This window comes from Pseudomonas fluorescens, assembly GCF_900636825.1.
GTDB classification, from domain to species: Bacteria; Pseudomonadota; Gammaproteobacteria; order Pseudomonadales; family Pseudomonadaceae; genus Aquipseudomonas; species Aquipseudomonas fluorescens_BG.
Window position 1 is genome coordinate 777,501 of sequence record NZ_LR134318.1, and the last position, 57,671, is coordinate 835,171.

36 protein-coding genes, 2 rRNA genes and 2 pseudogenes (2 of these 40 cut by a window edge) are annotated in these 57,671 nt (G+C 58.0%); 27 read left to right on the plus strand and 13 right to left on the minus strand.

All coding sequences use genetic code 11. The features are described from left to right. From EL257_RS03440 to EL257_RS03475, 8 genes are all read left to right on the plus strand, one after another. Nucleotides 1-2,085, plus strand: a 23S ribosomal RNA gene (locus EL257_RS03440) (it extends 809 nt beyond the left edge of the window). Between the two features lie 162 nt (nucleotides 2,086-2,247). Further along, nucleotides 2,248-2,363: ribosomal RNA gene (gene rrf, locus EL257_RS03445) — 5S ribosomal RNA — on the plus strand. 153 nt (nucleotides 2,364-2,516) lie between these two features. After that, complete coding sequence (gene recC, locus EL257_RS03450) at nucleotides 2,517-5,969, plus strand: exodeoxyribonuclease V subunit gamma (protein WP_126359845.1); 3,453 nt, start codon at nucleotides 2,517-2,519, stop codon at nucleotides 5,967-5,969. Next, complete coding sequence (recB, locus tag EL257_RS03455; RefSeq protein WP_126359847.1) at nucleotides 5,966-9,655, plus strand: exodeoxyribonuclease V subunit beta; 3,690 nt, start codon at nucleotides 5,966-5,968, stop codon at nucleotides 9,653-9,655. The genes recC and recB overlap by 4 nt, the downstream gene beginning before the upstream one ends. Beyond that, a complete protein-coding gene (recD, locus tag EL257_RS03460; RefSeq protein ID WP_126359849.1) occupies nucleotides 9,652-11,760 on the plus strand; it encodes an exodeoxyribonuclease V subunit alpha in 2,109 nt (702 codons plus the stop codon). Before recB ends, recD begins: the two co-directional genes overlap by 4 nt. Nucleotides 11,761-11,875: 115 nt before the next feature. Further along, nucleotides 11,876-12,451, plus strand: a complete 576-nt coding sequence (locus EL257_RS03465; protein ID WP_126359850.1) for a YfiR family protein — start codon at nucleotides 11,876-11,878, stop codon at nucleotides 12,449-12,451. After that, on the plus strand, nucleotides 12,448-13,704 hold the full coding sequence (locus EL257_RS03470) for a diguanylate cyclase domain-containing protein (protein ID WP_126359852.1): 1,257 nt from the start codon (nucleotides 12,448-12,450) through the stop codon (nucleotides 13,702-13,704). The genes EL257_RS03465 and EL257_RS03470 overlap by 4 nt, the downstream gene beginning before the upstream one ends. A gap of 64 nt (nucleotides 13,705-13,768) precedes the next feature. Further along, nucleotides 13,769-14,215, plus strand: a complete 447-nt coding sequence (locus EL257_RS03475) for an OmpA family protein (RefSeq protein ID WP_172604533.1) — start codon at nucleotides 13,769-13,771, stop codon at nucleotides 14,213-14,215. On the opposite strand, the pseudogene EL257_RS28325 reads toward EL257_RS03475, so the two are convergent. Then, a pseudogene (locus EL257_RS28325) lies at nucleotides 14,212-14,346 on the minus strand (LysR family transcriptional regulator); the annotation flags it as partial. The gene EL257_RS03475 and the pseudogene EL257_RS28325 overlap by 4 nt on opposite strands. Nucleotides 14,347-14,393: 47 nt before the next feature. Here EL257_RS28325 and EL257_RS03480 point away from each other — a divergent pair. From EL257_RS03480 to EL257_RS03510, 6 genes are all read left to right on the plus strand, one after another. After that, a complete protein-coding gene (locus tag EL257_RS03480) occupies nucleotides 14,394-15,893 on the plus strand; it encodes a tyrosine-type recombinase/integrase (protein WP_232013061.1) in 1,500 nt (499 codons plus the stop codon). Nucleotides 15,894-16,373: 480 nt separating this feature from the next. After that, nucleotides 16,374-16,904 carry a hypothetical protein gene (locus EL257_RS03490; protein WP_126359858.1) on the plus strand — a complete coding sequence of 177 codons (531 nt, stop codon included), beginning with the start codon at nucleotides 16,374-16,376 and terminating at the stop codon, nucleotides 16,902-16,904. Nucleotides 16,905-17,574: 670 nt separating this feature from the next. Further along, nucleotides 17,575-18,096: a KilA-N domain-containing protein gene (locus tag EL257_RS03495; protein ID WP_232013062.1), complete on the plus strand. Its 522-nt coding sequence runs from the start codon at nucleotides 17,575-17,577 to the stop codon at nucleotides 18,094-18,096. A 1-nt stretch (nucleotide 18,097) separates the two neighbouring features. After that, on the plus strand, nucleotides 18,098-18,421 hold the full coding sequence (locus EL257_RS03500; protein ID WP_126359863.1) for a hypothetical protein: 324 nt from the start codon (nucleotides 18,098-18,100) through the stop codon (nucleotides 18,419-18,421). A 264-nt stretch (nucleotides 18,422-18,685) separates the two neighbouring features. After that, on the plus strand, nucleotides 18,686-19,108 hold the full coding sequence (locus EL257_RS03505; protein ID WP_126359865.1) for a hypothetical protein: 423 nt from the start codon (nucleotides 18,686-18,688) through the stop codon (nucleotides 19,106-19,108). A gap of 46 nt (nucleotides 19,109-19,154) precedes the next feature. Further along, nucleotides 19,155-20,180 carry a hypothetical protein gene (locus tag EL257_RS03510; RefSeq protein WP_225931003.1) on the plus strand — a complete coding sequence of 342 codons (1,026 nt, stop codon included), beginning with the start codon at nucleotides 19,155-19,157 and terminating at the stop codon, nucleotides 20,178-20,180. A gap of 550 nt (nucleotides 20,181-20,730) precedes the next feature. Here the strand turns inward: EL257_RS03510 and EL257_RS03515 are convergent. Continuing rightward, nucleotides 20,731-21,711: a LysR family transcriptional regulator gene (locus EL257_RS03515; protein ID WP_126367977.1), complete on the minus strand. Its 981-nt coding sequence runs from the start codon at nucleotides 21,709-21,711 to the stop codon at nucleotides 20,731-20,733. Between the two features lie 149 nt (nucleotides 21,712-21,860). Here EL257_RS03515 and EL257_RS03520 point away from each other — a divergent pair, with 149 nt between their 5' ends. Both EL257_RS03520 and mmsB read left to right on the plus strand, forming a co-directional pair. After that, nucleotides 21,861-23,387 carry a CoA-acylating methylmalonate-semialdehyde dehydrogenase gene (locus EL257_RS03520; RefSeq protein WP_126359867.1) on the plus strand — a complete coding sequence of 509 codons (1,527 nt, stop codon included), beginning with the start codon at nucleotides 21,861-21,863 and terminating at the stop codon, nucleotides 23,385-23,387. A gap of 10 nt (nucleotides 23,388-23,397) precedes the next feature. Next, entirely contained in the window at nucleotides 23,398-24,285 is an 888-nt protein-coding gene (gene mmsB / locus EL257_RS03525) for a 3-hydroxyisobutyrate dehydrogenase (protein ID WP_126359869.1), read from the plus strand. Nucleotides 24,286-24,396: 111 nt separating this feature from the next. Here the strand turns inward: mmsB and EL257_RS03530 are convergent, their stop codons facing one another. Both EL257_RS03530 and EL257_RS03535 read right to left on the minus strand, forming a co-directional pair. Next, nucleotides 24,397-24,747, minus strand: coding sequence for a cupin domain-containing protein (locus tag EL257_RS03530; RefSeq protein ID WP_122589396.1), 351 nt, complete (start codon nucleotides 24,745-24,747; stop codon nucleotides 24,397-24,399). A 42-nt stretch (nucleotides 24,748-24,789) separates the two neighbouring features. Beyond that, nucleotides 24,790-25,728 carry a LysR substrate-binding domain-containing protein gene (locus EL257_RS03535; protein WP_126359871.1) on the minus strand — a complete coding sequence of 313 codons (939 nt, stop codon included), beginning with the start codon at nucleotides 25,726-25,728 and terminating at the stop codon, nucleotides 24,790-24,792. A 232-nt stretch (nucleotides 25,729-25,960) separates the two neighbouring features. On the opposite strand from EL257_RS03535, the gene EL257_RS03540 reads away from it, so the two are divergent. Then, the gene (locus EL257_RS03540; RefSeq protein WP_126359873.1) at nucleotides 25,961-26,725 is read left to right on the plus strand and encodes a sulfite exporter TauE/SafE family protein; all 765 of its coding nucleotides are present in this window, start codon (nucleotides 25,961-25,963) and stop codon (nucleotides 26,723-26,725) included. Here the strand turns inward: EL257_RS03540 and EL257_RS03545 are convergent. Next, nucleotides 26,715-27,029, minus strand: coding sequence for a putative quinol monooxygenase (locus tag EL257_RS03545; protein ID WP_126359875.1), 315 nt, complete (start codon nucleotides 27,027-27,029; stop codon nucleotides 26,715-26,717). The genes EL257_RS03540 and EL257_RS03545 overlap by 11 nt on opposite strands. Before the next feature lie 185 nt (nucleotides 27,030-27,214). Between EL257_RS03545 and EL257_RS03550 the strand changes: the two genes are divergently transcribed. The 7 genes from EL257_RS03550 (at nucleotide 27,215) to EL257_RS03580 (ending at nucleotide 34,623) form a co-directional block, all read left to right on the plus strand. Then, nucleotides 27,215-27,805 carry an NAD(P)H-dependent oxidoreductase gene (locus tag EL257_RS03550; protein WP_126359877.1) on the plus strand — a complete coding sequence of 197 codons (591 nt, stop codon included), beginning with the start codon at nucleotides 27,215-27,217 and terminating at the stop codon, nucleotides 27,803-27,805. A gap of 168 nt (nucleotides 27,806-27,973) precedes the next feature. Next, nucleotides 27,974-28,885: a LysR family transcriptional regulator gene (locus EL257_RS03555; RefSeq protein ID WP_126359879.1), complete on the plus strand. Its 912-nt coding sequence runs from the start codon at nucleotides 27,974-27,976 to the stop codon at nucleotides 28,883-28,885. Nucleotides 28,886-28,988: 103 nt separating this feature from the next. Further along, nucleotides 28,989-29,882 (plus strand): NAD-dependent epimerase/dehydratase family protein, encoded by an 894-nt coding sequence (locus tag EL257_RS03560; RefSeq protein ID WP_126359881.1) that lies wholly within the window; start codon nucleotides 28,989-28,991, stop codon nucleotides 29,880-29,882. Nucleotides 29,883-30,372: 490 nt separating this feature from the next. After that, nucleotides 30,373-31,722: a GntP family permease gene (locus tag EL257_RS03565; protein ID WP_126359883.1), complete on the plus strand. Its 1,350-nt coding sequence runs from the start codon at nucleotides 30,373-30,375 to the stop codon at nucleotides 31,720-31,722. A gap of 15 nt (nucleotides 31,723-31,737) precedes the next feature. Beyond that, nucleotides 31,738-32,598 (plus strand): MurR/RpiR family transcriptional regulator, encoded by an 861-nt coding sequence (locus EL257_RS03570; protein ID WP_126359885.1) that lies wholly within the window; start codon nucleotides 31,738-31,740, stop codon nucleotides 32,596-32,598. 1 nt (nucleotide 32,599) lies between these two features. Then, nucleotides 32,600-34,057, plus strand: coding sequence for a D-aminoacylase (locus tag EL257_RS03575; RefSeq protein WP_126359887.1), 1,458 nt, complete (start codon nucleotides 32,600-32,602; stop codon nucleotides 34,055-34,057). A 197-nt stretch (nucleotides 34,058-34,254) separates the two neighbouring features. Then, the gene (locus EL257_RS03580; RefSeq protein ID WP_126359889.1) at nucleotides 34,255-34,623 is read left to right on the plus strand and encodes a glyoxalase superfamily protein; all 369 of its coding nucleotides are present in this window, start codon (nucleotides 34,255-34,257) and stop codon (nucleotides 34,621-34,623) included. A 173-nt stretch (nucleotides 34,624-34,796) separates the two neighbouring features. Here EL257_RS03580 and EL257_RS03585 read toward each other — a convergent pair whose 3' ends face one another. Next, nucleotides 34,797-35,813 (minus strand): AraC family transcriptional regulator, encoded by a 1,017-nt coding sequence (locus tag EL257_RS03585; RefSeq protein ID WP_126359891.1) that lies wholly within the window; start codon nucleotides 35,811-35,813, stop codon nucleotides 34,797-34,799. Nucleotides 35,814-36,000: 187 nt separating this feature from the next. Here EL257_RS03585 and EL257_RS03590 point away from each other — a divergent pair, with 187 nt between their 5' ends. From EL257_RS03590 to EL257_RS03600, 3 genes are read left to right on the plus strand one after another with little or no spacing between them, the layout of a single operon-like run. Beyond that, the gene (locus EL257_RS03590) at nucleotides 36,001-37,605 is read left to right on the plus strand and encodes an FAD-binding oxidoreductase (RefSeq protein WP_126359893.1); all 1,605 of its coding nucleotides are present in this window, start codon (nucleotides 36,001-36,003) and stop codon (nucleotides 37,603-37,605) included. Then, nucleotides 37,602-39,197: a glycerol-3-phosphate dehydrogenase/oxidase gene (locus EL257_RS03595; protein WP_126359895.1), complete on the plus strand. Its 1,596-nt coding sequence runs from the start codon at nucleotides 37,602-37,604 to the stop codon at nucleotides 39,195-39,197. Before EL257_RS03590 ends, EL257_RS03595 begins: the two co-directional genes overlap by 4 nt. Then, nucleotides 39,194-40,753, plus strand: a complete 1,560-nt coding sequence (locus tag EL257_RS03600; protein WP_126359897.1) for an FGGY-family carbohydrate kinase — start codon at nucleotides 39,194-39,196, stop codon at nucleotides 40,751-40,753. Before EL257_RS03595 ends, EL257_RS03600 begins: the two co-directional genes overlap by 4 nt. A 110-nt stretch (nucleotides 40,754-40,863) precedes the next feature. On the opposite strand, the gene EL257_RS03605 is transcribed toward EL257_RS03600, so the two are convergent. The 7 genes and pseudogenes from EL257_RS03605 to rimJ form a co-directional block, all read right to left on the minus strand. After that, the gene (locus tag EL257_RS03605) at nucleotides 40,864-43,698 is read right to left on the minus strand and encodes an RHS repeat domain-containing protein (RefSeq protein WP_126359899.1); all 2,835 of its coding nucleotides are present in this window, start codon (nucleotides 43,696-43,698) and stop codon (nucleotides 40,864-40,866) included. Continuing rightward, on the minus strand, nucleotides 43,695-48,173 hold the full coding sequence (locus tag EL257_RS03610) for a SpvB/TcaC N-terminal domain-containing protein (RefSeq protein WP_126359901.1): 4,479 nt from the start codon (nucleotides 48,171-48,173) through the stop codon (nucleotides 43,695-43,697). Before EL257_RS03610 ends, EL257_RS03605 begins: the two co-directional genes overlap by 4 nt. Then, on the minus strand, nucleotides 48,170-52,720 hold the full coding sequence (locus EL257_RS03615; RefSeq protein WP_126359903.1) for a neuraminidase-like domain-containing protein: 4,551 nt from the start codon (nucleotides 52,718-52,720) through the stop codon (nucleotides 48,170-48,172). Before EL257_RS03615 ends, EL257_RS03610 begins: the two co-directional genes overlap by 4 nt. A gap of 28 nt (nucleotides 52,721-52,748) precedes the next feature. Continuing rightward, nucleotides 52,749-55,301, minus strand: a complete 2,553-nt coding sequence (locus tag EL257_RS03620; protein ID WP_172604447.1) for a Tc toxin subunit A — start codon at nucleotides 55,299-55,301, stop codon at nucleotides 52,749-52,751. A gap of 168 nt (nucleotides 55,302-55,469) precedes the next feature. After that, nucleotides 55,470-56,333 carry a methyl-accepting chemotaxis protein gene (locus tag EL257_RS28330; RefSeq protein ID WP_370593494.1) on the minus strand — a complete coding sequence of 288 codons (864 nt, stop codon included), beginning with the start codon at nucleotides 56,331-56,333 and terminating at the stop codon, nucleotides 55,470-55,472. 42 nt (nucleotides 56,334-56,375) lie between these two features. Beyond that, a pseudogene (locus EL257_RS28335) lies at nucleotides 56,376-57,389 on the minus strand (methyl-accepting chemotaxis protein); the annotation flags it as partial. 147 nt (nucleotides 57,390-57,536) lie between these two features. Then, nucleotides 57,537-57,671, minus strand: partial view of a ribosomal protein S5-alanine N-acetyltransferase gene (gene rimJ, locus EL257_RS03630; RefSeq protein WP_126359909.1) — the 3' portion only. It continues 453 nt past the right edge of the window; only the last 135 of its 588 coding nucleotides appear in the window; its start codon lies beyond the right edge, outside the window; it ends in the stop codon at nucleotides 57,537-57,539.

Here is a 57,671-nt window from a genome sequence, read left to right on the forward strand (position 1 = left end):
AAAGCTATTTAGGTAGCGCCTCATGTATCACTGTAGGGGGTAGAGCACTGTTTCGGCTAGGGGGTCATCCCGACTTACCAAACCGATGCAAACTCCGAATACCTACAAGTGCCGAGCATGGGAGACACACGGCGGGTGCTAACGTCCGTCGTGAAAAGGGAAACAACCCAGACCGTCAGCTAAGGTCCCAAAGTTATGGTTAAGTGGGAAACGATGTGGGAAGGCTTAGACAGCTAGGAGGTTGGCTTAGAAGCAGCCACCCTTTAAAGAAAGCGTAATAGCTCACTAGTCGAGTCGGCCTGCGCGGAAGATGTAACGGGGCTCAAACCATACACCGAAGCTACGGGTATCACCTTCGGGTGATGCGGTAGAGGAGCGTTCTGTAAGCCTGTGAAGGTGAGTTGAGAAGCTTGCTGGAGGTATCAGAAGTGCGAATGCTGACATGAGTAACGACAATGGGTGTGAAAAACACCCACGCCGAAAGACCAAGGTTTCCTGCGCAACGTTAATCGACGCAGGGTTAGTCGGTCCCTAAGGCGAGGCTGAAAAGCGTAGTCGATGGAAAACAGGTTAATATTCCTGTACTTCTGGTTATTGCGATGGAGGGACGGAGAAGGCTAGGCCAGCTTGGCGTTGGTTGTCCAAGTTTAAGGTGGTAGGCTGAGATCTTAGGTAAATCCGGGATCTTAAGGCCGAGAGCTGATGACGAGTTACCCTTTGGGTGACGAAGTGGTTGATGCCATGCTTCCAAGAAAAGCTTCTAAGCTTCAGGTAACCAGGAACCGTACCCCAAACCGACACAGGTGGTTGGGTAGAGAATACCAAGGCGCTTGAGAGAACTCGGGTGAAGGAACTAGGCAAAATGGCACCGTAACTTCGGGAGAAGGTGCGCCGGTGAGGGTGAAGGACTTGCTCCGTAAGCTCATGCCGGTCGAAGATACCAGGCCGCTGCGACTGTTTATTAAAAACACAGCACTCTGCAAACACGAAAGTGGACGTATAGGGTGTGACGCCTGCCCGGTGCCGGAAGGTTAATTGATGGGGTTAGCTAACGCGAAGCTCTTGATCGAAGCCCCGGTAAACGGCGGCCGTAACTATAACGGTCCTAAGGTAGCGAAATTCCTTGTCGGGTAAGTTCCGACCTGCACGAATGGCGTAACGATGGCGGCGCTGTCTCCACCCGAGACTCAGTGAAATTGAAATCGCTGTGAAGATGCAGTGTATCCGCGGCTAGACGGAAAGACCCCGTGAACCTTTACTATAGCTTTGCACTGGACTTTGAATTTGCTTGTGTAGGATAGGTGGGAGGCTTTGAAGCGTGGACGCCAGTTCGCGTGGAGCCATCCTTGAAATACCACCCTGGCAACTTTGAGGTTCTAACTCAGGTCCGTTATCCGGATCGAGGACAGTGTATGGTGGGTAGTTTGACTGGGGCGGTCTCCTCCTAAAGAGTAACGGAGGAGTACGAAGGTGCGCTCAGACCGGTCGGAAATCGGTCGTAGAGTATAAAGGCAAAAGCGCGCTTGACTGCGAGACAGACACGTCGAGCAGGTACGAAAGTAGGTCTTAGTGATCCGGTGGTTCTGTATGGAAGGGCCATCGCTCAACGGATAAAAGGTACTCCGGGGATAACAGGCTGATACCGCCCAAGAGTTCATATCGACGGCGGTGTTTGGCACCTCGATGTCGGCTCATCACATCCTGGGGCTGAAGCCGGTCCCAAGGGTATGGCTGTTCGCCATTTAAAGTGGTACGCGAGCTGGGTTTAGAACGTCGTGAGACAGTTCGGTCCCTATCTGCCGTGGACGTTTGAGATTTGAGAGGGGCTGCTCCTAGTACGAGAGGACCGGAGTGGACGAACCTCTGGTGTTCCGGTTGTCACGCCAGTGGCATTGCCGGGTAGCTATGTTCGGGAAAGATAACCGCTGAAAGCATCTAAGCGGGAAACTTGCCTCAAGATGAGATCTCACTGGAACCTTGAGTTCCCTGAAGGGCCGTCGAAGACTACGACGTTGATAGGTTGGGTGTGTAAGCGCTGTGAGGCGTTGAGCTAACCAATACTAATTGCCCGTGAGGCTTGACCATATAACACCCAAGCAATTTGCGTCGGCTCTGTAAACCAGAGCAACCAGATTGCGGTGTGTGAAGACGAAACGAACCGAAAGTTCGAAACGCACAAACACCTAGCTGTCACATACCCAATTTGCTGAAGCGAGGCCACTTGGCCACGGTTCGGTACCCGAATTTCTTGACGACCATAGAGCGTTGGAACCACCTGATCCCATCCCGAACTCAGCAGTGAAACGATGCATCGCCGATGGTAGTGTGGGGTTTCCCCATGTGAGAGTAGGTCATCGTCAAGATTAAATTCCGAAACCCCAATTGCGAAAGCAGTTGGGGTTTTGTTTTGCCCGCGAGAAAGTTCTTACAACATTCACCGACTTCGTCCGGCTGTCACATCCAGCCGACAATGCTAAGGTTCTGCCCTAGCTTTTGTACTTTCCAAGGAAGCCCTTATGCCGGACGCCCAGTCCCTCAACGCTGCATTCATGGTGGTTCAGAGCAACAGCCTGGACGAGCTGCGCAGCCTTGTGATCAGCATCATGCGGCGCTATCCGCTTGCTCCCCTGGAAAACGAAATTGCGTTGGTGCAGAGCAATGGGATCGCTCAATGGCTCAAGTTGGCCTTGGCGGAAGACCCCGAGGATGACGACCTCGGAGGATGCGGCATCGCTGCGGCGATTGATGTGCAATTACCTGGCAGCTTCATGTGGCAGCTTTACCGAATGGTTTTGGGGCGAGACCAGATCCCGGCCAAATCCTTGCTTGATAAAGCCCCCCTGACATGGCGCCTCATGCGTTTGTTACCTCAGGTGATCGACCGCGCGCATTTCGAGCCGCTGCTACGCTTCCTGACCCACGACACCGACTTGCGCAAACGCTACCAACTGTCCGAGCGCCTTGCCGATCTGTTTGACCAATATCAGGTATATCGGGCGGATTGGCTTGAGGACTGGGCTGAAGGGCACCACCAGATCCGAAACGTCAGAGGCGAAGTCAAAGCACTCCCCGTCACCAGTTCCTGGCAAGCGGAGCTCTGGCGTGCGCTGCTGGATGATGTCGGCGAGGAAGGCATGGCGCAGAGCCGCGCCGGGGTGCATCAACGATTCATCGAGCGTATCAATACCCTCACAGAAGCGCCTGCGGGGCTACCCTCGCGAGTGATCGTTTTTGGAATTTCCTCGCTTCCCGCCCAGGTTCTTGAAGCCCTCGCCGGGCTCGCACGTTTCAGTCAGGTTCTGCTCTGCGTGCACAACCCTTGCCGCCACCACTGGGCCGATATCGTTGCCGACAAGGACTTGCTACGTCACCAATACAAGCGTCAATCGCGCAAGAGCGGCATGCCTGTTGTCATGGATCCCGAAACGCTGCACCAACACGCTCACCCATTACTCGCTGCATGGGGTAAGCAAGGTCGCGACTACATCAACCTGCTCGACAGCTATGACGATCCCAACAGCTACCGCGCAGCCTTTCGCGATGGCCGTATCGATCTATTCAGCGAAACTCAACCGCACACTCTGCTCAATCAACTTCAGGACGATATCCTGGAGCTGCGCCCGCTCAGCGAGACCCGACAATTCTGGCCTCCGGTTGATCTGGCGAACGACAACTCGATTCGTTTTCACATTGCCCATAGTGCTCAGCGCGAAGTTGAAATCCTTCACGACCAGCTCTTGGCCCGCTTCAGTGCCAACCCCGATTTGCGGCCTCGCGATGTGATCGTGATGGTGCCGGACATCGACAGTTATGCACCGCATATCCGCGCCGTATTTGGCCAACTCGATCGTCATGATTCACGCTTCATTCCCTTTACGTTGGCGGACCAAGGTCAGCGAGGCCGGGATCCGCTGCTGATCGCCGTCGAACATTTGCTCAAGCTGCCGGACAGCCGTTTCCCGGTCAGCGAAATCCTCGACCTGCTCGACGTTCCCGCACTGCGTGCCCGTTTCGGCGTAGAAGAGCGCGATCTGCCGACGCTGCATCGCTGGATCGAGGGTGCAGGCATCCGCTGGGGCATGAATGCGGAGCAACGGGCCGGGCTTGGCTTGCCGGGCGAACTTGAGCAGAACAGTTGGCATTTTGGATTGCGCCGGATGCTGCTCGGTTATGCCGTTGGCAGTGCAAGCGCCTGCGCGGGGATCGAGCCCTATGACGAGATCGGTGGCCTGGACGCAGCACTGATCGGGCCGTTGGTTGCCTTGCTCGACGCGCTGGAACTCGCCCACCGGGAGCTCATGCAACCGGCCCAACCTCAGGAATGGGGGCGACGACTGCACGCGCTCATGCAAGTGTTCTTCAAGGCCAGCAATGAACACGACGATTATTTGCTGACTCAACTCGAAGAGCTTCGCGAAGCCTGGGTGGAAACCAGTGAAGCGGTAAAGCTCGTCGATGAGCTGCCGTTGACTGTGGTTCGCGAGGCCTGGCTCGCCGGTCTCGATCAGGGCCGATTGTCTCAACGTTTCCTGGCCGGGGCGGTGAATTTCTGTACGTTGATGCCGATGCGTGCGATCCCTTTCAAACTGGTGTGTTTGTTGGGCATGAACGACGGCGATTACCCTCGTGCGCAACCTCCGCTGGACTTCGATCTGATGGGCAGCGACTACCGTCCGGGTGATCGCTCCCGCCGAGAAGATGATCGCTATCTGTTGCTAGAGGCACTGCTGTCTGCGCGCAATCAGCTCTATATCAGTTGGGTCGGGCGCAGCATTCGCGACAACAGCGAACGACCGGCCTCGGTGCTGATCGGCCAGTTACGCGATCACATTGCCAGTGGGTGGCGGCTGCGCGACGAAGGCCAGGATTTGTTGAGCGCCATGACCGAGGAACATCCCCTGCAACCGTTCAGTGCGCGCTATTTCCACGAAGGCGATCAGTTGTTCAGCTACGCCAGTGAATGGCAGGTCTTGCATGAGCAGTATCTGCCCCCAAAAAGTGCTGAGTTGCTCGCGCCTTTTGTTCCGGAAGAGCCGCTCAGTCTTGCTCTTTTGCAGGATTTCTTGCGCAACCCAGTAAGACATTTTTTTACTCAACGACTCAAGGTGTATTTCGAAGCCGCCGAAGCTCCGTTGGCCGATGAAGAGCCCTTCGTGCTTGATGCGTTGCAGCGTTATACCCTCAGCGACAGCTTGCTCGAGGCTGCGCTCAGGCAGCCAAACGACGTCGTAGAGGCGCTCGACCTTCAGGCCCGACGTTTGCAAAATAGCGGGCTGCTGCCAATGGCCGGTTTTGGCGAATGTCTGCAGCGAGAACTCATCGAACCACTTCCGGACCTGCTGCAGCGTTATCAGCAACTACTGACGTTGTGGCCCACGCCATTGGCCAGCGCGGTCCCGATCAGCCTCGATTCGCAGGGGCTGCGTCTTGAAGGATGGCTCTCCGGCCTGCATCAGCGCATCGATGGTGGTGTGCTGTCAGTCACGACCATTCCCAACAGCATCGGCTCGATCAAAAGTCGCAAGTGGCATCGGCTGATCAAATCGTGGGTTAATCATCTTGTCGCCTGCGCCAGTGGACTGTCGCTGACCACAGCATTAGTGGCCAGTGACGACACCTTGTTGCTCGAGCCAATGGAGCGAGACCGAGCGCTGCGTTTGCTCGACGATCTGCTGCTCGCCTGGCAGGCCGGCATGCGTCAGCCCTTGCCGATCGCCGTCAAAACCGCGTTCGCCTGGCTGGCTCAGACTGATCCGCTCAAAGCGGAAGCGGCTGCGCGCAAAGCTTACGAAGGTGACGGGCAGACCAGCGATGGCGAGCGCCGCGAGAGCCCGGCGCTGTCGCGGCAATTCGCCGATTTCAATGCACTGCTCGCGGATGAAACCTTTTCCGGATGGTGCGACGCCTTATATCGCCCGTTGTTCGAAGCTCCATGGCGTTCACTGTCCAGCGAAGGGGCTCGTGCATGAGTACCAAAACACCCTTGGCTCTGGCATTCCCCCTCCGCGGCAGTCAGTTGATCGAAGCCAGTGCCGGTACCGGCAAGACGTTCACCATTTCCGCGCTATATCTGCGTCTGATCCTCGGTCACGGCGGCGAGGCCACCAGTTTTGGTCGTGAGCTTTTGCCGCCGCAAATTCTCGTTGTGACGTTTACCGATGCGGCCACCAAAGAGCTGCGTGAGCGGATTCGCACGCGATTGGCCGAAGCCGCACGATTCTTCCGTGACGAGACCCCGGCACCGGACGGATTGATCGCCGAACTGCGCGAGCAATTCGCGCCTGAGCAATGGCCCGGTTGCGCCAATCGCCTCGATATTGCTGCGCAGTGGATGGATGAAGCGGCTGTTTCCACCATCCATAGTTGGTGCCAGCGCATGCTGCGCGAGCACGCGTTCGACAGCGGAAGTTTGTTCACTCAATCGCTGGAAACCGATCACAGCGATCTGCTTGGTGAGGTGCTGCGCGATTACTGGCGATTGTTCTGCTACCCGATGCAGGACGACGCGCTGAGTTGGGTTCGCAGCAACTGGGGCGGCCCTGCTGCCTTGTTAGCGCGTGTCCGCGGTCTGTTCGCCAGTGAGCGCGATAGCGCTGAAAGCAGCGCACCCGCTGAACTTATCGAAGCGTGTCTTAAAGAGCGCCGTTCGGCGTTGATCGAACTGAAAATGCCGTGGCGCCAGTGGGCGGACGAGTTGCTTGCCATCTGTCATCAAGGTGTAGCGAGCAAGACTGTCGATGGTCGCAAAATGCAGGCGCGTTACTTCGAACCGTGGTTCGAGAAGCTCAAGGCGTGGGCCGAAGATGAGTCGCTCGAGCAACTGGACATTGGCAGCGGTTTTAGCCGATTGACCCCCGACGGCATGGCTGAAGCCTGGAAAGGTCAAGCCCCGAGTCATCCAGGGCTGGATGCCATGCCTGGGCTCAAATCGACGCTCGATGCATTGCCGACTCCCGACGCCGCTGTCCTGCAACACGCCGCCAAATGGGTCGGTGCGCGCTTCGAAGAGGAAAAACGTCGTCGCGCCGAAATGGGTTTCGACGACATGCTGTTGCGCCTGGACGCCGCGCTGCAATCGGAGGGCGGCGAACGACTTGCGACGTTGATACGCGAGCAATTTCCGGTCGCGCTGATCGATGAATTCCAGGACACCGACCCGGTGCAGTATCGGATTTTCGAAAGCATCTATCGCATCGAAGAGAACAGTCCGGACACCGGGCTGTTTCTGATTGGCGATCCCAAGCAAGCGATCTACGCATTTCGTGGCGCAGATATTTATACATACCTGCGGGCGCGACAGGCCACCACCGGCCGGCTGCATACGCTTGGCACCAACTTCCGCTCAAGCCATGGCATGGTCAACGCGGTCAATCATGTATTCGAGCGTGCCGAGTTACGCGAGCAGGGGCGCGGCGCGTTTCTGTTCCGGGAGAAAAATGGCGATAACCCGGTGCCGTTCCAATCCGTAGAGTCTCAGGGTCGCAAGGAGCAGTTGAAGGTTGCCGGGCAGGACGTCCCGGCACTGAATGTCTGGCTGCTGCCCAGCGACCAGCCCGTGTCAGGCGCAGTTTATCGGCAGCAGCTGGCGGCGGCCTGCGCCAGCGAAATTACCGCGCTGCTCAATGCCGGGCAAAGCGGAACTGCGGGGTTCGCTCAGGAGGGTAGAGGGTTCCGAGGTCTGCAACCTTCGGATATCGCCATCCTCGTGCGCGACGGTAAAGAGGCTCAAGCCGTCCGCAGTGAACTCGCCGCTCGCGGTGTGCGAAGCGTCTACCTGTCCGATAAGGATTCGGTATTCGCCGCACAGGAAGCCCATGACCTGCTTTCCTGGCTCAAGGCCTGCGCCGAACCGGACGTTGAGCGCTCGCTGAAAGCCGCGCTCGCCTGTGTCACTCTGAACCTGCCGCTGATTGAACTGGAGCGTCTGAATAAGGATGAGTTGGCGTGGGAAAGCCGCGTCATGCAGTTTCGAGGTTATCGCGAGCTCTGGCGCAAGCAGGGCGTGCTGCCAATGTTGCGACGTCTGCTGCATGACTTCCATTTACCGCAAACCCTGATCGCGCGCAGCGATGGCGAGCGGGTCCTGACTAACCTTCTTCATCTGTCGGAACTGATGCAGCAGGCAGCCGCTGAACTCGATGGTGAGCAAGCGCTGATCCGTCATTTGGCGGAGCTTTTGGCGTTGTCGGGTCAGGCGGGGGAAGAACAGATCCTGCGCCTTGAAAGCGATGAGCAACTGGTCAAGGTTGTCACCATTCACAAATCGAAAGGCCTGGAGTATCCATTGGTGTTCCTGCCGTTCATCTGCTCGGCGAAACCGGTGGACGGCAGCCGATTGCCACTGCATTACCACGATGCTGCAGGCAGGGCTCAAGTGAGTCTCAAGCCCACCCCCGAGCTTATTGTGCAAGCCGACGACGAGCGTCTCGCCGAAGATCTGCGTTTGCTCTACGTGGCCTTGACCCGCGCCCAGCACGCCTGCTGGTTGGGCGTGACGGATCTCAAACGCGGCAATAACAACAGCTCGGTGCTGCACCTTTGCGCATTGGGTTACCTGCTTGGCGGTGGCGCGCCTTTGGCCGAATCGAGCGGGCTCAACCGTTGGCTGCAAGACCTGCAACAGGATTGCCCGGCGATCAGCATCGGCGATATGCCTCTGCCCACTGCAGAGCAATATCAGCCGCCGCGCAATGACGCGATTCTCAGCGCCACGCTGCTGCCCAACCGCAAGGCCAGTGAAAATTGGTGGATCGCGTCCTACAGCGCGTTGCGCATCAGCGACGTGCTGAGCGTCGGCAGCGATGAAGCGCCGGACAGTCCGCAAGCGCAGAAACTGTTCGATGACGAGCGTCTCGACCCGGATGCCCCGCGAGAGAGCATTGCCGGCGGCGCAGACATCCATCGTTTCCCCCGAGGCCCTAACCCGGGAACGTTTCTGCATGGTTTGCTGGAATCGGCAGGTGATGACGGCTTCGCCGTATCCCGCGAAATGCTTGAGGATGTGATTGGCCGCCGCTGCAATTTGCGTGGCTGGCAAGGCTGGATTGTCACCCTGACGGACTGGCTGGAGCATCTGCTCAAATCGCCGTTGCCGATCAGTATTGATCAGCCACCGGTGGTTCTTGAGCAACTGAAGCAGTTCCGCGTCGAGATGGAATTCTGGTTCGCCAGCCATAAAGTCGATGTGCTCAAACTCGACGAGCTGGTGCGCCAATACACTCATAATGGCGTTGCCCGAGTCGCGGCGGAGCCGGTGCAACTCAATGGCATGTTCAAAGGCTTCATCGACCTGACCTTTGAGCACAATGGTCGCTATTACGTGGCCGATTACAAATCCAACTGGCTCGGTGTGGATGATCTGGCCTATACCGAGCGGGCCATGGAGCAGTCGATCCTCGAAAACCGCTACGACCTGCAATATGTGCTGTATCTGTTGGCGTTGCATCGCCAGCTCAAGGCACGTCTGCGCGATTACGATTACGACCGCCATGTCGGTGGCGCGCTGTATCTGTTTTTGCGCGGCACGCGCGCGGAGAGTCGTGGCGTGTACTTTGCCCGTCCGCCGCGACAGTTGATCGAACGTCTGGATCGGATGTTCCAGGGCAAACCCGAACCCAAGGCTGAACCCGCATGGGAACAGGGAGTCCTGCTATGAGCCGCACCCTTGCTGATTTGTTACCGACGCCTTTGGCGGCTGACAGCCTGTCGAGTCTTGCGCCGCCGACCAGCGCTAACGACTTGCTGTTGTTGCTCACCCGTTGGGTCGAGCGCGGCTGGTTGCGCGCGCTGGACAAAGCCTTTGTCGCATTCCTCCACGAGTTGGAGCCTGGCACTGATCCGCTGGTGCTGCTCGCGGCCGCATTGACCAGCCATCAGCTCGGTCACGGCCACGTATGCCTCGATCTGTTCGAGACACTCAAGGCTCCGGATTTCGCCTTGTCTCTACCGCCCGAAGGCGATGTGCAAGGGGGCGTATTGCTGCTGCCTTCGCAATTGCTTGAAGCGCTCGATGGCGTTCATTGGTGCAAGGTGCTGGCGGGCAGCGAGTTGGTCGCGCTGGCTGTCGATACCGGTGAGGCGGCGCAGCAACGTCCGCTTGTGCTGTCCGGGAAGCGTCTGTACCTGCGCCGTTACTGGGCTTACGAAAGACGCATCGATACGGCGTTGCGTCAGCGCCTCGCGCAACGTGAGCGGACACCGGCAGATCTGTCGCAGCGGCTCAATGAGTTGTTCGGGGCGGCCAGCGCCAGCGAGGTCATCGACTGGCAGAAGCTCGCCTGTGCTGTGGCGACTCGCAGCGCATTCAGCATCGTCACTGGCGGCCCCGGCACCGGTAAAACGACGACGGTGGTGCGCTTGCTGGCGCTGCTGCAAGCGCCGGCAGTCGAGGCCGGTCATCCATTGCGAATCCGTCTTGCCGCTCCGACCGGCAAAGCGGCGGCGCGATTGACCGAGTCCATCAGTCAGCAAGTGCGATCACTGGAAGTGGCCGAGGAGGTGCGCGCGAAGATCCCTTGCGACGTGACTACCGTGCACCGATTACTCGGCAGTCGTCCGGGTACCCGCCATTTCCGCCATCACGCCGGCAACCGTCTGCCCCTCGATGTGCTGGTAGTCGACGAAGCGTCGATGATCGATCTGGAGATGATGGCCAACCTGCTTGACGCGCTCCCGACTCATGCGCGTTTGGTGTTGCTCGGCGACAAGGATCAACTGGCCTCGGTGGAGGCCGGTGCAGTCCTCGGCGATCTGTGCCGTGACGCCGAACACGGCTGGTACAGTCCGCAAACCCGGCAATGGCTGGAATCGGTCAGTGGTGAGTCCTTGCGCGACAGCGGCCTGCATGAAGACATCGATGGCGCGCATCCGCTGGCGCAACAAGTGGTGATGCTGCGACATTCGCGACGCTTCGGTGAGGGCAGTGGCATTGGTCAGCTCGCGCGTCGGGTCAATCAACAATTGCCAGATGAGGCACGGCAGTTGTTGGCCGGCGGGCAGTATGAAGATGTATTTTCGCTGCCGCTCAAAGGCGAGCACGATCACAAGCTGGAGCGTCTGCTGCTCGATGGTCACGGTAACGGCCCGCAAGGCTACCGGCATTATCTGAGCGTGCTGCGCGATCAGCGGCCGCCGCAGGGCCGTCCGCTCGAGCATGCGGACTGGATCAACTGGGCCCGCGAGGTCTTGCAGGCGTTCGATACCTTCCAGCTACTGTGTGCCGTGCGCAAAGGGCCATGGGGCGTCGAGGGGCTGAATCAGCGCATCACCGCCGCTTTGCTCAAGGCACGCCTGATTGACAACGACACGCAATGGTACGAAGGCCGCCCGGTTCTGATGACCCGCAACGATTACGGTCTGGGCCTGATGAACGGCGATATCGGCATTGCCCTGAAGCTGCCCGAGCGCGAAGGTCCTGATGCTGGTAAACCGGTGCTGCGCGTAGCTTTCCCGCGCAACGATGGCCAGGGCGGTGTGCGCTTCGTATTGCCGAGCCGGCTCAACGACGTTGAAACGGTCTACGCGATGACCGTGCACAAGTCGCAAGGCTCGGAGTTCGCCCACAATGCGTTGATTCTGCCGGACGCACTGAACCCGGTACTGACCAAGGAACTGATCTATACCGGCATCACTCGGGCGAAACATTGGTTCACCTTGATCGAGCCGCGTGCCGGGGTGTTCGAAGAGGCCGTGCAGCGCAAGGTCAAACGCCTGAGCGGGCTGATGCTGGAAATGGGCGAGGGCAGCGAACGTCGAGGATGAGTCTGACGCTGAGCGGCGATGACTGATCGGTTGCTCAGAGGTCGTCGCCTCGCTGGTGTTTCAACGCTGTGCTATCGTTGCGGCATCATTTCGGTAGATCCTTGAGAATCCCTGCATGAAGGTGTTCGTCTCGGCGACAGGGCGCGCCGTTGGCTGCAAGCACATGTTGCGGGTCGGTCTGCTCTGGCTGTTGACGGGCGTGGCCGCCGCGCAGTCGTCTACACCCACGGGCATGGCGGAACAGCGCGCCAAATCCGTCACTCAGGTGGTGCTGGGCATCCTCAGCTACGCGCGCTGGCCGGTTGAGCCGGCGCAGTTGCGCCTGTGCATTGTCGGCCCCACCGAATACACCGATGACTTGGTCAAAGGCTCCACCCTGGCCACGGGCCGACCCGTCGCAGTGCGTCGGCTGTTGGCGGATAACCCGGCCATTGTCAGCGAATGCGATGCGGTTTACATCGGCAAGCTCACCGCCGATGAACGCAGCCGACTGTTCGGTTCGCTGATCGGCCATCCGATATTGAGCATCAGCGAGAGTGACGATCCTTGCACCGTCGGCAGTCTGTTCTGCTTGCGCGTTGGCGACGATCAGGTTTCGTTTGAGGTCAACCTGGACTCCGTCGCCCGCAGCGGCGTGCGCATTCATCCGAGCGTGCTGCAGTTGTCACGCCGCAAAGCGGCGGCACCATGACACAATTCCAGGCTAAAACTCGTCCCACCCTGGGCTCGGTCATTGGCCGCGGTCATTTGATCGTCGCGCTGGTGGCGGTGGCGATGGCCAGTGTCTCGCTGACCTTGCTTGGCGTGCTGGCGTTGCGCGTTTATGCCGATCACAACCTCCATTTGATTGCCCGATCGATCAGCTACACCGTCGAGGCTGCCGTGGTGTTCAACGACAAAGCAGCTGCTACGGAAGCGCTGGCCGTGATCGCCTCGAGTGAAGAAGTCGCGGACGCTCGGGTCCTGGATGCTCAGGGCCGACTGATCGCCCAATGGCAGCGAGCCGAGAACGGCCTGTTCTCCGAGCTTGAGATGCAGATCACCCGTGCGATTCTGGAAAAACCGGTAAGCCTGCCAATCGAACATCAGGACCGTGAAATCGGCCGGGTGTTGCTCATCGGTCACGGCGGCAGTTTGATGCGCTTCTTGCTCAGCGGTCTGGCCGGGATCGTACTTTGCACCGCGATCAGCGCCTGGGTCGCGCTCTATCTTGCGCGCCGACAGTTACGCGCGATCATTGGCCCACTTCACGGCCTTGCGACCGTCGCTCACGCCGCCCGTAGCGAGCGTGCGTTGGATCGGCGTGTACCGCCGGCGCGTATTGCCGAACTCGACAACCTCGGCAACGACTTCAATGCCTTGCTCGATGAACTTGAGTCCTGGCAAACCCACCTGAAAAACGAGAATGAAACCCTCGCCCATCTGGCCACCCACGACAGCCTTACCGGCCTGCCGAATCGGGCATTTTTCGAGGGGCGTCTGATCCGCGCCCTGCGTAACGGCAAGAAACTCGATGAGCGGGTCGGCGTGCTGTTTATCGACAGCGATCGATTCAAGGCTATCAACGACAACTTCGGTCATGCTGCCGGCGACGCAGTGTTGGTCGCGATTGCCAATCGTGTTCGTGCGCAGTTGCGCGAAGAAGATCTGGTGGCGCGGCTGGGCGGTGACGAGTTCGCGGTGTTGCTTGCGCCGCTGTTCACAATTGAAGACGCCGAGCGTATTGCCGAGAAGATTCTGACCAGCATGGACATGCCCATCGCGCTGGCGGGCGACACCAGTGTCGTGACCTCGCTCAGTATCGGCATCGCGGTTTTTCCTGATCATGGCGCCACGCCCGGCGACCTGGTCGATGCCGCCGATGCGGCGATGTATCAAGCCAAGCGCTTGTCGCGCGGCGCGCAATTCACCGCCGGGACGGAACACCCGGTCGATTCCGTTTAAACCAGGAGCTGATCCCGTGTTAACACTTCCAATCCGACTGTTTTGCGCACTGCTGTTGCTTGCCATGCTGGCATCGACTGGTTGCCAGACTGCACCGCAAAAAGGCCTGACCCCGGCGCAAGTCGCGGTGCTCAAACAACAGGGTTTCGAGCTTACCAATGATGGCTGGGAGTTCGGCCTGTCGGGCAAAGTGCTATTTGGCAGCGATGTCGAGAGCCTGAACGCACCCAGCACGCAAATTGTCGAACGCATCGGCAAGGCGTTGCTTGGCGTGGGAATCGAGCGGGTGCGCGTCGACGGCCATACCGATGCGTCGGGCAAGGAAACCTACAATCAGCAACTGTCCCTGCGTCGGGCCAAGAGCGTTGCCAATGTACTCGCCACCGTCGGCATGAAGCAGGAAAACATCCAGCTGCAAGGTCTCGGCAGCAGTGAGCCGGTAGCTTCCAACGACACAGCGGCAGGACGTACGGAAAATCGCCGGGTGTCGATTGTGATCAGCGCCGATTAGTCGGCGAAGCGCATCTCCCGCGTTTGCCCCATTAACAGACCCTGATTGCGCTCAGTCACCTCGCGGATGTAATCCCACAGCAGGGTGATCCGCTTCAACTTGCGCAGATCCTCCCGGCAGTACATCCAGAACTACAGGACGTAAGGGTTCCACCCAATGATTACGGGGCCCTAACGCCATGATGACCAATTCCAAGCTCTATCCTGTTACAAGTGCTGTCACAAACTCTGCTCTAACTCTCAGGCCGACCACGAGGCTCGCTAAGCCCTATCACTACAGGCGCAACGGCATCTACTATCTACGCCTCAGAGAGACCGGCAGCACCACGCAGGCCACCTCAGTATCCCTCAAGACCTCCGATAGAAAGGCCGCTATGGACGCTTCAAGACGACTTGCCGAGACCATCAAGTCTTTCCATCTGGATCACCCTGAGGCCACTTGGAGTGAGCTTCGAGAACATTTGCTGTGGGTCGCTGAGGGGCTCCTGTCGTGTTCCCATGATGTCCACTCGCTGCGTGACTGGGGCGACCTGTATGAGGACGTTAGAACGAACCTGACGGAGATTGCCGCAACGATGTCCCTCAACGTCGATCAGCATGAGCATGTAACCAAGGCTAAAGATGTGATGGCTGCTGCTCAGGTTCGATTACAGGGCGACTCAGTGCCACTGGTCAAGATCATTAGGGACCTTGAAGCCGACCCTAAGTCAGTCTTGAAGCACGTGAGTGACGTGTCTCTGTCTACATCTGTAAAGTCTCCCGCAATGACCTTTGAGGCCCTCTCAGTTCTCTACTTGGCAGACCGAGCTCAGGACCAGAAAGCATCGACCCTCAAGGAAACCAAGGTATGCCACGGCACTCTCTCAGCGTCTCTCGGTAGTCTGGATCTGCGCAACCACTCAAGGGAGGACCTTGTGGCTCTGCGTGATCGACTCTCTGAAGGGCGTATGCCTTCAACGGTCAACAAGCTGCTGGTGAAGCTATCGGCTGTCCTGACGTGGGCGAAAGACAATGGTCACTTGGTCAATACTTACGACAAGAAGCTCAAGCTCACCAAGGGCCTTGAGTCCACCCGTAAGGCATTCTCTCAGGCTCAGGTCAGTACGCTGATGGCCTACGCGAACAGTCTTCCAGAGACCTCATGGAAACGTTGGATGCTTAGCCTCGGGATAATTACAGGCGGTCGACTCAATGAGATCTCCCAGTTATGCGTTGGCGACATCCAGACCCTTGATTCAGGTGTCACCGTTATCCATATCAACGAGGTTGGTGAGGGTAAATCCATTAAGAACAAACGCAGCGAACGACTGGTGCCGTTGACCGATGGTGCCTATGGCTTCGACCTTGCCGCATTCTTGCGTTACGTCGAGTCGTGCAAACGGTCAGGGTCATTAGCGCTGGCTCAGATCGGGTACAAGACAGCCGGGGAATGGGCGAACCAACAAGCCATTCCGGCAGCGCTTGGAGATTCCTTTACGGCTGGTCTGACTTTCCATTCGTTGCGTCACTCGTTGGCTTCCCTTATGCAGGTCAAAGGGGTCCCTGTAGTCCACGCTCAGGCCGTCATGGGACACGCGTCAGGTACCATTACGTTCGATACATATGGCTCTGGCGTTCCCGTTGAGGTGATCGCTGAGATGCTCCGTGGATTGCTTGATGGAAGTCGTGTCGACCTCTGAGGGCGCTAAAAGTGCGTCAATCGAATCCTGTTCTTTGACGCACTCGCCAGCTTAATCATTCACCGAGAGTGTTAGTCCCAACGTTCAATCTCCACTGCACCGGGCCTTGCAAGATTGTGTGCTGGTGATGATTTTGAGGTGGGAATGGATCACCATTGTTGGATGTGATTTCTTTTCTACATCCAGTGCAACGGTAAATCCCAGATGCCGGAACGAGTTGTCCGGGGCCAAATGTTTGATTCCATAGCGGTGTTGGATTGTCAGCGAGTGTTAAAAATGAGGTTGCGATGTACCACGCCATAGTTACTCTCCATGCGAATGAGCGTTGGGCCACTTGAGCATAGGCTGTTTTCGTAATGCCGATAGGCCACTTTGTTGTAATTTTGTGTCAAGAGGCAGAGCGCCTTAAACCAGCCTCTCCTTCGCTGCGAACCAAATGGCCTGCTTGAACGGCAGCCACTAAAATTTAGAGGGGTATTCATGACACCTGAGAACGATGCGAACAACATTAAGTGGTTGATGACAGACCTAATGGTTGATTTGGCATCAGCGGTAGGCATGGCGCGTGACGTCATAATTTCTCATGATCCGCTTGTGCCCATTAAAAGCATGGGGCGGCTCAGAGTGTGTAATCACTTCATAGTCCTGACCCTGTTTAAGTTACATGAGGTTAGAAAAGGCTATGGGCAGTTTTTTCATCGTCTTCCGAGTGAAGCTACGGTATCGCTTTATCAGGCTGCGAAAGACATCGAAGCCAAGCAGATTTGTCAGTTCAGAAATAAATACGCCGCTCATATATTTGATAAGGATTCAAAAAATCCCATTTCACTCAAAAAAGCGGAGGAGTTGTTGCTCTCGATTACAGGCAAAGACAATTCTGATTGCTTGAGCTTTTACGATTGGATATGCCCTGTAGGTTGGAAAGCTGATCAGAAATGCGTTGTGAGTACGGTGGTGGCCATGCGCGATTACTGTATGGGGCTGCCGGGTGGAGAGCTGGAGAGACCTTAGCCAACAAAGTCCCCCCACTATGACGACATAGATTAAAAACCCTCACATATAGGGAGACACACCATTCCCACTGTAACCGCTCAGTCACCCCGAGGTGACCCAGTGGGCAAGGCTCATCGTGACAGCGTGGTTCACTCCACCAGACACATGAGACCACCAAGTCAGAACCCCTCGGGGTCCTCTGAGGTCCAGTTACGGGGACCATCTCAACGATACTGTCTGTCGAGCCTCTGAATGGCTTGATGGACCCTTAATAGGTTTGGGCCTCCTATTACTGATCGTGGGATTACAGGGACCTTTTACTTAAAGATCCTCTATGAGGAATATCAGGTAGTAATCTTTATATTCTCTCTCTAAGTTGAAAGACTTTAAGAGCCCTTTAAGTACAGGGGCTAAGGTCTTCTCAGACCATGATTGCAAGCAACGGCATCATATGGTCACTCACCATGACTCGTTAAGTGGTCTCTGAGCTCTCAGGTGTCCTCAATATTGGATGCCGGTTAAAAACCCTCACATACACCGGACACACCGTTCGTCTCTAAGGCCATTCGCATGGTCACTTCATTAACAGAGTCTTTCTGATTGCTCCCTGAGCCACTCGCCAGAACCCGTCATGGGGTCTCTGTGCTGGCCCGTGGATGCGAACTCAGGGAGCAATCAAAAGGAAATCATGAATATGAACATCAAGCACAAGCACGCAGGTCACGTAATCATCATCGACGGTCAGGCCTTTAAAGCTAACGATTCGGGTATGTGGAACTTGACCGACATCTGGCGCACCTTGAAATTGCCTGCAAGGAAAGGGCCCGGTAAATGGGCTGAGCTGAAAGAGGCTCAACGATTGGCAGCTTCCGGGAAAGTCGAAAGCTCCAATGGCAGAGGGACCCTTGCGACCAAACAGGCAGCGATCAGGTATGCCGCATGGGTTTCCTCAAAGTTCGAAGACTTGGTCTACGACGCCTTCGAGGCCATCCTTGAAATGCCCGAGGTCGCTCTATTGGTCGCCGACAAGATGCGTAATATCGGACACGACCACAGTGCAGCCATCCTTGAGCGCCATATCTTCAACGATAAGAGCGACTGGTATAGCTTGGGTCGTCGGACTCCAAAGAAGCTGACGGCACAGCAACAGGAACAGCATCGTTTGTTCCGTGCTGCCCAGCGTAATGATCGAAAGTCAGGAGCTTTCTGAGATGACCTACCTCGATCTAATCAACAGCCTGTGTCTTACCCCAGCGTCACGCATGAAGTTAATCAGCATCCGCAATCATTGGACTGACAGCTACAAACGCAAGATGGTCTCAGTGATCCATCCCTTGGGTGGCCGTGTGGTCGATCAAGTTGCCCTTGAGGCTCACCTTCACGGGTACTTGGTGACCTTCATGCACAGCCTTATAGCCGCAGGAGTCCACCTTGACGCTCTCTTGATGGTTCCTTTGACCGTGCCGTTGAACCGACAACCAATTACTTACAGCCGAGTCCTGGACCTCTCTTCTGAGTCCGCTCAAGTCGTTTAAGGCCCCCCGCATCTTGGGCGGTTGAATCCACCAGTAAGAACCGTAAGACCCTCACCAAAGTGCCCAATAGGACAGTCCGCCATGCTGCCCGAAGGTCCCTTGACGACCCGCAAAAGCTCCAACCCCAGTCGTCGAATACATCCCTCAAACCCAGAACATATAGACAAGCCGTGACGGCGCCGGAGTGGCTTACTCCTTAGCCTCTGGTCTTCGTCGCCCATGCGGCACGGCTTGATCTATGTGTCTATTAGGAGACACAACCACATGAAACTGAACATCGTAAGCACCCCTGATCGTCTTGAAGTTCAAGGCCAAAACGTATCCCGAGAATATGCCGAAGGCGCAATGCTCGCAGGCTTGTTGGCTATGGCTGGCAAGAACGACAACAAGGTCACTGAGATCGTCCGTCAGTACCGTGATGCTGGGCTGAGTACCTCTGCGTTCCCTGTAGAGACTCGTCGAGCCTTCACGATCTTCGCAAGGGAAGAACAGCAAGAGACCAAGCGCGCCGCTGAGGCTGCATGGTTCGCTGAACGAGCCAAAGAGCAAGTACCTCCGACTCCACTTGAGGCCGCACGTAAACGCGCCGTCAGGGAGACCCAAAACGAGCGCATTCGCCGTATGGGTGCTGAGACCCGAGCTGCCCGTGGCGGCGGCGCATGGTCATCGTTCCCCGACTTTGACTGATCCCTTTACGAACCTTTCAAGACAACTTATTCAGGAGTAATTACACATGATGAAACGCGATCAATACGAGGCCCCTAACGCCTATACCGTGTCCCAAACAGAAGGCTCCACCCGTATTCAGTTCACCCGTGCCGACAAGATCAAAGAAGGTATGGCATCGGACACCAGCATTTACGTCGAGGTCTTTTCTCAGGCACTCGATGAGTACTTCAATGAGGGCGATTGGAAGGAGGAAGCAGCTAATGCTATTCCTTGCGAGTTCCGGCCAGCCAAGACGGAGCCGACAGCCCAACAACTGGTCGTAATGCAAAACCGTTCGGTTGCCTTCGACCCTCGTACCAGCATCTACGATGACAAATCAGAATTCACCAACGGTGAGGCTGTGGTCGGTGACGTGATCTTCACGGAGCCTTGCGACAAGGCTGCATTGTTTTCCTTCCGTGCCACTTTCTTGGACGCTCATCTCATTGCTGGCTGGTCCGGTGAAGGCTTGCAGCAGACCGGTAAGAAGCTGCTGGATGACTTTGAGCTGACCTGTGGTGGTGTCGTTGCTGGGATCTTGAAGGACGCTAAGTCTACCGAGACCAAGACCGTGACGGGCGCCTTGAGCGCAACTCCGCGAGAGCGTGCAGAAGACATCATCGACGCCTTGACCATGCATTTGAACCTCGCCGTAGGCCGAGACCTTGAGTCCTTCGTGCTGCTGATGCCTGTGGCCTTGTCGGCTGTGTTGAACCGTGCCGCTCAGCGTGCTGGCCACGATGACCTTGAGGACTATTTGGGAACCCGCACTCAGTTCTACTCAGGTGAAGACCATGGTGTGTTCATGCTGCCGATGGGCTTCGCTTCGCTATCGTTCCGTGAAGGACCAGACGGTGACATCTGGAACGTAACGACCACTCGCAACCCGGCCATTCAAGGTTGGGATCTCGAAGTTACTGGTGTGGCTGACGTAATTGCTCAGGGCAAAGTTCGCTTGAAGCTGGCCAACCCTGCCGACCCAACCGAGAAGTTCCAAACCGAGACGGTTAGCTTTCCGCTAATCACTCGTGTGGTCTTTTCTGCCGAGTAACGCCATCACCATTAAGAACCATTGGGTTCCCGTCACGGGGACCTTGTGGGTCTCGTGGGAAGCCTCAAGCCTAAGGTTTAAAGTTTCAACCGCTTGAAATCCGGGTGTTTGAGGCTTCACCACGAAACCTACCGCTACACGCGTCGCATAAAGAGGAGCCTTTACGATGGTCCATACGAAACTGTGGGCAGTCGTTAAGGCTGTCCTTCTGTCCAAAGCATTCTGGAAGCTTGTTGGCATCCTTGGGGCAACCTTCGGAATTGCTAACGCTGAGACAGTCTTTGAGGTCCTTGGTGAGCTTGTCACTGAGGTCTACGCGGACACTTGAGGGACCTAAAAGGCTGATGGAAATATGGGGAAAATTTCTCTAACACCACCTCAGTCATGATTCCCATGCAAATACCCCCGTAGGCCCTTGCGCCTGTGTCCAACGCTTGCCTGTGGGGGGACTTGGTCGCGCATGCACACGCCACTGTAAGTCCCCTTTCGACTGTCACAAGTCGTGTCACAACTCCTGTCACAAGTCGTTGCCAAGAGCCTGATTAGGTCGTTAGGATAGGTCTCCCTTGCTCCTTGTAGATTCTCCGTCTGCGAACAGTAGGACACGCGTTTCGCCCAGCAGTAGCGGGCCATTGAGCTCAGTCACCTCTCTTATGTAATCCCATAACAGAGTGATTCTTTTGAGCTTGCGCAAATCCTCCCGGCAGTACATCCAGAACTGCCGGGTAATGTCGATTTCCTCGGGCAGCACTGGCAGCAGTCGCGGATCCTGGGCGGCGAGGAAGCACGGCAGAATCGCCAGCGAACGACCTTGCTGCGCCGCCACGAATTGCGCGATCACGCTGGTGCTGCGCAAATGTGCGTTGGCGCCGGGTAGCACGTTGGCCAGATAGAGCAGCTCCGAGCTGAACGCCAGATCGTCCACATAACTGATGAATTGATGCTTGCTCAAATCGGCGGGGCGGCGAATGGGCGGGTGTTTGTCCAGATAGTCCTGGGTCGCGTAGAGCTGTAAACGATAGTCACAGAGTTTGCAGCAGACGTACGGGCCGTGTTCCGGACGCTCGAGGGCGATGACGATATCGGCTTCGCGCTTGGACAGGCTGATGAAGTGCGGCAGCGGCAGGATGTCCACTGAGATTGCCGGATAGGCATCGACGAAATGGCTCAGTTGCGGGGTAATGAAAAAGCTGCCGAAGCCTTCGGTGCAACCCATGCGCACGTGCCCGGACAGCGCCACGCCAGAGCCCGAAACCTGCTCGCAGGCCATGTGCAATGTGCTTTCAATCGACTCGGCGTATCCGAGCAAACGCTGGCCCTCGGTGGTCAGGACGAAACCGCTGGTGCGCGATTTTTCGAACAGCAACGTGCCGAGCGCAGCTTCCAGCGAGCTGATCCGTCGCGACACTGTCGTGTAATCCACGGCCAGGCGTTTGGCGGCGGTGCTGGCCTTGCGCGTGCGGGCGACTTCGAGGAAAAACTTCAGGTCGTCCCAGTTCAGCGAGCCTAGCGAGGTGATGTTTTTTTGCATGATGGACGGGCTTATATGTGCGTTCTTGTTAGAAGTTTGCACATCTATACTCCAAAAACAGTCCGACAACCAATTCGTGACACACGCCTCATCTCAAGGCGAACCTTTCGCCTTGGCTCCTACGATAAAAACAAGTTTCGGAGACCAGCATGAACGCATCGCTTACGCCCAACGACACCACGCTGCAGCAGGTCAAGCTGCTAATCGACGGCGAGTGGGTCGAATCGCAAACCACTGAATGGCACGACATCGTCAACCCCGCGACCCAGCAAGTGCTAGCCAGGGTTCCGTTCGCCACGGCCGCCGAAGTCGATGCCGCCGTCAGCGCCGCGCAGCGTGCGTTTCAGACCTGGAAACTGACCCCGATCGGCGCGCGGATGCGCATCATGCTCAAGCTGCAAGCGCTGATTCGCGAGCATTCCAAACGCATCGCCTTGGTGCTCAGCGCCGAGCAGGGCAAGACCATTGCCGACGCCGAGGGCGATATTTTCCGTGGCCTGGAAGTGGTCGAGCATGCCTGCTCCATCGGCACCCTGCAGATGGGCGAGTTCGCCGAGAACGTTGCCGGCGGCGTCGACACCTACACCCTGCGTCAGCCAATCGGCGTTTGCGCGGGCATCACCCCGTTCAACTTTCCGGCAATGATTCCGCTGTGGATGTTTCCGATGGCGATCGCCTGCGGCAACACCTTCGTCTTGAAACCTTCGGAACAGGACCCGCTGTCGACCATGCTGTTGGTCGAGTTGGCGGTCGAGGCCGGCGTGCCGGCGGGTGTGTTGAATGTGGTTCACGGCGGCAAGGATGTGGTCGACGGCCTGTGCACGCACAAGGACATCAAAGCCGTGTCGTTCGTCGGTTCTACCGCTGTCGGCACCCACGTTTATGACCTGGCCGGCAAACACGGCAAACGCGTGCAGTCGATGATGGGCGCAAAAAACCACGCTGTGGTGCTGCCGGATGCGAATCGCGAGCAAGCGCTGAATGCCTTGGTCGGTGCCGGTTTCGGTGCCGCCGGGCAACGCTGCATGGCCACTTCGGTAGTGGTGCTGGTCGGTGCGGCGAAACAATGGCTGCCGGATCTGAAAGCGCTGGCGCAGAAACTCAAGGTCAACGCCGGCAGCGAGCCGGGCACCGATGTCGGCCCGGTGATCTCGAAAAAGGCCAAGGCGCGCATCCTTGAGCTGATCGAAAGCGGCATCAAGGAAGGCGCCAGGCTTGAACTGGACGGCCGCGATATAAATGTTCCGGGCTACGAGCAGGGCAACTTTGTCGGCCCGACCCTGTTCTCCGGCGTGACCACCGACATGCAGATATATACCCAGGAAATTTTCGGCCCGGTGCTGGTAGTGCTGGAAGTCGACACCCTCGATCAGGCCATTGCGCTGGTCAACGCCAACCCGTTTGGTAACGGCACTGGCCTGTTCACGCAGAGCGGCGCAGCGGCGCGCAAATTCCAGAGCGAAATCGACGTCGGTCAGGTCGGCATCAACATTCCGATTCCGGTACCGGTGCCGTTCTTCAGTTTCACCGGTTCGCGCGGGTCGAAACTCGGCGACCTCGGCCCATACGGCAAGCAAGTGGTGCAGTTCTACACGCAGACCAAAACGGTCACGGCGCGCTGGTTCGATGACGACAGCGTCAACGACGGCGTAAACACCACCATCAACCTGCGCTGAGGATCCGATCATGAAAATCGCATTTATCGGGCTGGGCAACATGGGTGCGCCGATGGCGCGCAACCTGATCAAGGCCGGTCACTCGCTGAACCTGGTTGACCTGAACAAAACCGTGCTGGCGGAACTGGAACAACTGGGCGGCACCATTCGCGCCTCGGCGCGCGAGGCGGCGGAAGATGCTGAACTGGTGATCACCATGCTTCCGGCCGCTGTGCATGTGCGCACCGTCTGGCTGGGCGAAGAGGGCGTACTCGCCGGTATTCGTCAAGGCGTGCCAGCGGTGGATTGCAGCACCATCGATCCACAGACCGCTCGTGATGTCGCGACCGCTGCCGCCAAACACGGTGTGGCCATGGCCGATGCGCCAGTCTCCGGCGGCACTGGCGGCGCGACTGCCGGAACGCTGACGTTCATGGTTGGCGCCACTCCGGAACTGTTCGCCACCCTGCAACCGGTGCTGGCGCAGATGGGCCGCAACATCGTGCATTGCGGCGAAGTCGGCACCGGGCAGATCGCCAAGATCTGCAACAACCTGTTGCTGGCGATTTCGATGGTGGGTGTCAGTGAAGCGATGGCTCTGGGCGACGCCCTGGGTATCGACACCGGCGTGCTGGCCGGCATTATCAACAGCTCGACCGGGCGCTGCTGGAGTTCGGAAATGTACAACCCGTGGCCGGGCATCGTCGAAACGGCTCCGGCGTCGCGCGGTTACACCGGTGGTTTTGGTGCGGAGCTGATGCTCAAGGATCTGGGGCTGGCGACGGAAGCGGCGCGGCAGGCGCACCAACCGGTGGTGCTTGGCGCGGTGGCGCAGCAGTTGTATCAGGCGATGAGTCAGCGCGGCGACGGCGGCAAAGATTTTTCGGCGATCATCAATAGCTATCGCAAACCGCAGTAGGTCAAGACGGTTCCTTTGTGGTGAGGGGATAAATCCCCTCGCCACAGGATTCAAGTCAACTCGGGACATTTGCCGGGAAATCACGTCGGGTGATTTCCCGGCTTTTCTGCATCAAGCGAACACGAAATATTTGCGCACGGTTTCAACCACTTCCCACGTGCCTTTCATGCCCGGCTCAACCACGAAGATATCGCCAGCGCGCAGGTGGATCGGCGCCATGCCGTCCGGGGTGATTACGCAGTAGCCTTCCTGGAAATGGCAGTATTCCCACTTCACGTATTCCACGCGCCACTTGCCCGGCGTGCAGATCCACGTGCCCATGATCTTGCTGCCGTCTTCGCTGGTGTAGGCGTTGAGATTGACGGTGTGCGGGTCGCCTTCGAGTTTTTCCCACTTGCAGGCGTCGAGAACTGGCAGCGGATGGGTGTCGCGCAGAACGGTGATCGGGGCGGTTGCGGTCATGAGGACTCCGGGGCAGTGGACTTTGAGAAATGAAGTCGCACCCTATAGCGCCCGGTTGTCGCTCAGTTGTCTGGGGTCGACATCGAGCTGCTCAGAAACGCGCGCATTGGTGAGCGCTTGTAACAACGCCTGGGCGTAACCCGGCAGGGCGGCGAAATCTCTCGCGCAGAGCATTAACGTGCGGCGCGCCCACGGCTCGTCAAGAGGTACGCAGGCGAACTGTTCGACTTTCGCACGTTCGACAGCTGCCAATGGCACGATGGCCAGTCCAGCGCCACGAGCAACCATGCGCATCGCGCCATCAAAGCCATCGGCACGAATGCGCACCTGCATGCGCGAGCCGCTGTGCAGCGCCTGTTCTTCCAGGTAAATCGCCAATGCGCTGTTGGCGCTCAGTCCGACAAAGTCGTGTTGCAGCGCGTCGCTGAAACTGACCATGGCGGCGTCAGATAACGGGTGACCAAGGGGCAGAATCAGCACCAATGGATCGTCACGAAACGCGCGTGTCTGTAGTCCATTGACGTCGACCGCGTGGGAAACTATGCCCAGATCCGCTGCGCCTTCACGCAAGGCATGGGTAATTCGCGCGCTAGGCAGCTCCTGTAAATCGATGTCGAGATTGGGGTGGATGCGCAGAAAATCCGCGAGGACTTCCGGCAGGTATTCGGTGATCGCCGTGGTATTGCACAGCAGCCGCACTTGGCCTTTGACGCCTTTTGCGTACTCGGCCAGATCCTGCTGCAAGCGTTCGGCCTGTTGCAAGAGAATGCGCGCGTGGCGGGCAAGGGCTTTGCCGGCGGGCGTCGGAGTGACGCCACGGCGACCGCGTTCGAGGAATTCGGCACCCAGCGAGGCCTCCATCGCGCGGATTCTGGCGCTGGCGGCGGCGAGGGATAAATGGCTGCGGGCGGCGCCAGCGGTGATGTTGCCGGTGTCGAGGATGTGCAGGTAGAGGCGCAGGTCGGTGAGGTCGAAGTGCATGGGGTTTGCCTCTGATTTTGTGGTGTCTGGGCTGGCCCTTTCGCTGGCAAGCCAGCTCCCACAGGTTTCATTGTTGATCTCTAAATGGATGAACCACCGAGATCCTGTGGGAGCTGGCTTGCCAGCGATGAGGCCCGATGCATCACTGAAACATCAGCCTCTTGCAGGAGAAGAGGCAGCCTCATTATATGGCAGATTTCCTGCCAGCCTCGATCAGTGCAATGTAGCGCCCATGAATACACTTATCGACTATTACCAAACCCTCGGCATGAGCCTGTCGTTACTGGTCATCGCCACCTTCCTTCTTGCCGGCATGATCAAAGGCGTCATCGGTCTCGGCCTGCCCACCGTCGCCATGGGCTTGCTCGGTTTGGCTATGGCGCCGTCGCAGGCAGCCGCGCTGTTGATCATTCCATCCACCCTGACCAACCTCTGGCAACTGGCATTCGGCGGTCAACTCAAGCAATTGGCCAGGCGCCTCTGGCCGATGCTACTGATGATTTTCATCGGCACCGGCATCGGCACAATCTGGATCGGCATGTCTGGCGGTCACTGGGTTGTTCGCGGACTCGGCGCGGCGCTGTTGCTGTATGCGTTGAGCGGACTGTTTCTGCCCACGCTGCACGTCGATCCGCGGCATGAGCGGTGGCTGGGACCGCTGTGTGGCCTGATCACCGGTATCATCACCTCAGCCACCGGAGTGTTCGTGATTCCAGCGGTGCCTTACTTGCAGGCCTTGGGCCTGAACCGCGACGAACTGGTGCAGGCGCTTGGTCTGTCGTTCACCGTCTCGACTTTGGCGTTGGCGGTTGGCCTGCTTTCGCACGGCGCCCTCGGCGGTCGCGAGTTGAACGCCTCGCTGCTGGCGCTGATACCGGCCATGCTCGGCATGTGGCTCGGCCAGTGGCTGCGGCAACGTATCAGTGCCGTGCTGTTCAAGCGCGTTTTCTTTATCGGTGTGGGCGTGCTCGGCGCCCATTTATTGATCAGCGGTTAGCCGAGGCTTCGCTGAGCATATCGATCGGACGGATATCGAAATCACGTTCGAGATACTCCATGCGTTTGGCGAAGAACTCCTTCATGTGTGGCAACGCCGAGTGCACATCCAGATGCGCCTGGCTTTCCCAGATTTCGTAAAAAATAAACAGCGTCGGATCTTCTTTGTCGCGAAGCATGTGGTACTCGATGCAACCCGGTTCGGCGCGGCTCGGCTCGACGTAGGCACGGAACAGCGCCTCGAACGCGACGGCTTTTTCCGGGCGGGTTTTGGCGTGCAGGATGAAACCCTGGCGTTCACTCATCGCAACTTTCCTCTCATTCAGAAAAGCCGCGAATGCTACGGCAACAATGCATTGTCGATTCGTGCGTTTTGGTCAATTGTATTTTGCGCCGACGTGGCTGTTTCCGCGCGAGGACGCTGGGTAATCTGCCGCCATTCCCGATTCCTGTTTCAATCCAGCCCCAAGGGCTGCGCCGAGGTTTTTCGATGAAAAAAGTCCTGTTGCTTAATGGCGGTAAAAAATTCGCCCACTCCGATGGCCGTTACAACACCACGCTGCACGAAGCTGCGCTGAGCGTGCTCGATCGTGGCGGTGTCGACGTCAAGACCACCTTTATCGATGAGGGTTACGACGTCGCCGAAGAAGTGGCGAAGTTTCTTTGGGCCGACGTAATCATTTATCAAATGCCGGGCTGGTGGATGGGCGCGCCATGGACGGTGAAAAAGTACCTCGACGAGGTCTTCACCGAAGGCCACGGCAGCCTCTACGCCAGCGATGGCCGCACCCGTTCCGATGCCTCGCAGAAGTACGGCAGCGGTGGGCTGATCCAGGGCAAGCAATACATGCTGTCGCTGACCTGGAATGCGCCGCAGCAAGCGTTCGATGATCCGAGCGATTTCTTCGAAGCCAAAGGTGTTGATGCGGTTTACTTCCCGTTTCACAAGGCCAACGAGTTCCTTGGCATGACCGCGCTGCCGACCTTTCTCTGCGTTGACGTGATGAAGCGTCCCAACATCGAGAATGATGTGGTGCGTTATGAGCAGCATCTGAAACAGGTTTTTGCGCTCAAGGCTTGAGGCGTTTCGGGCTACTATCTGCGCTGACAGCAAAAGATCGCAGCCTTCGGCAGCTCCTACCTGCGCTGACAGCAAAAGATCGCAGCCTTCGGCAGCTCCTACGGGCAATGCATTCCAATGCAGGAGCTGCCGAAGGCTGCGATCTTGGCGATTTCAAAGAGGGAAGCCGTGAAAGCCAGATCCGATGAGTTGCAGATTTTTGTCTGCGTGATCGAATGCGGTTCGATTTCCGCCGCCGCCGAGCAGGTCGGGCAGACGCCGTCGGCGGTCAGTCGTACGCTGTCGCGGCTGGAAGCCAAGCTCGACACCACGTTGATCAACCGCACCACGCGGCGCATGGACCTGACCGAGGAGGGCAAGTATTTCTTCGAGCAGGCCAAGCTGATTCTCGATCAGATGGATCAACTCGAAGAGCGTCTGTCGTCGCGCCAGCAAACCCCGTCCGGGCGCCTGCGAATCAATGCGGCATCGCCGTTCATGCTGCATGCCATTGTTCCTTACATCGATGAATTCCGTGATCTTTACCCGGACATTCAACTCGAACTGAACAGCAACGATCTGATTATTGATCTACTGGAACAAAGCACTGACATCGCCATCCGTATCGGCGCCCTCGCCGATTCGACGCTGCACGCGCGCTCGCTTGGCTGCAGCCCGTTGCTGATCGTCGCCAGTCCGGCATATCTGAAAAAACATGGCGCACCGCAGCAAGTGGCGGATCTTGCCCAACACGTTTTGCTCGGCTTCACCCAGAACGAGGGCCTCAACCAGTGGCCGCTGCGCTACGTGCATGGTGATCGCTGGCCCATCACTCCGGCGATCAGCGCCTCCAGCGGTGAGACCGTGCGCCATCTGGCGCTGGAAGGTCAGGGCATCGCCTGCCTGTCGCACTTCATGACCATCGATGACATCCGCGCCGGGCGCCTGAAGGTGCTGCTTGGCGAATTCAACAGCGGTTATCGCCAGCCGATCAACGCGGTGTACTACCGTAATTCGCAGCTGGCCCTGCGCATTCAGTGCTTTCTCGATTTCATTCAGAGCAAACTGGCCGCATACGCCAGCGCCGATTTCAAAGGCTGATTCGTGACCCCTGCGCAAGAGTGAATTGGCCGGGAGCGGGTTTTTCCCTCGGCCGCCGCGGTCGATACTCGTCCCATCACTTATCCACGCAGGGAGTTTCTCCATGAACGTATTCATTACCGGCGCCGCCGGGTTTATCGGTGGTTCCATCGCGACCGGTCTGGTGCAGGCCGGCCATACCGTCACCGGTCTGGTGCGCAGCGCCGAACAGGCCAGCGAGCTCAACGCATTGGGCATCACTCCGGTCATCGGCACCCTTGAAGACAGCCAGTTGCTGGCAGACCAGGCGCGTGCCGCCGATGCCGTAATCAACGCCGCCAGCAGCGATCATCGCGGCGCGGTCGAAGCCTTGCTCGACGCTTTGCGCGGTTCGAACAAAGTGTTCCTGCACACCAGCGGTTCGAGCATCGTCGGCGACGCTTCGGGCGGTAAATCCAGTGACGTCATCTATTACGAAGACAACTTGCCGGAGCCAACCGCCGACAAAGCTGCGCGCGTGGCTATCGACAACCTGATCCTCGCCGCGGCGAAGGACGGCGTAAATTCGGCGGTGATCTGCAACACGCTGATCTACGGTCACAGCCTGGGCGTCAAACGCGACAGCGTGCAATTGCCGCGACTGCTGAAACAGGCGCGCAAAAGTGCTGTCGTTCGCCACGTAGGGACTGGCCAGAATATCTGGTCGAACGTGCACATCGAAGACGTCGTCGCCCTGTATTCACTGGCGCTGACCCAAAACGTGCCGGGCACTTTCTACTTTGTCGAGAGCGGTGAAGCCTCATTCATCGACATGACCACCGCCATGGCCGAAGCCCTCAATCTGGGCCAGCCGCAAGATTGGCCGCTGCAGGACGCCGAAGCCGAATGGGGCTATGAAATGGCCAACTATGGCTTGGGTTCCAACAGCCGCGTGCGCGGCAAACACGCCCGCGAAATGCTGGGCTGGGCGCCGAAGCGCACGTCAGTGGTTGAATGGATTCGTAACGAAATGGTGTGATTTCAGTGCACCGAGTGAAGCCATTCGCGAGCAGGCTCGCTCCCACAGGTGGCCGCGTTCTGCCAGGAGGAATGTGATCAAAAATTGTAGGAGTGAGCCTGCCCGCGAAAGCGTTGTGTCAGTCAAATAATTGGGTTTTGACACACCGCAATCGCGAGCAGGCTCACTCCTACAGGTTGACTGCGTTCTGCCTGGGAACTGTAATTCCTGTGGTAGCTGGCTTGCCAGCGATAGCGCTAGATCAGTCGCCACCCATGTTGAACTTGCCGCCGTCATCGCTGGGAAGCCAGCTCCCACAGGGACTTTGTGGTGGCCAGAAAGCCATGAAAATTCCGCCCTGCGATTTTCATTAATCGCGACAAGACGTATCCGTCAGCGACACACCTTACCTCTCCACGAAAATTACTTTCATGTGGTTTGAAATCTCGATCTCGAAATGATTTATGAGTTTCACAACCCATTCGAACGTGACCCTTTCGAGGAGTACCGCATGACGCCTTCCTTCGGCTATTGGCTGCTGGTCTATGCCGCCGTCGCCATCATCGCTCTGATCGTGTTGATCGCCCGTTATCGGCTCAATCCGTTCATCGTCATTACGCTGATTTCCATTGGCCTGGCATTGGTGGCGGGGATGCCGCCGTCGGGCGTGGTCGGGGCTTATGAGGCGGGGGTGGGCAAGACGCTGGGGCACATTGCGCTGGTGGTCGCGTTGGGAACGATGCTCGGCAAGATGATGGCCGAGTCTGGCGGCGCCGAGCAGATGGCGCGCACACTGATCGACAAGTTCGGTGAGAAAAACGCGCACTGGGCGATGGTCTGCATCGCGTTTCTTGTCGGCTTGCCGCTGTTCTTCGAAGTTGGTTTCGTTCTGCTGGTGCCCATTGCATTCACCGTGGCGCGGCGGGTCGGCGTGTCGATTCTGATGGTCGGTTTGCCGATGGTCGCCGGCCTTTCGGTGGTGCATGCGCTGGTGCCGCCGCATCCGGCAGCGATGCTCGCGGTGCAGGCCTATCAGGCGTCGGTTGGGCAAACATTGCTGTATGCGATTGCCATCGGCATTCCGACAGCGATCATCGCCGGCCCGCTCTACGCCAAGTTCATCGTGCCGCGCATTCAACTGCCGGCGGACAACCCTCTGGAAAAGCAGTTCCTCGACCGCGAACCGCGCGACAAACTGCCGGGCTTCGGCATCACCATAGCGACTATTCTGCTGCCCGTGGTGTTGATGCTGATCGGCGGCTGGGCCAATCTGATTTCCACGCCGGGCAGCGGCTTCAACCAATTTCTGTTGTTCATCGGCAACTCGGTGATCGCCCTGTTGCTGGCGACATTGTTGAGTTTCTGGACGCTGGGCATCGCCCAGGGTTTCAACCGCGAATCGATTCTGAAATTCACCAACGAATGCCTCGCACCGACCGCCAGCATCACCTTGCTGGTTGGCGCTGGCGGCGGCTTGAACCGGATTCTGGTCGAGGCGGGCGTCACCGATCAGATCGTCGGTCTCGCCCACGAATTTCATCTGTCGCCGCTGATCATGGGCTGGTTGTTCGCGGCGTTGATGCGCATCGCCACCGGCTCGGCGACCGTGGCGATGACCACTGCGTCCGGTGTGGTCGCGCCGGTGGCCATCGGTCTGGGTTATCCACACCCTGAATTGTTGGTGCTGGCGACTGGCGCTGGCTCGGTTATCTTTTCCCACGTCAACGACGGCGGCTTCTGGTTGATCAAGGAATACTTCAACATGACGGTCGCGCAGACGTTCAAGACCTGGACCGTGCTCGAGACGTTGATCTCGCTGGTCGCTTTCGCGCTGACCATCGGCCTTTCTTACCTGCTGTAACCGGAGCCCGCCGCCATGGACATCCTCTACCAGATCCGCGCCCGCCAGGATTCCTTCAGCGCCGGCGAGGGCCGCATCGCCCGGTTGATGCTCGACGATGTCGGTTTCGCCGCCAGCGCCAGCCTGGAAGAGCTGGCGCAACGGGCCGAGGTCAGTACCGCCACGCTGTCGCGATTCGCCCGCACTGTCGGCTGCCGCGACCTGCGCGATCTGCGCCTGCAACTGGCCCAGGCCAGCGGCGTCGGCAGCCGTTTTCTCGACCCGGCGGGGACACCCGAGCAATCGGCTTTTTACCGGCAGATCGTCGGCGACATCGAAACCACCTTGCGCCAACATTTGGCCGGCTTCGACGAATCAAGATTCGCCGACGCAGTGAAACTGTTAAGCCAGGCACGGATGATTCACGCCTTCGGCATGGGCGGTTGCTCAACCCTTTGTAGCGACGAATTGCAGGTGCGTCTGGTGCGGCTCGGCTACCCGATTGCGGTGTGTCACGACGCGGTGATGATGCGCGTCACCGCCGCCAGTTTGAACGCCGAGCAAGTGCTGATCGTCTGCTCGCTAACCGGCATCACCCCGGAGCTGCTGGAAACGGTAGAGCTGGCGCGCAACTACGGCGCACGCATTCTCGCCATCACGCGCGGCGATTCGCCGCTGGCCGAACTGGCTGACGTCGTGCTGCCGCTGCAAGGCGCGGAAACTTCGTTCATCTACAAACCGACCGCGGCGCGCTACGGCATGCTGCTGGCCATCGACGTGCTCGCCACCGAGCTGGCGCTGGCCAGTCCTGAAGACAATCAAGAACGTCTGCGGCGAATCAAACTCGCCCTCGACGAATACCGTGGCGGCGACGATCACCTGCCGCTGGGAGACTGACATGCAGTACGACACGCTGATCCGCAACGCCTTGATCATCGATGGCAGCAACACCCCAGGCTATAAGGCCGACGTGGCGATTGTGAATGGTCGCATTGAACACATCGGCGACCTGCACGACGCCAGCGCCACGGAAACAATCGATGCCGCCGGCCGGGTGCTGGCGCCGGGTTTCATCGACGTCCACACCCACGACGACACGGTTGTGATTCGCCAGCCGCAGATGTTGCCCAAACTCAGCCAGGGCGTGACCACAGTGATTGTCGGCAACTGCGGGATCAGCGCTGCGCCGGTCAGCCTGAAGGGCAATCCACCGGATCCGATGAACTTGCTCGGCACGGCAGCGGCGTTTGTTTACCCGCGTTTCAGCGACTACCGCGCAGCGGTCGAAGCGGCCCACACCACGCTCAACGTTGCCGCACTCGTCGGTCACACGGCGCTGCGCAGCAATCACCTCGACGACTTGTTCCGCACCGCGACGCCTGGGGAAATCGCTGCCATGCGCGAGCAATTGCGCGACAGCCTCGAAGCGGGTGCGTTGGGCTTATCCACAGGTCTCGCCTATGCCAGTGCTTTCAACGCTTCCACCGATGAAGTAATGCAACTGACCGAAGAGCTGACGGCGTTCGGCGCGGTGTACACCACCCATTTGCGCAGCGAATTCGCACCCGTGCTGGAGGCGATGGACGAAGCATTCCAGATCGGCCGTCACGCGCAATCACCGGTGATCATTTCTCACCTCAAATGCGCCGGTGTCGGCAACTGGGGACGCAGTCCGCAGTTGCTCGCAGCGCTGCAAGAGGCAGCGAAAACTCATCCGGTCGGTTGCGATTGCTACCCGTATGCGGCGAGTTCTTCGACGCTGGATCTCAAGCAAGTCACCGACGCCCACCGCATCACCATTACCTGGTCGACGCCGCACCCGGAAGTCAGCGGCCGTGATCTGATCGACATCGCCGCCGAATGGAATGAGCCGTTGCTCGAGACGGCGAAACGCCTGCAGCCGGCAGGCGCCGTTTACTACGGCATGGACGAGGCGGATGTACGAAGAATCCTCGCCCACCCACTGTCGATGGTCGGTTCTGACGGACTGCCGGAAGACCCGTTCCCGCATCCGCGTCTGTGGGGCGCTTTCCCACGGGTGCTCGGACATTTCAGTCGCGACGTCGGCCTGTTTCCGCTGCACACCGCAGTGCACAAGATGACCGGTCTGTCAGCCGCGCGCTTTGGTTTGAAGCAAAGGGGCGAGATTCGTGAAGGGCATTGGGCTGATCTGGTGTTGTTCGATCCTGAAACCGTACGCGATGTTGCCGATTTCAACGATCCGCAGCGAGCGGCGCAGGGGATTGATGGGGTTTGGGTCAACGGCGTGTTGAGTTATTGCGATGGCCAGGCGAATGGGCGCAGGGCAGGCCGGTTTTTGCCGAGGGATGGGGATTTGCGCGAAGGATTTCATTGAGTCGCATAAAGCAAAAAGATCGCAGCCTGCGGCAGCTCCTACAGGAGATCGCATTCCAATGCAGCCGCTGCCGCAGACTGCGATCTTTTGATTTTATTTAATGATGGCACTCTGAGATTAAAGAAAGCCATCATCAAGCCGAATCCCTGACATCCAGCCCAGCTACACTGTCGGGCCAACCAGTCAGGGAGCACCCCATGAGCTTCGGCAAAACCACACCGATCCTGCGGATCTTCGATGAAGCCAAAGCCGTCGAGTTTTACGTCGACTTTCTCGGTTTCAAGATCGACTGGCAGCATCGCTTCGAGGCGAATTTTCCGTTGTATCTGCAGGTGTCTCGCGGCGAGTGTGTGCTGCATCTGTCCGAGCATCATGGCGACGCGAGTCCCGGTTCGGCGCTGCGCATCGAGACCGATGAGCTGGAGGCATTTCAGCAGCAATTGATCGCCAAGGATTACAAATTCTCCCACCCACAGATCCAGGCGATGCCGTGGGGCAGCCAGGACATGACCATTGCCGACCCGTTTGGTAATCGGTTGGTGTTCACCAACGCGATCAGCCTGTAAAACGGCAGCAGCCGGGCTTGTTGCGAAAGCGGCGGTTCAGTCACACAGGTGTTGAATGTCAGACCGTATTCGCTGGCAAGCCAGCTCCCACAGGGTTTCGCGCCAGTTACATGTTTTTTGTTCACGACTGGGACATTGGGAAATCTGGCTTGCCAGCGATGAGGCCAGTGCATTCACCGCCGATGCCGCTGCCGAAACTCCCCCGGCGGCATCCCGCGCCAAGTTTTGAAGGTGCGGTGAAACGAGCGCGGTTCGGTGAAACCCAGATACTGCGCAATGTCCTGAATCGCCAGCGTACTGTTGAGCAGATAATGCTCCGCCAGCTCCTGACGCAAATCATCGAGAATCTGCTGATACGACGTCCCTGCCTGCTGCAACTGTCGCTGCAAGGTGCGCACCGACACGCTGAGCTGTTCGGCTACTTGCTCTTTGCGCGGCAGCCCCTCCTTGAGCAAACCGCGCAGAATGTTTTTTACCTGCTGCGCCAACGACGCATCCTCCAGCGTCGCCAGCAAGCCCATCGCATGTTCTTCCAGCGTTCGCAGCAGCTGCGCGTCCGCCTGGCGTAATGGCAATTGCAAATAAGACAGCGGCACGATCAGCGCCGAATACGCCTGATCGAACAACACCGGGCAATCGAAAAAGGCGTCGTATTGCGCAGGTAAAACTGCGACCGGGCACGGGTGTTCCAGCCACACGCCGGCGGGGGATAGCTGCGTATCGGCAATCCAGCGCGCGTATTGCAGCCACGAACCCAGCACATTTTCTATCAGATGGCGACGGATCTGCGGTCGCTCGTAGCGGCACGTCCAGATCAGATGCACATGATCGTCGTGCACTTCGGCGCGGCTCACGCCCATGTCGCCGACCAGTTTTTCGAACGGCATGATCCGGCTCATCGCATCGCCCAATGTTGCGCAATTCATGGTGATGTAACCGAGTACGCTCCATGAGTTGGGCAGAACAAAATTCGCCGCGTGAAGCCCGAACAACGGATCGCCCGAGTGTTCGCAGAAATACGCCAGCAGCCGCTCGTGGGCCTCACCGGGCAGGCGCAACGTATTGTCGTTCAACTGCTGGGCGTGCAACCCGGCCGCCGCCAACGCCGGTTCGATCGCCATGCCCAACTGTTCGGCATGGCGCAGGTATTTGAGCAATGGCGGGACGGAGGTGAAGCCAAGCGAAGGCATGTTCGCGGTCCTTTGATCGGCGACGCATGGGCGAATGAGTGTCGCCAGCTAAGTGGATTGTGCGGCGAAAGTAAATGACCTGACGATTGGCGCCAATGGCTACAGCGACTGGCCGGATACGACCGTGACACTTTTCCCGCACTGACTAGTATGCAAGCTTGATCCAACGGCAGAAAAGGACACACGCATGCGACGCTGGAACGGCTGGGGCGAGGCAACCACAGTGGTCGAACTGCCCGCCCAGGGCACGAGATTTCTCCATGAACGCCTCGGCACTGGCCGGGCTTTACCGGACGCCTCGCTGGAAACGGCGCTGGCACGAGTACCGGCTTCGCGTCTGATGGCGCATCGCTTATACAGCGTCGATGCCCACGATCGCTTGTTGCACGCTCGCGGCCAGAGCCTGCCGGACTGGCTGGCGTTGCGCGAAGGTGCGCTGGGTCGTTACCCGGATGCCGTGGCGTTCCCCGAAACTGCCGGACAGATTCGCCAGTTGCTGGCACTGGCGCATGACCAGAATCTGTGCCTGATTCCCTACGGCGGCGGCACCTCGGTGGCCGGGCACATCAACCCGCCCGAATCTGCGCGACCCGTGGTGACGGTTTCGCTGGCGCGGATGAATCGTCTGATCGACCTCGATCAACAGAGCTTGCTGGCGACCTTCGGCCCCGGTGCCACCGGGCCGCAGGTCGAAAGCCAATTGCGCGCGCGGGGCTACACACTCGGGCATTTCCCGCAATCGTGGGAACTGTCGACACTGGGCGGTTGGGTCGCCAGCCGCTCCAGCGGTCAGCAGTCGCTGCGCTATGGGCGGATCGAGCAGTTATTCGCTGGCGGAACCCTGGAAACCTTCGCCGGCCCACTGCAGATTCCGACTTTCCCGGCGTCAGCGGCCGGCCCGGATTTGCGCGAAGTAGTGCTGGGTTGCGAGGGCCGTTTCGGGGTCATTTCCGAGGTCAAGGTCAGGGTCAGTGCGCTGCCCGCCGATGAACGTTTCTACGGTGTGTTCTTGCCGGATTGGCCGCAGGCACTCAGGGCCATTCGCCAATTGGCGCAGGCGCGCGTGCCGTTGTCGATGCTGCGCCTGTCGAACGCCGTGGAAACCGAAACGCAATTGGCGCTGGCCGGACATCCGCAGCAGATTGCCTGGCTGGAAAAATATCTCAAGCTGCGCGGCGCCAGCGACGGCAAATGCCTGCTGACCTTCGGCGTCACCGGCAACCGCCAGCAGAATGCGCTATCGCTGAAACAGGCACGCCGACACCTGAAAGCGTTCGGCGGCGTCTTCACCGGCACGCTGCTCGGCAAGAAATGGGCTCAGAACCGCTTCCGCTTTCCCTATCTGCGCGAGAATCTGTGGAACGCCGGTTACGTGGTCGACACCCTTGAAACCGCCACCGACTGGAGCAACGTCGACAGTCTGCTCAGCCTCATCGAAAACAGCCTGCGCGACGCCTTGGCCGCCGAGGGGGAACGGGTGCACGTGTTCACCCATCTGTCCCACGTTTACGGCGAAGGCTCGAGTATCTACACCACCTACGTGTTTCGTCCGGCGGCCGATTACCCCGCGACGCTGGCGCGCTGGAAAGCACTCAAACACGTCGCCAGCCAGACCATCGTCGACAACCACGGCACCATCAGCCACCAGCACGGCGTCGGCAAGGATCACGCGGCGTATCTGCAGCACGAGAAGGGCGCGCTGGCGATGGATACGCTGCAAGCGCTGAGCAAGCATTTCGATCCGGCCGGGCGCCTCAATCCCGGCACGCTGTTGCCGGAGCGACACCCATGACGGCGGACTGGAACGCACAGTGGCGCGAGCAAATCATGCCGACGCTGGCGGATCAAACCTGGGATCTGATCGTCATTGGCGGCGGCATCAGCGGCGCTGGAATTTTGCGTGAAGCGGCGCGCCGGGGCTGGCGCTGTCTGCTGCTGGAACAGCGCGATTTCGCCTGGGGCACGTCCAGCCGATCGTCGAAAATGGTTCATGGCGGTTTGCGTTACATCGCCAAGGGCCAGTGGCGCCTGACTCGTGATTCGGTGCGCGAGCGTCAGCGCCTGCTCGACGAAGCGCCGGGACTGGTTGAGCCGATGAGTTTCATGATGCCGCACTATCGCGGCGGCTTTCCCGGGCCTCGGCTGTTGGGTGGCCTGTTGAGTGTCTACGACGCGTTGGCGGGACGGCGCAGCCATCGTTTTCATGATGCGCAACAACTGCGATTCCTCGCGCCGGGTGTGAAGGAAGATGACTTGCTCGGTGGCAGCTGTTTTGTCGACGCGCTGACCGATGACGCGCGGCTGGTGATGCGCGTGTTGAGCGAAGCGCGGGCCGACGGCGCCGTGGTGCTCAATGGCGTGCGCGTGACCCATGTGCGGCGCGACGACGGTCGAGTGAGTGGCGTGGACGTCGAGGATTGCGAGGCCGCTTCTTCACTGCAATTGCGCTGCGGCGTGCTCGCAGTGGCCACCGGCGCATGGGCTGAACGGCTGCGGCCGACCGAGGCGCCACGGCAATTGCGCCCGTTGCGCGGCAGTCATTTATTGCTGCCGGGCTGGCGTCTGCCGGTGGCGCAGGCGTTCACTTTTCTGCATGCGAGCGACCGGCGCCCGGTGTTCGTGTTTCCCTGGGAGGGCGCGACGGTGGTCGGTACCACGGACCTCGATCATCGCGAAAACCTGGATCACAGCGCGAGCATCAGTGGCGAAGAGCTCGACTACTTGCTCGCCGCCTGCGCACAGCAATTTCCCGGCGCTGAAGTGACGGCCGACGATGTGCTGTCGACCTGGTCCGGCGTGCGTCCGGTGGTCGGCGGTGCGGCCGGCGATCATCGAGGCAAACCGTCGAACGAAACCCGCGAGCATGTGCTGTGGGAAGAGCCCGGTTGCGTGACGTTGGCCGGGGGCAAACTGACGACGTTTCGCCCGCAAGCCATCGAAGTGCTCAAAGCCTGCGCGGCGATGCTCGGGCGTTCGTTCATCGATGACGGCGCGCCGGTGTTCGCTGCCGTGCCGCCACACGCTGTTGACGGTCTGAGCACGAATCAATGGCGGCGCCTCGCTGGTCGTCATGGCCGAGACTTGCCGAGGCTGGCGCAACTGCTCGCCGAACTTGGTCACGAAACGGTGGGCGCCACGGCGACGTTATGGGCAGAGCTGGCATTTGCTTGCGAGGCGGAAATGGTTCTGCACCTTGATGATTTGCTGCTGCGGCGCACCCGTTTGGGCCTGTTGCTGGCACGCGGTGGCGAGGATTATTTCCCGGCGATGCGCACGCTGTGTCAGCCGCGATTGGACTGGAGCGACGCGCGCTGGGACGAGGAAATCCAGCGCTATCGTGCGCTGTGGCTGCGCGACCATGGGTTGCCGGAGGCCACGCCATGACGGAAAAACAATACCTGCTGGCGATCGACAACGGCACCCAAAGCGTGCGCGCGTTGCTGTTCGATCTGCAGGGCAATCTGCTGGGCAAAGGCAAGGTCGAGTTGCAGGCCTATTACTCCACGCAACCGGGCTGGGCCGAGCAGGATCCGGAATATTACTGGGCAAAACTCGGCGAAGCCTGCCAGCTGCTGTGGACGCAAACCGGCATTGATCGCTCGCGGATTGCCGGGGTGTCGCTGACCACGCAACGCGGCACGGTGATCAACGTTGATGCTCAAGGGAAACCACTGCGCCCGGCGATTGTGTGGCTCGATCAACGTCAGAGTGAGATCGATGGCGGCATCAAAGGCCCCTGGGGCTGGCTGTTGAAGCTGGTCGGTGCGCAGGCGACGGTGGATTATTTTCGCGCCCAGGCCGAAGCCAATTGGATCGCCCGTCATCAGCCGGAGGTGTGGGCGGCGACCGACAAATTCTTGCTGCTGTCGGGCTTTCTCACCCATCGCTTGTGTGGGCGCTTTGTCGATTCGATCGGCTGCTGCGTCGGCTATCTGCCGTTCGACTTCAAGCGGCTGAAATGGGCCGCGCCCCGCGACTGGAAATGGCAAGCGCTGACGGTGCGTCGCGAGCAACTGCCGAGCCTGCACAAACCCCGCGAAACCCTCGGCTACATCAACGCTGAAGCTGCTCGTCACACCGGTATTCCCGAAGGGCTGCCGCTGATTGCGGCGGGCGCGGACAAAGCCTGCGAAGTGCTCGGCTCGGGTGTCGTCGATGACGCTACCGTGTGTCTCTCCTACGGGACTACCGCGACGATCACCAGCACCCGCTCGCGCTATCTGGAAATCGTCCCGCTGATTCCGCCGTACCCCTCGGCAATGCCGGATCAGTACAACTGCGAGGTGATGATTTATCGCGGTTACTGGATGGTCAGTTGGTTCAAGAAAGAGTTCGGCCTGCGCGAGATGCAACAGGCCGAAGCGCAGGGTATCGAGCCGGAGCAACTGTTCGACGCGCTGGTCAACGCGGTGCCGCCGGGCTCGATGGGTTTGATGCTGCAACCGTACTGGTCGCCGGGAATTCGTGAACCGGGCGTGGAAGCCAAAGGCGCGATGATCGGTTTCGGCGACGTACACACGCGCGCGCATATTTACCGGGCGATTCTGGAAGGGCTGGCGTACGCGTTGCGCCAAGGCATGGAGAGTATCGAACGGCGCTCGAATGTCTCGATCAAGCGGCTGCGGGTGGCTGGCGGAGGTTCGCAAAGTGATGCCGCAATGCAACTGACCGCGAACATTTTTGGCCTGCCGGCCGAGCGCCCGCATGTGTATGAGGCATCCGGGTTGGGGGCGGCGATTTGCTGTGCGGTGGGATTGCGGCTTCACAAGGATTTTCCTGCGGCCATCGCGGCGATGACGCGGGTTGGCGCGGTGTTTACGCCGCAACCTGAAGCGCAGAAAGTTTACGATCAGTTATACAGAGAGGTGTACTTGCGGATGTACCGCCAGTTGAAACCGCTTTACCAGAGCATTCGTAAAATTACCGGGTACCCGGAATAGCAACCACCAGATTCCGTTTAAAGATGCCCAGGCTGTTTATTTTGCTGCGCCGTGTCTCCACGGCACAGCGCAACGGCAGCTGCTTCTTCTAAAGACGGCGCTCGCCGTCTTCAGATAAAAAAACGCCCGTGGGATCGGTTGTGTTCATTCAGCCGAAACAGCAGTTCACGCGCTCGCTGTATCGTGGCACGGGCGATACCAATGTCGCGTGCCAGAGACGCTCGGCTGACAAGGCCCGAGTGTTCAACCCCCACAGCTACGGCCGCACGGTCGGTGGTTTGCGCCAACCGGCCCTTCAGGCCTTCCGGGTAAAACTCGTCCACGCCTGTTGCATCGAAGGCGGCGGTGATTGCATGGCTGTCTTGTTCCAGAAAGTCATCGAGTTGGGCCAGTGCATTGTTCATTCGCTCGATCTTTTGTCCCGACAGGCCTTCCAAAGCTTTCGTTGCCTGTGTCGATGATTCGAAGTTGGGAATCCATGCGCCTTTGACTTCCAGCACTTTCGTCAGAAGGAAACCGGTCGCCATCACCGCCAGGTTCTTTTGTCCGGTTTCGGATCGGGGGTTCAACGTCTCGGCTCTGGCATGTTGCAGTTTTGCCGTCACGTTATGGAGGGCGGTCCTTCCTTCATGCTCTATTGCGCCAGGATCGAGCCGTTGCACTTGGGGATAAAGTGCAACGGGCAAGTGCCGTGTCGCGTCGATTTTTCCGGCAGCGGCATCGATTGATAAAGAGGTCGCTACGCCAGCGGCTGCGGAACCGACCAGCCCCGTCGGCAAAGCCACCAGACTTGCACCGAGGGCCGAAAGATGTCTGATGGCGTTATAGGCATAGCTTTGAAATAACCTTTTCAGGATGTCCCTTTTTCTCATGCTGTTGTAGAGCTGATGATTGAGTATGCCGACCCGTTTGTTCACCTCAGAGACAATGCCGGTGTATGCCGTCAGTTCCTGTCGCACATTGAAATCCTGCTTTTGGTCGCCGTGATGATCGACGTAACGCAACGGGTTATTCCCGGCCATGGCGTACAGGTTCAAACCGTCGACGGCTCCCGCGGGGTCGGGGCTGACCCAGCGCTGCAGCCAAGGGGCGTAATAGCGAGCACCATAATAATAGAGGCCGCTTGCGTCGCGTTCCTTGGCGCAGTAGCGCAGAGTTCGATAACTCGCTTCTATGTTTGAGCGATGTGCCGACCAGGCGGTACCGCCAAAAGGGAAATACTCTTCCTGACTCATCAGCGATGCCTGTTGGTCCAGCTCCAGTGTGTGCGACCCGAGATGGTCAACAAGGCTGTAGCGCAATTGATCGGCTTCCATCCCCGATGGCCGGCCCTCAAGCCAGTGCAGACATCGAACGCTACCGCGACCGGTGTCCAGGTCGATGGTTTCGAGTTTCTGGCCCGCACGATGGCTGATTTCAATTCCCGGCAAGTAGCGCACTTCATGGCAATGGATGCCCGATGATGTGTAGGTGGTATGGATTTTTCGCACTCGCCGCCCATTGCTGTCGTAGAAGTAACGTTCGTGATCGTTTCGACCGTCCTCGCGTTGCACCAGTACAACTTTGCTTAGTTGGTTTCGCGGGTTCCACTGCAGACTCTTCCCGGCATGCGGGTTAAGCAGATTACCCTTTGCGTCGAATTCGGCGAGAGTGTCGGCCTCGTTACTGCCATGTTTCCATGAACGCAGTCGGTTGCTGTCCTCGGCAATGTTCATTGTCCGGGTGTGCTGATTTCCCTCGCCGAGATGCCGTAATTTGACCAGGTTGCCGCCGGCGTCGTACTCGTAGTGCTGCGTGTAATTGAACAGTTGACTGGCGTCGATGGCGGGGGCGGGCAGGGTGGCCAGTTTCAATGGCGATGAGTTACTGGCGGCTTCGCGACCACTGGCGCTGGTCAATTGGTACAGGCTGTCGTACGTAAAGCGGCTGATGGCCGCAACCTTCTGGTTATTGCCGAACCTGACGGCCTGAGCCTTGTCTGCGATTTGCGTCACGTTGCCAACCGCATCGTACTGGTAATGCAGATCCTGCATAGCGGCGCCGGATACGGTGGCTCTCAGCGACGTCAGGCGACCGTTGGCCGTGTCGAAGGCGGCATGGCTGGTGACGCCATTGCGCGATGTCTGCGACTGCAATTGTCCGGCGGCGTTATAAACGAAGGCATTCGCCAAGATGATCTCGTCGAGGCTGCCGTCAAGTTTCAGACTGACGGACTTCAGCTGTCCTGCGACATCGAATGCAAAACAATGTTGATGTTGTCCGGCATCCGTCTGTTTGATGATCGCGCCTGTGGCGTCGTACAGCCACTGGGTCCGATAGCCGGGGCCAGCTTCGGTCAACAGATCGCGCTGCGATTGCTGCAGCGGCCAGTCCACGGGTGTTTCGCCCCGAAGAAAATGGCGCGTTTGGCTGACGGGTTGCGAGCCGAATGTGTATTCGTCAATCAGCACCGTGCCGGCCTCATCATCGTGGCGGATCAATTCTGCGCATCGATTGAGCGCAGCGTTGGCGCTCGAGTTGTCGCCGTAACTCAGACGCTGGACCACACGCGGTGGCTGTTGCGGCGATGTTTGCGTGATGGCGACAGGGCGCATCTGATTATCGAACGATGTCTGCCAATGGCCTCCGAGCGGGTCCCACTCGTCGAGTATCTGGCCGGCGTCACCGAAAAAGTTGAGACGCCAGCCGGCATCGGCGCTGTCCTGTCGCAGAGCGCGGCCGGAGAAACTCTTGATAACGCTCATACTCGCCGGCATCGACGTGTCAGTCTGGCGTGCATCCCATTGTTGCCAGACGCGTGCAGCGATGTCGTGATGCGCCGAAGTGATTCGTGCCTGCGCGCTGGCTTCAGCTTTGCTGCGGTAATAGTTTATTTGCCGAACATTCAGCCCGCGGCTATCGACTGCGTTGACTGTCGGCGTTCTGAAATGAATCCCTTTGCTCATGCCACACCTCCTGTCGTACTCATTGCCGTTGGCGAAACTTCCCCGAGCGTATCGTTGGGGTCTTCTTCAACGGTGTACCAGGGGTGCCGCATGGTCCTGTGTCGCCAGACTTCATTTTTCGAATTGGCCATACGTACTTCAATCAGCCGACCCAAAGCGTCGTAGCGATGTTCGTCGTAATGATCTGTGGTACTCGCAGGGCCATCGTTGATGGTGTCCAGTTGATCGGCAAAAAACGGTCGATAGGTTCGTACTGCCAAACCATTGTTGTTGTATTCGACGCGCCCACTGACCCTCCATCTATGGGTGACAGGGGGCTCGTCCGTTGTTCCTTCCTCTGACGTTGGCTTCGGCTCCTTGATGGCACTGGCGGGGGCGGGCTCAACCATCTGTTTGTGCCGCAGCGTACGACCGAATCCGTCGAAGTCCGTCAGGCTCATCCGGATCTGCCGGGGAGTTTCGTCATCGGCAAACCGATCGGCAGACAGGGCAAGAACTCGCACAGGTACGCGGGGCGAAGCGAGGAGTTCCTCGTACAGCTTCTGCTCATCGGCATCTCGGCTTTGAGCAGTTGTCAGGCGCGAGCGCGCCGATGCGCGGATATGCCCATCCGGCAACAAGTCCTGATTGGCCACGCAGCGCTTGAACCACGCGGCATCCGCCCTTGCTGCCGTGGATAAGCGGCCCATCCATGCGCAGGATTGGTAAAACAATGCGCTGGCCATTTTCTGGATGGCCGCTTGCGGATTTTTGATGATGCTTTCCGCATCGCTTGACGCTGGGCGACGGTATTCGTCGACGGGGCTGAAACCAATGAGCGTCTGATTTTGTTTGCGATAGAAACTGCTGGCGAGCAGATGGCCAAAACCATCAAAGAGCCCCTCTTCGATGTTGCCGTTCGGATCGGTGATTCTTTGCGGTTGAAAAGTCCGGTAGTTGTAGGTCACTTCAGTGGTGCAGTCATCAGGTGATTTGAAGCGCGTTGGTAAGCACTGATAAGCGTCATAGGTAATCTCGGTCAACCCGATGCTTTTGTGCGTTTGCAGGGTTTTTGCCCGATAGAATCCCGGCAGGCCTGCGTAGTTCTGGAAGCCACTTTTAATCGACCACACGGTTGAGTCTTTCGTAGACGATGGCAAAAAAGCTCTCATGCGGTGATAACCGCTGGCCTCCAGCTTGGGTTTTCCTGGCCAATGATCTTTCGCCAACACATCAAAAGCCTTGAGTGACGTTTCATCCAGCTCCGCCGATTCGAGATGGTCGACCAGCGCTTCAATGTGCGCGACGCCGTCGTCCAGAACTTTTCCAGTCTTGCTGTGCTGATAGCGTTGCACTGTCATTGAAACGAGCACGCGGCTGTCCTCCCAGGTAGCTGTGCTGACCCGTTTCAGAAGTTTTTCGGTGGTGATGTCTGTTGTCTGCAAGCCGCCTTCGAGGGGATGCCGGGGCAGTCGCAGGGCATTTGTCCTTTGTCGATAGGGCAATCCCAGACGCCATCCTTGGTTATCTTGCAGATGAATGAGCTCCACGCATGTCTCGCTCAAGTAATAAAACTGCTGAGCCGGATCATGAGCGTCGCGCCACCACTGTTGTTCATCAGCGTCGCTAAACGGTGGGGTATCTGTGGTGGTCAGGCGCCGTGCGAATCGGACACTTACGCTGTGCGTGATGTTGCCGAAAGCATCGTGCCGCAGGTTGAAGGCGTGCTGGACTTGTGGGTCGTCCACGAACCCTTCGTATTGATACGAAACGGATTCACACAACAGCGGCAGCAATCTCATGTGCCGTTCTGCTGGCGTTGCATCTTTCAGCACGCGAACTGCATAGCGGTTTTGTTCGACGCTGTAGAGGATCTGCTTATCGAGCGTGGGGTCGAGCGCGAACAGCTCGGTTCGTAGCAAACGGCCAATGAGCGCGCGGGCGAGTTCTGCTTCGCTGCCGGCAGCCACTGTCTCGATGGGTTGGTCACCGTCAGCGCTCGCATGGCGCGTGAGTCGCGTCTTGCCCGGCATCAGCGCCTTCTTGTCCGAGGTGTCGTGCCCGCGAAGTGACAGGTCAAGCGACTGCCCAGTGTGAAACCACTTCTTGAGCAGGCAAGGCGTTGTAAGGAAGGGCGCGTCGGCTTTTGCATCACGTTCGCGGTTAGTCTGCAACAGCAGGCCGAAGCCTCTGAACTCACGCTCGATGCCGTCGTAATAGCCCTGTCTATAGCTAAGAGACTGAGTCAGCTGGTTGCCGCTGATCTCATCCACACGACTCTGCTGCGAGACGAGGTGCATGGCAAAGGGCACGTGACAGATGGGGGTCTGCTGCTCGCCAACCAGTTGCTCTTTTTCGTCCAGCCACTCTTGTGCCGAACTGCGATATACAACGTGCTCGGCAACCCCCATGTTGTTGTTGGTGCTCGTCAACAAGTAAGGTTTTTGCGCGACAAAATCATAGCGCCAGTGGCGGGTCTGACCTTGATTGACACTGAAAATCAGGCTCGAACATCCAATGCCTTGCAGGTCTGCCACGCTGACCTGGCAGAGCGCGTCGTACCGTGTGCCTTTGGGCCAGGGCAGGGAGACCGGCGGCGCGTAGCTATCACCGCCTCGATTCATGAATATCAGTACCTCGTCTTCCTTCAGGTAGATCAGGTCGGCGGCGCCGGAGCCATCGAGATCGGCCAGGCGCAGCCGCGACGCGTCGAATATTTCGGCCGGCAGATTCAGCGATCCCAATACGATTGCTTTGCCGAAGCGCCCGCGTCCAAGGTTGGGCCAGCACTCGATCACGTCGTGGCGGATGCGTAACAAATGCTGTTGACCGCTGCCGAGTACATCGCTGAAGGCGACGAGCTCTGCCGAGGAGTTGCTGATAACGGGTAGCCCTTCACCTTCTTCGCAATGGGCGATGTCCTGCGGCGCAGCGAAACCCTGCGCTTTTCGATTGGCATACAAACGCACGCTTCGCGATCCGATCAGCGCGAAATCATTGAGGCCCCCGCCCATCAAGTCGGCCAACTGCCCCTGAGGGTTCGAAAACTCCGTGGGAAATGCGTCGAGCGGGACGAAACCGGACCAGTCGCGGTCAGCTTGCAGCGACAGGAAACCGGTCAGTCCGGGTTTAACGATCAGCCAGTCCAGGCGTCCATTACCGGTCAGGTCGCACAATGACATTTGCCTGCGATCGGTCGAGAAGCTTGCGGGTAATCGCGGCAATGAACGCCACTGATCGTAAGCCACTCCATCTGTTGTTCCCTTGACCCGGCGAGGCTCGCGGAAGTACCAGTCTTCTCCGGCACAGTGGAGAATGCCCGGCATGCCCTCGCCGTACAGGTCCAGCAGTTGATAATGCTGTCCGTCGTTGAGGCCATGCATCTGCTTGAGCGGTTGCCATTCTCGCGATGCGTCGGGGCATTTGAATTCGCTGTAGCCGAATTCCACAGGCGGGCGACTGTCGATCCGGCCTGCATCGTCGAAGGCCTGGTCATGGGCGGCGCTGAGTTGATGGTAACCAAGGGCAGACAGGCGATATTCGAGGAGCAGACGCCTGACCAGCACCGCAGTACTGCCGATCTCTTCAGGAAAATGATGAAACATCAAGATCTGCCGGCACAGGTGTTTGGTCGCTGACTCGAAGCCGAAGGCAAAGCTCGCAAATGGATCGCTGCGTTGCGGCCACTCCTGTTGTTCAACGTCCGGTTTCTCGGTCAAGCTCGGACTGAATGCGCCGTAATCGAATAACAGCTCGAAATGCCACTGCACATCGGCAGCGCCTGTGGCCGTCCATGCATACAGACTCGCCTGTGCCTCGAAGTTGCCGTAGCGGATACGCCGCAAATAGCGTTGGCCGTGCCGCAGGTCATATTGGTAGAGAATGTGCTCGCCATGAGCGTTCACGCTTTCTTCCAGCAGCCATTCACCCACTCGGTCTGATTGTTGCGGGTCGGCCCTTCGCGATGTGGGACTTTTTCCATACAAGTGAAGGCTGCCGTCGGTGCCGTGAACCAGCCAGAAGCCAACTTTGTCCCGCTCGCTACTCCAGTGTTCGATACGCTCGAACGTGGTTTCAATCCGTGGGAAGTGGCGCACGACGCTGTACTTCGTTTCCAGGCGCAAATCATTGTAAACATCGATTGGATGACTGATGGAGTGACCTTTCTCATCGCGCTCGGGTATCCAGAGATCACCTCCCGGCCCGACGATTTCATCGTTCTGGTCGTAGGCCGGTACGCCATTGCCGGTACGGCGTGCAACGGAGGGTAAGGAAATGTCCCAACCGATGCCGAAGATGCTGTTGCCGGCGTTGCTTGCATAGTTCAGCGCGAGGACAGGAGCAAAACCGCGGCCTGGCGAAATCGGCAGGGCGATCTCATAGCGAGCGGTCCCATGAGCACCGAGTTCTGTCAGGCCCTTGCCGATACTTTGAATGGCGCCTCCACCCTTGGGCAGCGTCGGGGCATTAACCGAAAGGGGCTTTTGCAGGGTCATGATGCCGCTCCCGCCCGCGCCGTGTAGCAGACATGCACGATGATGTCGTTCAGCGAATCCAGCAGTTGTTTTTGCCCTTGCGGATTGGGGAAGGTCAGGCACCATTTGGAAATCGCGCCGGTGTACTCGAACGGAAGATAGCGTTCATCGTTGAAATTCAATGTAAACATGCCGCTGTCGTCGATACCGCCGGATAACGCAATCTGCTGGTTGACGCGAAGATCCTTGATGCTTTTCGGTGGGCTCGCTCTGTCCAGATGCACTTCGCTCGAAGTCTGGGTCAGTATGGCGCGGACGTTGTCATAAGGTCCGAGCACTGCCGGCAAGGAGATGCTGATGGTCTTGATACGGCGCAGATAATGCAGCTGACCCGCGTAGTCGCTCTCGAACATGCTATGGGTCATTTCGAACTCGCATTTCCCCGATTGCAGCTCAGTTTTGATCTCGTCCCACGTCTTGTTAGTCAGGCTGTTGGCGTCCTGTTGCTTGAGCGTGCGCAGCGACAAGGTCTTGCGAATCTCCAGATCGCGTTGATGACGCTGCACGTACCCGGCGTGCATTTGCAGCAAGTTCACTTTCAGTTGTTCTCCGGCGCCCAGGCCGCGGCAGGATGCGTTCCAGACATTGCGCTGAAAAAAAGACTTATCGAAATCAGCCATTTCGTACCGCCAGCAAGCCTCTGTTTCCCGGCACAGGGCGAGGGTGGCGTCATACGCTTGAAAGTACAGTGCACTGAATTGGCTGTTCAGCCATTGATACATTTGCGCCTGGCTGAAGCGCTTACCGAGAAAATCATGTACGGCGCGGGCCTGACTGAGGGTCGTTTCAGCCTGACGCAATTGCAGGCGGGTGCCTTTTTGAACCTGACTCAGATGTTGCAGCTGTTTGTCGATCTGAGAAATTTCGAGTTCGGCTTGCTCATGAGCGAGCAGCCAGTCTTCCCGGCGACGCTGAAACTGGGCGGATCGATCCAGTTGCCCGGCCTGTGTTCGGGCGTTCGTGGCGCAAACCTGCATGAGCGCGCTGGCGGCGTGGGCGGCGCCTTCGAGTCGACTGCCGCCAAAGCTTGTACCGATGATGTTGGGCAGCAACATGATGCCTCCCGCAACCACTTGAGAGGACGAAGCCAGTTTTTCGAAGGTGCCGCTTTGCAGATGCAATTCACCTGCGGCCGATTCGTTAGCGCTGACGTCCTGATCGAGCAGTTGCCGGTAATGCTCCAGACGTTTTTGCACGATGGCTTTACCAGCCTGCAGTGCTTCCCGGTTCGCACTGTCGGCTTGTAACGCCTGGGTGTGCAGTTCAACTGTGGTTGTCGCCAGACGCCACAACTGCTCTTGCTGCATTTCCTGCAGATGAGCCTGCTCCCTGCGTTCAATCAGTGATAGCAACAGATTCCCGGACTGAATGACGGCTTCCACCGCATGCAGCGCTTGGGCGTACATGGCACTGAAGCGATAGTGCGGGATTTGCACCTCTTGTCGGGTGCTCGTGCTAGTGAGCGTGTTGGTATAGGCGCGCGCCTGGAGCAATTCGCGCGGGTTGGCGGCCGGAGCATGCAGCGGTATGTGCAGAGGTCGTCCGGCGATGTCGAGGTGATGCCGCAGGTTATGCAAACGACTCTCGACGATATCCCAACGCTTGAGCAAATGCGGATGAAAGGGCATCCGCCAACGCGGATTATCGACAGTGCAGCAAAACACGCTGCTGCTGTTTTCAGCCGACGCAATGGCAGTGCTGGATGCGCTGTCCACAAGCGGTTCAAGGCGGCGCAGCTTCTTGTTGCTAGCCTCACTGAGCCTTCGCAGCGATATCGGCGTCCATTGATCGATCAACTCGATGGCCGGCCGCTGCCCGAGCAGCTCGAGCGTTTGCATGTACCAAAGCTTGGCCTGGGCGAGACTTCCGGATGTGCGTTCCCGAAAAGCTGCGTCGCCTCGATTGATCAGAATGTCCACATACAGGAAATACAGCGCCTTGCGGAAATGTACGGGCTGGATGAGGGCGATCTGATGGGGATCGTGCGGAGCTTGATCCATAAAGGCGATGGGAGCATCGCTATCGAGAAGTGGCGTCGCGCCCCAGTAACCGGTCGTTCTGTCTCGCGGCGAAAAAACGTGATTCAGCCATTGCTGCGCCGCGTCGTATTGCTCTTCAACGTTCAGGCGATGCGCGACCAACCATGGCAGGTAAAGAAACAACTCTGTGAAGTAACGGCCAAACGGTCCATGAAAGTCGAGATTCTGCGCTGACTCGCCTTCTACGGCAGGTTCCGGCAGACGTTGAGTCTCTATGGAAAAAAGCTCGTCGAGGCTGTTCTCGGTACGTTTGATCAGTTCGGCGGCAAATGCCGTCGTCACTCTGATCGACTGACGTTGACTCTGTTTGTCGTCACTGCTGGCGATTGAAGAGCCGGAGAAGTCGATGAATTGCGCAAGGTCGGGATTTGATATGGTTTTGATGACCGGTGGCGTTTTCTTCTCAGTGATATCGACGACCTCTATGGATCTGCCGATGAACAAAGGGGAGCCGTTGCCGGGAGTTACATTGAACCCATAATGAATGAATGTTTTTGTCGAGACTAAATCCGGCGCTTTCCACGTGTAGTCAAAACTGCTTTGTGGCAACGGGGACAGTCCGACAGTTTTTTTGATTTCTGTGAAATGTGTGGACGTTGCAGTCGAGGATTCAGCGACGACGAACTCTACTTTCAGCTTGTGAGTCAGGGAAAACGACTCAGGCCTGGAGCTTTCAATCCTGTCTTGACGGTTGCCACCGAATATTTTTACTTCCACTGTAATACTGCGGGCGGGATTTTCGGCTGCGTTGATCAACTCCTTCAAAGCGTCGGTGGAAATGAGTTTTGTATCAAGCTCCCCGCTGGTCTCATGGGTAAAGTTCAGCGCATTGATTCGATCCTTGAGTGCAAAATTCAGGTTGGACGCTCGGATCCAGGTGGTGAGTTCGGGCTGGCTGATTTCCAGGATATACAAGTGGGTAGGGACGAGTTTCGGATGTGTCAGGGTCGATCCACTGCGCAAAGGCATATATGGATGGCTTGACAGTTCACTGGCAAACACCAGCGTCATGTCCGCGCTGCCAAATTTGAAACTGAGTGTTCGTGTTGGCCCACCCAACAGATCCTCGGCAATCTCACTGGGTTGGAAGGGGAGCGTCAGGGTTTCGTCTTGCCACTTTTCGTGCGGCTGAAGGATCAGGCTTTGCAGCCTTCGGATTTGTGGTGATATCGAGGGCGAGTGATAGATCGGGTTGTGTATCAGCTTGAATTTCTTCGGTATATGCATCCTGTGTTGGAAGGGTCGTGGCTCGATCGTTTTGAGAAGTTTTTCCGTTTGGTCGGCCAGTAAAAGGTTGCGGTTAAACGGTAACCCGGCATCGTTCTGACAGTCGTCGAGTTCGATGTAGAGGTTTCTATCCATGAACACGTTTTTGCAAAAAGTGGGCGCCTTGCTATCGTCAGCGGACGCTTTGACCTGCAAGGAAATGAACAGGAAGTCCTGGTCTTTACTCTTGTGATTGATTGCGATGGTGCCGACTCTTTTCTTGAGCGACGCCACTGACGCACTCGCAGCACTGTCCGCTTCGATATGATCTTGGATGGGGGTTTGTACGGCACTCCAATGGCCATCATGCCTGCGAAAGCTGAAGTTCAGACGTAGTAGCGAATGACGGTTTGTTGCTGCTGCGGTTTCAGTTAGTGCTGCCTGGTCAACTCCCCGATTTTGAGTGATCAGCTCAGCCCAAATGATAAACAGACGGTTGTTGAACCATACCGGTCGGATGGTGTGTTCAATTGCGTTGTCAGAAACCGGGATGTCGGCTTTCTGCCATTGCGACCATGCGTGCGCAGCGGGTTGATCCAGTTTCGCCTGAACGGCGGTTAAACCCGGAGATGGCGTGATAACGGGCCGCGCAGCCATATCCAGCGAGCACCAGAAATAGCTGTTTTCCGAGCGGGACTTGCCAAGCAGGTAATAAGTACTTTCGGCAAAATCCTCGCTGTCGATATAGCCGTTGAGGATATTCAGGTTGGTAATGACTTCGAGTCGCGTGAGGTAGGCAAGTACCGAGACCCGCACTGCGTCGGTTTGAATCCGGTTCTGGCTGAGGTCGCTTTCCAGTTGGCGAAAGTTATCGCTCTTGAAGGTTCTCAGTTCCGGATCAAGATACGACGAAGGAAAGCAGAGCAGGCGCTGAAAAGCAGACCATGTCGAATATTGGCTCAAAGCCTCGTGCCATGTCCGGGTGCGCTCAGGCATCGATGTCACTTTTTCGTAGCCGGGTTCCAGATTCATGAGAATACGGTTGATGTACTTTTGCAGGCTGGCGATTGCACAAGCCACTGTCGTAGTGGGTACGTCCTGACTGACCAGCACATCCAGCAACCAGTAATCGTAGAGATCTTGAGCGCTCTTGATGCCGATGTTCCGGGTGGCATCGTTGTTCGGTATTACGTGGTGCAGGAAGTAAGCGAGCATGGCATCGCGTCGGCTTTCATCCAGCTGCTTCTTGAGTTCAACGGTCATATTCGGTCCTTGAATATCGAGCAGAATCTCAGTGGCGGGCAGCAATCAATGCAGTGCTCACTGTTTGCCAATCCGTGGCAGGGCTTTCACCGGTCAATTGGCTGGCTTTGATCAGGTTTGCTGCCGATAGACCAGTGCTCTGGCAACACGCCTGGCAACGCATGATCCAGTCCACTCCCGCCATCGTCGTCACTTCCAGACCTCCCGAGGCTTTTATCAGTGCCGATACTTCATCCGCGCTCCAGTCGAGCAACGTTGCCAACATCTGATTGAATTCCGAGACTTCAAGGCGTTCGTCTACTTGTTGAGCGAGCTGAAGGTAATGCAGCAAATGCTCTTCCGTATTGCCGTTGGCGTGGGCCAAACGCCGGAAGCTATCGAGCAGATAAAAGTTTTGCAGGGTCAGCTCGGCCTGGCTGTCGGACGCCAGCCAGGCAGGGTTCTCAAGCAACAGTGCGAGTGTGCGATCGCTAAGGTGCAGGTCACGGCAGGCAATGGCCGCGCAAAGAATCCTGGTCAGCCAATCCGGCATGGCATGAGAGGGCGAGGACTCAAGATTTCGCCAGACCTGCGCATTGGTCGTAGCGGCCAGTTTCAGCGCGCTGGGCAGATACGGTGCAGGCAGTTCTGTCATCTCATGGAAAAAATTCTCCAGCAACCGAGCCTTTTGCTCGGGATCAGCGCTGGCTTGGCTATGGATTGCGCGCAGTCGATCCTGTAACGCCTTATCGAAAGGCCAGTCATCCGGCTGGGGCACCAGCACTTTTTGCACGGATGCGATGTCATGCCGGGTGTGTTTGAACCACTCGACAGCCCAGTCAATTGCCATCAACACATCCAGGATGTCGAGATTTGCCTCGGGCGTCGCCGACAGTGTTCCGCGCGCCAGCAGCTCACAAAAATCGTCGCCTCCCAAAAGCCTCGCCAGCGCTGTGCACTGCCTCGTGGACAAGCCGAACATTCTGGCAATTCTGGTTTGCCGATAGAGTGACGAAATCCTTGGCAGGTCCTGGTTGAGCTGCGCAAAGTAAGCCCGGCTCTGTTGTATCAACGTAGACAGCTCGTCTGGCGTCAAAGCGAGGCCTGCACTCAGTTGGCTGAGGATCTGCTGCGAATCGGCATCCTTGCTCTCCAGCGACCTGGATGAAAGCTGCAGCGGATTGAGAAATGTCCCGCTACGGTTGAATACCTGCTCGAACAACGGGGTTTGTTCACCGCAGGCCTGGGTCGGCATATCGTGTAAAAATGCCGCGAATTCTTGCGCAGTGATGATGTAACGCTGCGTCAGGTAGCGAAACACGCCCAGGGTGCGCAAGGTGTTCTGGTTGAGCTCCTGCGAACTGTTGCTCTCCGAGCGCATGGCACTGACGATCAAGGTGTCGAGTTCGGCGAAGTGAAGCCCCGTCCAGCGTTGCAGACGAATCATTCTTTGCAGACGATCCAGGCGATTCTTGCTCGCGCCGTTCAATTGCAATTTCCCGTCTTGGCCTTTAGCGATCGTCAGGTGAGGGTTAGATGTATTGCCGTTGATGTACGCCGTGCCACAAGTAACCGCAGCACCTGATTCATTCAGCGATGGAGCGGGATGGTATTTGCCCCGGGCCAGCAGTTGATCGAGCTGGTCACTCGTAAGACCGACGTTGGCTTTGAAAATCCTTACTTCTTTCAGGCTTTCGAGCGAAGTGATGCCGTATGACTTTTTTAGCGAGGCATAGTCGTCTTCGGTAGCGAGTGGGCTGGTCAATATTTTTTGTTGTTCGGGACTCAAGTCACTGAGCATCGTTTGCGCATGCAACCGCGACTTTGCTGCCTGCGCGTGGTTCGTTTTCTCCGAAAAGGGCAGGGTTGGACTGATCATCCAGTTGAGCGCCGCCAACGCGGGCTTATCCGGGCCTAATGCGGCCAGGCACTGCTGGTGATGGACGTCATAGGGCAGCGAGAAAGGGTAATGTGCATTGGCTAACGCCTGATAGACGCTGATCTTTCCAGCGTGATTGTTCAGGTGCGTTTCAATGTTTTTGCTCAGCACATCATTGATGATGTTCAGCATTGGCTGGGCGACGAAAGCGCTCTGATGATCCACCATCAGGGCCTGGATATCCGGACGGCGTTGATCCAGCGTGATTATCTCTGATTCCGTGGAGGTACTCTCCAGTTGCCTGGCAAACAGATAAAGGGCATTCAGATAGGCAACGGGTGAGTCGATGGCGGCGATATCGTCTTCGTTACAGAATTGCTTCCAGTTTTCCTTGAACAGGTTCTGGTAGGTCGCCGAGGTCGTGCTGACAGCAGTACTGCGTCGCCCGCGACCCTTCACATTGCGCGATGAAATCTGCTGCTCTCGATACAGACGGTCGATTTGCCATGCGTGATCACGGGCGCGGTCATAAATTCGCGCGGCATCATCAGCGGTGTAGAGCACGCACTCGCGGACGAACTGCACTTTGTCCCGACGCATGATGTCGAAGACCGAGGTTATTTTCAGATCGTGCATCGCCGTTTCGAAATCGTTTCTGGCGTCTTGCGAACCGCCTGTGAAATCAATCAGCCGCGGCAGGTGTGATGCTTTCAAAACGTCCATGTCTTGCCAATCTCCTGTTGTTGGGCAGGAGACGATCATAGAGACAGATGGCGAAGCGAGGCGGTAGGAGGACGGCTTGATTCGTGTGCGAAACGTCGACTTGTTGGCGGGTCAACGCAATCGCGGGCGAACCCGCGACTGGTTTGTTGTTTCAGTGCTGAATGAAGATCAAACGCGGAAGTGGCTAACCATCTGCTGCAACTGACCACCCAACCGTGCCAGCTCAACACTCGATGCTGCGGTCTCATCACTCGCGGCGGCGGTCTGTTCAGACACGTCGCGCACGTTGATGATGCTGCGGCTGATCTCTTCGGCCACGGCGCTTTGCTGTTCGGCAGCGGCGGCGATTTGCTGGTTCATCGATTGGATGTTCGACACCGTGCGGGTGATGTTTTCCAGCGATGCGCCGGCCTTGCGCGTCAGGGCGACGCTGCTGTCGGTCAGGGCGCGACTGTTGTTCATCACCGCCGAGACTTGCTGGGTGCCGTTCTGCAGACCGGCGACCAGACCTTCGATTTCCTCGGTGGATTTCTGCGTGCGTTGAGCCAAACCACGCACCTCATCGGCCACCACGGCAAAACCACGCCCGGCTTCACCGGCACGCGCAGCCTCGATCGCGGCATTGAGTGCGAGCAGGTTGGTCTGTTCGGCGACAGCCTTGATCACGTCCATCACGCTGCCGATCTTGTCGCTTTCCTGTTGCAGCACGCTCATCGCTTCGGTCGAGCGCACCACTTCGCTGGCCAGACGTTCAATCTGCGCAATCGCTTCGTTGACAACCTTGTCGCCTTCACGGGCTTCGCCGTCCGCAGCAGCCGCGGCTTGCGAGGCTTCCTCGGCGTTACGCGCGACTTCCTGCACAGTGGCGGTCATCTCGTGCATGGCAGTGGCGACCTGATCGGTCTCGACTTTCTGGCTGTTCACACCAGCGCTGGTCTGCTCGGTCACGGCCGACAATTCTTCGGCGGCGCTGGCGATCTGGGTCACGCCGTCGCGGATGCCGCTGATCAAATCGCGCAGGGTCACACCCATGCGCGCAATGCCTTGTTGCAACACGCCGAGTTCGTCGCGGCGAGTAACAGTAACGTTCTGAGTCAGGTCGCCGCTGGCGATGCGCTCGACCACTGCGAGGGTTTCCTGCAATGGACGGGTGATCTGACGGGTGATAATCACCGCCGCGATCACGCCGACCAACAGCGCCAGCAACGTGCTGATCAACTGAAAGGTGCGGGCCTGGGCGCTTTCGGCGTCCCGGCGATCAAGCTGGATCTGATACAGCTGCTCGCTCAGGGCGACGATGGTGTTGCCCTGATCGGTCATTTCCTTACGCGCCTGCACGGCATCGGTGTTGGCGTTCTTGTACGCCATCAACGCGCTGCGGTAGTTGCCCAGCGCGGTTTCCAATTGGCGCAAGGTATCTTGCTGAGTCGCGGCAAATTGCGCATTCAAGGATTTGAGGCTGGCGATAGCCGTGTCGATCTGGCCGACAGCTTTCTGCTCGGTGTCGGCATTGCTGGTCGCGGTGTAACCACGCACTTCATAGCGCGCGAGGATGAACGCTTCTTTGGCCGCAGTAACCGCCTGGAACTGCTCGAAACGCTGGTCGCTCAGTTCCGATTGCTGCACGCGCTGGCTGATCGACTCGATCAGGTTGTACGCGGTCTGGGCGTTGGTGTTCATGGTGTCGCGCGCAGTGTTGCCGGTGCGATAGGCGTTGCGCATTTTGTTCAGCGACGTCTGGTATTCAGCGATGTTCGCTGCCTGCTCCTTGAGCAGTTTGAGGTTTTCCGGGCTCTTGAAACTGTTGATCAGGTTCTGTTGCTGCGCGGCGAAACCCTCAAGCGTGGTCTGCACGTTTTGCGCGGCGGTTTCATCGCCATTGGTCAGCATGTACTGCAGACGCACCACGCGCAGTTTGGTCAGGCCGGAGTTGAGCTGAGTGATGTCACTCATCCAGTTGCTACGGTCAATCAGGCCGCCGAGACTGGTCCAGCCGGTCAGGGCGAGGACGCAGGTCAAGGCCAGGACGAGGCCGAAGCCCAGGCCCAATTTCATATTCACGCTGATGTTGCCGAACCAGCTATTCATCAAAAATCCTCCAGAAACGTTGGGTTTCTTGGTCGTCGGTTAGGCTGGAAGATTGTTGTTCTTTTGAGCCAGCAGGGGTGTTAGCAGGTCTTTATCGGCCGCGAACCCGAGAGCTGAAAGGATTTTGTCTGACAGATTTCGTGCTACTCAGCCCAGGCGCCGCGACCAACGCTGATCCGGCGCTTCGAACCCCGGATTGACCAGCGCCGTCAGCACATGATCCTGCCAACGCCCGGCGATGTTCAGATACGCCTTCGCGTATCCCTCGCGCTCGAAACCCAA

Coding starts and splice junctions, on each gene's coding strand:
- EL257_RS03600 (WP_126359897.1), top strand. CDS start 39,194: ATGACGGAAAAACAATACCTGCTGGCGATCGACAACGGCACCCAAAGC.
- EL257_RS03535 (WP_126359871.1), bottom strand. CDS start 25,728: ATGCACTTCGACCTCACCGACCTGCGCCTCTACCTGCACATCCTCGAC.
- EL257_RS03515 (WP_126367977.1), bottom strand. CDS start 21,711: ATGCAAAAAAACATCACCTCGCTAGGCTCGCTGAACTGGGACGACCTG.
- EL257_RS03475 (WP_172604533.1), top strand. CDS start 13,769: ATGCTGGCATCGACTGGTTGCCAGACTGCACCGCAAAAAGGCCTGACC.
- EL257_RS03585 (WP_126359891.1), bottom strand. CDS start 35,813: ATGCCTTCGCTTGGCTTCACCTCCGTCCCGCCATTGCTCAAATACCTG.
- EL257_RS03620 (WP_172604447.1), bottom strand. CDS start 55,301: ATGGACGTTTTGAAAGCATCACACCTGCCGCGGCTGATTGATTTCACA.
- mmsB (WP_126359869.1), top strand. CDS start 23,398: ATGAAAATCGCATTTATCGGGCTGGGCAACATGGGTGCGCCGATGGCG.
- recD (WP_126359849.1), top strand. CDS start 9,652: ATGAGCCGCACCCTTGCTGATTTGTTACCGACGCCTTTGGCGGCTGAC.
- EL257_RS03490 (WP_126359858.1), top strand. CDS start 16,374: ATGACACCTGAGAACGATGCGAACAACATTAAGTGGTTGATGACAGAC.
- EL257_RS03465 (WP_126359850.1), top strand. CDS start 11,876: ATGAAGGTGTTCGTCTCGGCGACAGGGCGCGCCGTTGGCTGCAAGCAC.
- EL257_RS03470 (WP_126359852.1), top strand. CDS start 12,448: ATGACACAATTCCAGGCTAAAACTCGTCCCACCCTGGGCTCGGTCATT.
- EL257_RS03590 (WP_126359893.1), top strand. CDS start 36,001: ATGCGACGCTGGAACGGCTGGGGCGAGGCAACCACAGTGGTCGAACTG.
- EL257_RS03545 (WP_126359875.1), bottom strand. CDS start 27,029: ATGAGTGAACGCCAGGGTTTCATCCTGCACGCCAAAACCCGCCCGGAA.
- EL257_RS03605 (WP_126359899.1), bottom strand. CDS start 43,698: ATGAGCAAAGGGATTCATTTCAGAACGCCGACAGTCAACGCAGTCGAT.
- EL257_RS03570 (WP_126359885.1), top strand. CDS start 31,738: ATGGACATCCTCTACCAGATCCGCGCCCGCCAGGATTCCTTCAGCGCC.
- EL257_RS03575 (WP_126359887.1), top strand. CDS start 32,600: ATGCAGTACGACACGCTGATCCGCAACGCCTTGATCATCGATGGCAGC.
- EL257_RS03615 (WP_126359903.1), bottom strand. CDS start 52,720: ATGACCGTTGAACTCAAGAAGCAGCTGGATGAAAGCCGACGCGATGCC.
- EL257_RS03560 (WP_126359881.1), top strand. CDS start 28,989: ATGAACGTATTCATTACCGGCGCCGCCGGGTTTATCGGTGGTTCCATC.
- EL257_RS03505 (WP_126359865.1), top strand. CDS start 18,686: ATGAAACTGAACATCGTAAGCACCCCTGATCGTCTTGAAGTTCAAGGC.
- recB (WP_126359847.1), top strand. CDS start 5,966: ATGAGTACCAAAACACCCTTGGCTCTGGCATTCCCCCTCCGCGGCAGT.
- EL257_RS03580 (WP_126359889.1), top strand. CDS start 34,255: ATGAGCTTCGGCAAAACCACACCGATCCTGCGGATCTTCGATGAAGCC.
- EL257_RS03530 (WP_122589396.1), bottom strand. CDS start 24,747: ATGACCGCAACCGCCCCGATCACCGTTCTGCGCGACACCCATCCGCTG.
- EL257_RS28330 (WP_370593494.1), bottom strand. CDS start 56,333: ATGGGTGTGACCCTGCGCGATTTGATCAGCGGCATCCGCGACGGCGTG.
- EL257_RS03495 (WP_232013062.1), top strand. CDS start 17,575: ATGAATATGAACATCAAGCACAAGCACGCAGGTCACGTAATCATCATC.
- EL257_RS03520 (WP_126359867.1), top strand. CDS start 21,861: ATGAACGCATCGCTTACGCCCAACGACACCACGCTGCAGCAGGTCAAG.
- EL257_RS03510 (WP_225931003.1), top strand. CDS start 19,155: ATGATGAAACGCGATCAATACGAGGCCCCTAACGCCTATACCGTGTCC.
- EL257_RS03540 (WP_126359873.1), top strand. CDS start 25,961: ATGAATACACTTATCGACTATTACCAAACCCTCGGCATGAGCCTGTCG.
- EL257_RS03565 (WP_126359883.1), top strand. CDS start 30,373: ATGACGCCTTCCTTCGGCTATTGGCTGCTGGTCTATGCCGCCGTCGCC.
- recC (WP_126359845.1), top strand. CDS start 2,517: ATGCCGGACGCCCAGTCCCTCAACGCTGCATTCATGGTGGTTCAGAGC.
- EL257_RS03550 (WP_126359877.1), top strand. CDS start 27,215: ATGAAAAAAGTCCTGTTGCTTAATGGCGGTAAAAAATTCGCCCACTCC.
- EL257_RS03610 (WP_126359901.1), bottom strand. CDS start 48,173: ATGACCCTGCAAAAGCCCCTTTCGGTTAATGCCCCGACGCTGCCCAAG.
- EL257_RS03480 (WP_232013061.1), top strand. CDS start 14,394: ATGATGACCAATTCCAAGCTCTATCCTGTTACAAGTGCTGTCACAAAC.
- EL257_RS03500 (WP_126359863.1), top strand. CDS start 18,098: ATGACCTACCTCGATCTAATCAACAGCCTGTGTCTTACCCCAGCGTCA.
- EL257_RS03595 (WP_126359895.1), top strand. CDS start 37,602: ATGACGGCGGACTGGAACGCACAGTGGCGCGAGCAAATCATGCCGACG.